The organism is Kamptonema formosum PCC 10802 (assembly GCF_000332335.1).
Taxonomy (GTDB): Bacteria; Cyanobacteriota; Cyanobacteriia; order Cyanobacteriales; family Oscillatoriaceae; genus Oscillatoria.
The window spans coordinates 4,351,376-4,409,046 of record NZ_KB235948.1; the positions used below are offsets into that span (position 1 = coordinate 4,351,376).

At 54.3% G+C, this 57,671-nt stretch carries 43 protein-coding genes (1 of these 43 cut by a window edge); 19 read left to right on the forward strand and 24 right to left on the reverse strand.

The window, feature by feature from the left end; translation table 11 throughout:
* Both OSC10802_RS54620 and OSC10802_RS0118910 read right to left on the reverse strand, forming a co-directional pair.
* Positions 1–3,707: nSTAND1 domain-containing NTPase (locus OSC10802_RS54620; RefSeq protein WP_017718343.1), on the reverse strand; the 3,707-nt coding region annotated here is incomplete at its 3' end.
* A 625-nt stretch (positions 3,708–4,332) separates the two neighbouring features.
* Positions 4,333–5,679 (reverse strand): P-loop NTPase fold protein, encoded by a 1,347-nt coding sequence (locus OSC10802_RS0118910; protein ID WP_017718344.1) that lies wholly within the window; start codon positions 5,677–5,679, stop codon positions 4,333–4,335.
* Positions 5,680–6,343: 664 nt separating this feature from the next.
* On the opposite strand from OSC10802_RS0118910, the gene OSC10802_RS0118915 reads away from it, so the two are divergent.
* Entirely contained in the window at positions 6,344–7,552 is a 1,209-nt protein-coding gene (locus OSC10802_RS0118915; RefSeq protein WP_017718345.1) for a 4-hydroxy-3-methylbut-2-enyl diphosphate reductase, read from the forward strand.
* A 43-nt stretch (positions 7,553–7,595) separates the two neighbouring features.
* On the opposite strand, the gene OSC10802_RS0118920 is transcribed toward OSC10802_RS0118915, so the two are convergent.
* Both OSC10802_RS0118920 and OSC10802_RS53085 read right to left on the reverse strand, forming a co-directional pair.
* The gene (locus OSC10802_RS0118920; protein ID WP_017718346.1) at positions 7,596–8,282 is read right to left on the reverse strand and encodes a hypothetical protein; all 687 of its coding nucleotides are present in this window, start codon (positions 8,280–8,282) and stop codon (positions 7,596–7,598) included.
* Positions 8,283–8,541: 259 nt separating this feature from the next.
* Entirely contained in the window at positions 8,542–8,880 is a 339-nt protein-coding gene (locus OSC10802_RS53085) for a hypothetical protein (protein WP_017718347.1), read from the reverse strand.
* On the opposite strand from OSC10802_RS53085, the gene miaB reads away from it, so the two are divergent.
* Positions 8,879–10,237, forward strand: a complete 1,359-nt coding sequence (gene miaB / locus OSC10802_RS0118930) for a tRNA (N6-isopentenyl adenosine(37)-C2)-methylthiotransferase MiaB (RefSeq protein ID WP_017718348.1) — start codon at positions 8,879–8,881, stop codon at positions 10,235–10,237. The genes OSC10802_RS53085 and miaB overlap by 2 nt on opposite strands.
* 109 nt (positions 10,238–10,346) lie before the next feature.
* Positions 10,347–11,258 (forward strand): hypothetical protein, encoded by a 912-nt coding sequence (locus OSC10802_RS0118935; protein ID WP_017718349.1) that lies wholly within the window; start codon positions 10,347–10,349, stop codon positions 11,256–11,258.
* Between the two features lie 225 nt (positions 11,259–11,483).
* On the opposite strand, the gene OSC10802_RS0118940 is transcribed toward OSC10802_RS0118935, so the two are convergent.
* Together OSC10802_RS0118940 and OSC10802_RS0118945 are read right to left on the reverse strand one after the other, a co-directional pair.
* A complete protein-coding gene (locus OSC10802_RS0118940; RefSeq protein ID WP_026098616.1) occupies positions 11,484–11,936 on the reverse strand; it encodes a type II toxin-antitoxin system VapC family toxin in 453 nt (150 codons plus the stop codon).
* Positions 11,933–12,199, reverse strand: a complete 267-nt coding sequence (locus OSC10802_RS0118945; protein WP_017718351.1) for a ribbon-helix-helix domain-containing protein — start codon at positions 12,197–12,199, stop codon at positions 11,933–11,935. The genes OSC10802_RS0118940 and OSC10802_RS0118945 overlap by 4 nt, the downstream gene beginning before the upstream one ends.
* A 456-nt stretch (positions 12,200–12,655) precedes the next feature.
* On the opposite strand from OSC10802_RS0118945, the gene OSC10802_RS0118955 reads away from it, so the two are divergent.
* Together OSC10802_RS0118955 and OSC10802_RS0118960 are read left to right on the forward strand one after the other, a co-directional pair.
* Positions 12,656–13,759, forward strand: a complete 1,104-nt coding sequence (locus tag OSC10802_RS0118955; protein ID WP_017718353.1) for a D-alanine--D-alanine ligase family protein — start codon at positions 12,656–12,658, stop codon at positions 13,757–13,759.
* Positions 13,760–13,878: 119 nt separating this feature from the next.
* Positions 13,879–14,169 carry a hypothetical protein gene (locus OSC10802_RS0118960; RefSeq protein ID WP_017718354.1) on the forward strand — a complete coding sequence of 97 codons (291 nt, stop codon included), beginning with the start codon at positions 13,879–13,881 and terminating at the stop codon, positions 14,167–14,169.
* A gap of 579 nt (positions 14,170–14,748) precedes the next feature.
* Here OSC10802_RS0118960 and OSC10802_RS0118965 read toward each other — a convergent pair.
* The 3 genes from OSC10802_RS0118965 to OSC10802_RS0118980 form a co-directional block, all read right to left on the reverse strand.
* A complete protein-coding gene (locus OSC10802_RS0118965; protein ID WP_017718355.1) occupies positions 14,749–17,289 on the reverse strand; it encodes a CHAT domain-containing protein in 2,541 nt (846 codons plus the stop codon).
* 961 nt (positions 17,290–18,250) lie between these two features.
* Entirely contained in the window at positions 18,251–18,478 is a 228-nt protein-coding gene (locus OSC10802_RS0118975) for a hypothetical protein (RefSeq protein ID WP_017718357.1), read from the reverse strand.
* A complete protein-coding gene (locus OSC10802_RS0118980; protein WP_017718358.1) occupies positions 18,475–20,256 on the reverse strand; it encodes a S8 family peptidase in 1,782 nt (593 codons plus the stop codon). Before OSC10802_RS0118980 ends, OSC10802_RS0118975 begins: the two co-directional genes overlap by 4 nt.
* Before the next feature lie 167 nt (positions 20,257–20,423).
* Between OSC10802_RS0118980 and OSC10802_RS0118985 the strand changes: the two genes are divergently transcribed.
* From OSC10802_RS0118985 to OSC10802_RS44540, 4 genes are all read left to right on the forward strand, one after another.
* Complete coding sequence (locus OSC10802_RS0118985) at positions 20,424–20,849, forward strand: hypothetical protein (RefSeq protein ID WP_017718359.1); 426 nt, start codon at positions 20,424–20,426, stop codon at positions 20,847–20,849.
* A 325-nt stretch (positions 20,850–21,174) separates the two neighbouring features.
* Positions 21,175–21,543 carry a hypothetical protein gene (locus OSC10802_RS0118990; RefSeq protein WP_017718360.1) on the forward strand — a complete coding sequence of 123 codons (369 nt, stop codon included), beginning with the start codon at positions 21,175–21,177 and terminating at the stop codon, positions 21,541–21,543.
* Positions 21,544–22,001: 458 nt separating this feature from the next.
* Positions 22,002–24,968, forward strand: a complete 2,967-nt coding sequence (locus OSC10802_RS40840; protein WP_155968057.1) for a WD40 domain-containing protein — start codon at positions 22,002–22,004, stop codon at positions 24,966–24,968.
* A 301-nt stretch (positions 24,969–25,269) separates the two neighbouring features.
* Entirely contained in the window at positions 25,270–25,842 is a 573-nt protein-coding gene (locus OSC10802_RS44540; RefSeq protein WP_017718362.1) for a hypothetical protein, read from the forward strand.
* 88 nt (positions 25,843–25,930) lie between these two features.
* On the opposite strand, the gene OSC10802_RS0119010 is transcribed toward OSC10802_RS44540, so the two are convergent.
* Positions 25,931–26,224, reverse strand: a complete 294-nt coding sequence (locus OSC10802_RS0119010) for a hypothetical protein (RefSeq protein ID WP_026098619.1) — start codon at positions 26,222–26,224, stop codon at positions 25,931–25,933.
* 384 nt (positions 26,225–26,608) lie between these two features.
* Entirely contained in the window at positions 26,609–26,827 is a 219-nt protein-coding gene (locus tag OSC10802_RS0119015; RefSeq protein ID WP_155968059.1) for a hypothetical protein, read from the reverse strand.
* 133 nt (positions 26,828–26,960) lie between these two features.
* Here OSC10802_RS0119015 and OSC10802_RS50330 point away from each other — a divergent pair, with 133 nt between their 5' ends.
* From OSC10802_RS50330 to OSC10802_RS40850, 3 genes are read left to right on the forward strand one after another with little or no spacing between them, the layout of a single operon-like run.
* Entirely contained in the window at positions 26,961–27,170 is a 210-nt protein-coding gene (locus tag OSC10802_RS50330; protein WP_017718364.1) for a hypothetical protein, read from the forward strand.
* 42 nt (positions 27,171–27,212) lie between these two features.
* On the forward strand, positions 27,213–27,809 hold the full coding sequence (locus OSC10802_RS50335) for a hypothetical protein (protein ID WP_155968061.1): 597 nt from the start codon (positions 27,213–27,215) through the stop codon (positions 27,807–27,809).
* A 39-nt stretch (positions 27,810–27,848) separates the two neighbouring features.
* A complete protein-coding gene (locus OSC10802_RS40850) occupies positions 27,849–30,491 on the forward strand; it encodes a tetratricopeptide repeat protein (protein WP_017718366.1) in 2,643 nt (880 codons plus the stop codon).
* Between the two features lie 392 nt (positions 30,492–30,883).
* On the opposite strand, the gene OSC10802_RS0119035 is transcribed toward OSC10802_RS40850, so the two are convergent.
* Both OSC10802_RS0119035 and OSC10802_RS50340 read right to left on the reverse strand, forming a co-directional pair.
* On the reverse strand, positions 30,884–31,849 hold the full coding sequence (locus OSC10802_RS0119035) for a protochlorophyllide reductase (protein WP_017718367.1): 966 nt from the start codon (positions 31,847–31,849) through the stop codon (positions 30,884–30,886).
* Positions 31,850–31,902: 53 nt separating this feature from the next.
* Positions 31,903–32,127, reverse strand: a complete 225-nt coding sequence (locus OSC10802_RS50340; protein WP_155968063.1) for a hypothetical protein — start codon at positions 32,125–32,127, stop codon at positions 31,903–31,905.
* 169 nt (positions 32,128–32,296) lie between these two features.
* On the opposite strand from OSC10802_RS50340, the gene OSC10802_RS0119040 reads away from it, so the two are divergent.
* Positions 32,297–32,683, forward strand: a complete 387-nt coding sequence (locus tag OSC10802_RS0119040; RefSeq protein WP_155968065.1) for a hypothetical protein — start codon at positions 32,297–32,299, stop codon at positions 32,681–32,683.
* Here the strand turns inward: OSC10802_RS0119040 and OSC10802_RS0119045 are convergent.
* Complete coding sequence (locus tag OSC10802_RS0119045; protein ID WP_026098621.1) at positions 32,661–33,647, reverse strand: L-lactate dehydrogenase; 987 nt, start codon at positions 33,645–33,647, stop codon at positions 32,661–32,663. The genes OSC10802_RS0119040 and OSC10802_RS0119045 overlap by 23 nt on opposite strands.
* A 476-nt stretch (positions 33,648–34,123) precedes the next feature.
* Complete coding sequence (gene ppsA / locus OSC10802_RS0119050) at positions 34,124–36,661, reverse strand: phosphoenolpyruvate synthase (RefSeq protein ID WP_017718370.1); 2,538 nt, start codon at positions 36,659–36,661, stop codon at positions 34,124–34,126.
* Positions 36,662–37,431: 770 nt separating this feature from the next.
* Between ppsA and OSC10802_RS0119055 the strand changes: the two genes are divergently transcribed.
* A complete protein-coding gene (locus OSC10802_RS0119055) occupies positions 37,432–37,710 on the forward strand; it encodes a hypothetical protein (protein ID WP_155968067.1) in 279 nt (92 codons plus the stop codon).
* Between the two features lie 407 nt (positions 37,711–38,117).
* On the opposite strand, the gene OSC10802_RS0119060 is transcribed toward OSC10802_RS0119055, so the two are convergent.
* Positions 38,118–38,780, reverse strand: a complete 663-nt coding sequence (locus OSC10802_RS0119060; RefSeq protein ID WP_017718372.1) for a glycoside hydrolase family 24 protein — start codon at positions 38,778–38,780, stop codon at positions 38,118–38,120.
* A 187-nt stretch (positions 38,781–38,967) separates the two neighbouring features.
* A complete protein-coding gene (locus OSC10802_RS0119065; protein ID WP_017718373.1) occupies positions 38,968–39,627 on the reverse strand; it encodes an SDR family oxidoreductase in 660 nt (219 codons plus the stop codon).
* A gap of 579 nt (positions 39,628–40,206) precedes the next feature.
* On the opposite strand from OSC10802_RS0119065, the gene OSC10802_RS0119070 reads away from it, so the two are divergent.
* Positions 40,207–40,941 carry a DUF1997 domain-containing protein gene (locus OSC10802_RS0119070; RefSeq protein ID WP_017718374.1) on the forward strand — a complete coding sequence of 245 codons (735 nt, stop codon included), beginning with the start codon at positions 40,207–40,209 and terminating at the stop codon, positions 40,939–40,941.
* 444 nt (positions 40,942–41,385) lie between these two features.
* Here OSC10802_RS0119070 and OSC10802_RS0119075 read toward each other — a convergent pair whose 3' ends face one another.
* Positions 41,386–41,859 carry a DUF4079 domain-containing protein gene (locus tag OSC10802_RS0119075; protein WP_017718375.1) on the reverse strand — a complete coding sequence of 158 codons (474 nt, stop codon included), beginning with the start codon at positions 41,857–41,859 and terminating at the stop codon, positions 41,386–41,388.
* Between the two features lie 977 nt (positions 41,860–42,836).
* On the opposite strand from OSC10802_RS0119075, the gene OSC10802_RS0119085 reads away from it, so the two are divergent.
* The 3 genes from OSC10802_RS0119085 to OSC10802_RS0119095 all read left to right on the forward strand — a co-directional run bounded on the left by OSC10802_RS0119085 (position 42,837) and on the right by OSC10802_RS0119095 (position 47,249).
* Entirely contained in the window at positions 42,837–44,231 is a 1,395-nt protein-coding gene (locus OSC10802_RS0119085; protein ID WP_017718377.1) for an ankyrin repeat domain-containing protein, read from the forward strand.
* A 493-nt stretch (positions 44,232–44,724) separates the two neighbouring features.
* Positions 44,725–46,533 carry an N-acetylmuramoyl-L-alanine amidase gene (locus OSC10802_RS0119090; protein WP_017718378.1) on the forward strand — a complete coding sequence of 603 codons (1,809 nt, stop codon included), beginning with the start codon at positions 44,725–44,727 and terminating at the stop codon, positions 46,531–46,533.
* 242 nt (positions 46,534–46,775) lie between these two features.
* Positions 46,776–47,249: a hypothetical protein gene (locus OSC10802_RS0119095; protein WP_017718379.1), complete on the forward strand. Its 474-nt coding sequence runs from the start codon at positions 46,776–46,778 to the stop codon at positions 47,247–47,249.
* Positions 47,250–47,476: 227 nt separating this feature from the next.
* Here the strand turns inward: OSC10802_RS0119095 and OSC10802_RS0119100 are convergent, their stop codons facing one another.
* The 3 genes from OSC10802_RS0119100 to OSC10802_RS0119110 form a co-directional block, all read right to left on the reverse strand.
* On the reverse strand, positions 47,477–48,379 hold the full coding sequence (locus tag OSC10802_RS0119100; protein WP_017718380.1) for a 2OG-Fe(II) oxygenase: 903 nt from the start codon (positions 48,377–48,379) through the stop codon (positions 47,477–47,479).
* Between the two features lie 657 nt (positions 48,380–49,036).
* Positions 49,037–50,584 carry a bifunctional phosphoribosylaminoimidazolecarboxamide formyltransferase/IMP cyclohydrolase gene (gene purH / locus OSC10802_RS0119105; protein WP_017718381.1) on the reverse strand — a complete coding sequence of 516 codons (1,548 nt, stop codon included), beginning with the start codon at positions 50,582–50,584 and terminating at the stop codon, positions 49,037–49,039.
* Between the two features lie 564 nt (positions 50,585–51,148).
* Positions 51,149–53,395 carry an ATP-binding protein gene (locus OSC10802_RS0119110; RefSeq protein ID WP_017718382.1) on the reverse strand — a complete coding sequence of 749 codons (2,247 nt, stop codon included), beginning with the start codon at positions 53,393–53,395 and terminating at the stop codon, positions 51,149–51,151.
* Between the two features lie 257 nt (positions 53,396–53,652).
* Here OSC10802_RS0119110 and OSC10802_RS40855 point away from each other — a divergent pair, with 257 nt between their 5' ends.
* Complete coding sequence (locus OSC10802_RS40855; RefSeq protein WP_017718383.1) at positions 53,653–54,117, forward strand: type III secretion system chaperone family protein; 465 nt, start codon at positions 53,653–53,655, stop codon at positions 54,115–54,117.
* A 99-nt stretch (positions 54,118–54,216) separates the two neighbouring features.
* Here OSC10802_RS40855 and OSC10802_RS44545 read toward each other — a convergent pair whose 3' ends face one another.
* The 3 genes from OSC10802_RS44545 to OSC10802_RS0119130 all read right to left on the reverse strand — a co-directional run.
* Positions 54,217–56,850, reverse strand: a complete 2,634-nt coding sequence (locus OSC10802_RS44545; RefSeq protein ID WP_026098623.1) for an eCIS core domain-containing protein — start codon at positions 56,848–56,850, stop codon at positions 54,217–54,219.
* A 239-nt stretch (positions 56,851–57,089) separates the two neighbouring features.
* The gene (locus OSC10802_RS0119125) at positions 57,090–57,335 is read right to left on the reverse strand and encodes a hypothetical protein (RefSeq protein WP_017718385.1); all 246 of its coding nucleotides are present in this window, start codon (positions 57,333–57,335) and stop codon (positions 57,090–57,092) included.
* Between the two features lie 163 nt (positions 57,336–57,498).
* Positions 57,499–57,671, reverse strand: partial view of a contractile injection system spike tip protein gene (locus tag OSC10802_RS0119130; RefSeq protein WP_017718386.1) — the end only. 262 nt of this gene lie beyond the right edge of the window; the window shows 173 of its 435 coding nt (coding positions 263–435); the start codon falls outside the window, past its right edge — the gene reads right to left on this strand; its stop codon occupies positions 57,499–57,501.

The window sequence follows — 57,671 nt, forward strand, 5'->3', positions numbered from 1 at the left end:
GAGGCGGTGAGGATGCGCTTTCCGTCGGGGCTGAAACTGGCGCTGATGACAGGACCCTGATGCCCTTTTAGCTCGGACAGCAGCTTGCCGGTGCTGTCCCACACCCGGGCTGTATTGTCCCAGGAGGCGGTGAGGATGCGCTTTCCGTCGGGGCTGAAACTGGCGCTGATGACATAACCCTGATGCCCTTTTAGCTCGGACAGCAGCTTGCCGGTGCTGTCCCACACCCGGGCTGTTTTGTCCCAGGAGGCGGTGAGGATGCGCTTTCCGTCGGGGCTGAAACTGGCGCTGATGACAGGACCCTGATGCCCTTTTAGCTCGGACAGCAGCTTGCCGGTGCTGTCCCACACCCGGGCTGTATTGTCAGAGGAGGCGGTGAGGATGCGCTTTCCGTCGGGGCTGAAACTGGCGCTGGTGACATCACCCTGATGCCCTTTTAGCTCGGACAGCAGCTTGCCGGTGCTGTCCCACACCCGGGCTGTTTTGTCCCAGGAGGCGGTGAGGATGCGCTTTCCGTCGGGGCTGAAACTGGCGCTGATGACAGGACCCTGATGCCCTTTTAGCTCGGACAGCAGCTTGCCGGTGCTGTCCCACACCCGGGCTGTATTGTCAGAGGAGGCGGTGAGGATGCGCTTTCCGTCGGGGCTGAAACTGGCGCTGGTGACATCACCCTGATGCCCTTTGAGCTGATTTCGCTCTCGGATGCTGTCGAGAATAGTCTGCACCGCCAGAATGGGGGTAGCGGTTGGATAGTCTTCCACCGGCTTATTTTTAAACACCGCTTTCAACTCTTGCCAAGCTTGCATGGCTGAAATCAACGCTTCTATTTGTCGAAACTCATATTGCCGCAAAGCATTCAGCCCGTCTCGCTCCAGTTGCGTCCCTTTCCGCGCTTCCTGAAGGGTTGTAGCAGCCTTTATCCCGATTATCGCTGACGCAACCAAGGACACCGCCAGCACGCCCGAAGCCATGCGAATCCGCAGCGTTGCTTTTTTGTTCGCCGCCTCTAATATCTGCCGAGCCTTTTCAGCCTGTTTTCGCTCCTCCTCCGCCTGCAGTTGCTTGGCTTCTGCCAATTGGCGCTGCTCTCTTTCTCTTTCCAGTTCCGCAATTAACTCATTGAACTTCGGCTGCTGCTGCTCGCGAATCAGCGCCGCCAAATAGTCGTGCACCAGCTGGTAGCGGTCCGCTGGACTTTCCGGCAACAGCAGCACCATCCCGGAACCCACAAAAATCTCTAGCACCAAATCCAACCGGCTCGATTCTCCCGCCAACTCCGCCGCCAGCACCTGCACATCCCTCTCCAGCTCAGCGCGAGTCTTCAGCGGGCGAGTTCCTTTTTCATCGGTGAGCAAGTACAGCACCAACTCAGCTGCTCGCTTGTTCTCTGCGCCGCAGTCTGTCACCACTTCTTCCAGATAGCGCTTGACAAATTCTGTTTTTGGCCCTCGCTCGCGATAACCTGCCAGAGTGGTAATTTTTTCCTCTTGCAGTTGCGCCCCCACGACTTGCAATTCAATCGGGCGCACTTCCCCCAACTCCCCAGCTAAATCCCCCACCAACTCCTCAATCAAATCCCCATCGGGGCGAAAGTTTGACCGCTCTGTCAAGCGCAGCACAACCGATTTGGCGTCCTCGGGCGAGAAATTCCCCAAGGGGTAGAGGACATTATTGCTGAGGATATCATTGCCGATAACCTTCATGCTCTCCTGGCGATTGCACTCCAGCAAGTAGTGCAGGTAATCCTCCCGCAGCGACAGGATGACTTTGGCGGAAAGGATTTTCAGGCTCTCTCCCAGAAAGGCAAAAAATTGCCGCCTCTGTGCGGGGGAGGTGCAGACAAAGAAGAACTCTTCAAACTGGTCAAAAATCAGCACCGTCCGCAAATGCCGGTGTTCATTTTGCCGCAACTGTTCCAAAATTGCCTCTACCGAGTAGGGTGCGTTCCTTGGGGAACGCACCCTACTGTCTGCCAGCGCCTCTATTAGCGCCCGCCCCAATTCCGCCACCCAGTGCGTATAAACCCACACCGGCACCGGCAAAACATCCTCTATGCCAATCACTTTCTCTTTCAGCGCCGGCACCAGTCCTCCATTCACCAGGGAACTTTTCCCCACCCCAGACTGCCCGTGAATTACAATTAACTTGCTGTCATTGCGCCCGATTTTTTCAATCAAGCGCTCCACATCCAGCATCCTCCCAGAAGCCGCAATTTCTGGAGCGACATTTTCCTGCTGAGGCGCGACTCCGCGCCCCACAACAGGAGTTAGGGCAAATTTTGCCTGTCGCTGCGGCTGTATCCGCCCCGCACCCACAAACGCCCGCAACCCGTACTGCTGCTCAACCGACAGCCGCTCCAGCTTTATTTCAAAGGCTTCCAGATATTTCTTGCCCTCAGAATAAAGCGCCTGCAAGCGATGCAGGATGTCGAGATAAAGCTGCGTGTCGTATTCGGGACTGCCGGCTTCATTTGCGGCTTCTAAGTTGCGAATTGCCTCTTCAAATTGTTGTAAATGATATTGCGCTTGTGCTAAAATAAAGAGGTAACGACTGGCGTAGGACAGGCGTCCCGCCTGTCCCTCTCCCTGTCCCTCTCCCTGCCCCAAATCATATCCCAAAACTTGCAGCGCCCGCTGAGCAAAATCCCGCGCCTCTCCCCAGCGCTCATTGGCGATTTCCACCTCCGCGAGAAAGCCGAAATCCTGAGCCAGTTCCACCGGCATGTTTTCCCTGTCATGCAGTTGCAGCGCTTTTGACGCCAGCGCTCGCAACCCCTCCCACTCCTCGAACTGTCGCAAAACCCCGCACACCAGTGGAATCAAAATTGCCACTAAATCCGGACGCTCCGCCCGCTCAAACACATCCAGACTTTCGCGCAGAGAATCCCCAATCTCTTGCCAGTCAGAGGGATTGATTTCTCCGCGAGCCGCTTTCAGGGAATAGCAAAGCGCGATTTCACTCACCAGCTTTGCCTGCCGGTCGAGGTTGCCGGTTTCCCTCCAGAGTCCCAAAGCTTTTTGGTAGTGTTCCAGAGCGGCATCTCTTTCATTATACATGAATTTCACCGCCCCGAGCAAAGATTCTAAATTGGCTTGCAGCTCCTTATCTAAACCTTCCCCGCCCCCAAGCAAATCTTTCTCAGCCGCTTGCAGTTCCGCTTCCAGTTCCAAAGCCCCTTGGCGCGTGATCCTCAGGGTATTCGCAAACCATCGCTCAGCGGTTTCTCTGACGAAAGAAGCGACATCTTCACCGGCAACGGCAAACTCTACCCCTATCGCCCAACTCTCAAAATCCGGCGCTACCCGAACCAGTTTCTTGAAAACGTCATCACTCACCCACAGCACCAGCGGGAAAGGGAAATGTTTCTGAAATTCCTCCCGCACCTGATTGGTGGAAGTCAGCAGCTGCTCGATATCGCCCACCGCTTCCAAGCCAAAAACCGTCAGCGCCACCGGCACATTTGCGCCCAACACCGCCTGAATTCTGCCGTAGAGGGTTCTGTCAGATGCCTGCAGTTCCAGGATGCGGATTTCGCCGCTCACCAGTTGCGGCAATTCCCGCACCAGCCGCCCGCGCACGCCGGTGTAGTTGCAGCGTGCCAAAATTAGTTTAAACTGACCCCGAGAGGCTTCAATCGCCCAAGCGAGCTTTCTCAGGGATCGCTCGTTGCCGGCATCCAGATTTTCAGGTGGGTTGGGTTCAGTCATGGCTGCAACTCCTGCGCTTTTTTAGCTGTTAAAATTTTAATATCTTTGCTGAAGACATGAGGCAGAGCCTCCAGATCTGCGTTCCCAGCCTGAGGCTGGGAACGAGGGTAAATCTTTAGCCCGCGTAGGCGGGCTTCGTCTGTATAGCCGCGATTTCCAATCGCCAGGAACCTAGCAGGAACGAGGATATAAACCGCCCAGATTTTGAGAGTCTCCCTCTTCTATGAAAGCCCGCCTTCGCGGGCTTTGTTTGTATAGCCGCGATTTCCAATCGCCAGGAACCTAGATTTCCAATCGCCAGGAACCTAGCCAACTAGCCAGATGTCTAACCCCTTACCGATTCGTTGGCGAATTAACGGGGGGGTTAGACCTACAGCTAATTCCTCCGCGATTAGCCAAATCCCTGGCGATTGGAAATCGCGGCTACACAGACGAAGCCCGCCTACCCTTCGGGAAGGGCTTCGCCCAACGCGGGCTAAAGAGTAGAGCGAGACTCTCACAATCTGATCGGTTTTTTCTCCTCCCAGCTTGAGCTGGGAACGAGGAAACTTGGGGGTGGAGTCTTAGCCCACATCAAGCACGCCCCCGGCATCTTTCCAATCGCCTGTAACCTCGCAACACACACTCATTCCTGCAACTCCTTCGCCTCTGCCAAAAGCGGATTGACATCAAACCAATACTCACCGGCATCCCGGTATTCAAACACCAGCCGGCTGCGGATCAGCGTCTGGTATCCTTGGTCATCGCTGACCTTTTTCCGCCGGCGAACCTGGCGCAACAACTCCCACTCCGCATCCGAAAGGGGCAGAGCCATCTCATTGCGGCGGGTGCGAATCACCGTCTCCAAAGTTTGGCGCGAGAGAGGCAAAACCATTTCCTCCATAATACAGGTATTCAGGAGTTTCAGCAAGTCCCGGACGTGCCCCCCGCTGGCGCGACAGAGCCGGTCGAGGGTTTCCTGCGAGTCAAAAACTTCTGGAATTGCCTTGAGGCGCTGCTGTTCGTCCCAGTCGGGAAACGCTCTCGCCATCACCATCTGTCGCAGCAGCGCCATTCCCTTTTCGTGTTCCGTACCATCGTGTGACTGTACGGGAACCATTGGCAGAACCCTGGGTTCATCAAATCGCTGGGTGAGATTGCCATAGTCATTAGAAAATTTCAGGGCGAGGGGCATCGTGCAGACAACATGGCAATTCAATTTTGTCATAAACTCGCCCTGATCGACAAACAGGTATTCCTGTTGCGGACGCCCCCAAGGCTTGGGCCGAGTGTCCAGCCGGTCGAGGTTGTCCACAATTGCCACCAGCCCTTTTTTGCCCTGCTGTTTCAGTTTGGCGATTGCCGGTTCCAGCAGTTCCTTATTAATCGCGTCTAGCAGCTTAGTTTTTTGTGGCCCGAGATACTGGTTGAGTTTCTGGCGAAGCGCCGCGTCACTTTTCGCCTTAGCCGTAATTTCGCCAATCCCCAAGGCGAGCGTAAAGGTTTCGTCTTTCCCGCTGACGCCAACCTCGCCAAGATTGGGAACCTTGAATTTCACTCCCTGCACATCAGCGTTCAGGACATTCCACGCCCCTGCCAGCAACTCTTTCAGCTTGTTAGGTTCTTCAAGCTTGATTTTCTCAAGACTCTGACTGATGCGGCGGGCGATAGCCAGCAACAGGTCGATCAGATCGACATCCGTCAGTTCCAGGTCCTCACTGGATTCAAAATAAACCACATGGAACCCTTCCAGTTCCAGTTCCGCCTGCAGCCGGCGGAGTTCTGTGGACTTGCCGCACCCGATATGGCCGGTGAACAGAGTGCAGGTGGGGCTGTCGGGCGAGAAAAATGCTATCCTGTTCTTCAGCTTTCCGATAATATCGCCGCCCCGGACAGCAGAGAAATCAATGTAATATTTCTTATCCTCAGGATTTTCCGCTCTCAGAGCCCTTCCCGGATCTGTGGCCTGAAAAAACTTTCGTGAATCTAGCATTCTCCTGCTCCCCACATGCCTATTCTTTGATAATAAGTTCTACTCGCATCTCTGTCAACCCTCTCCCACAAACGAGCCGGTATCCCAAAAAAGTTCGTAGTTGGGCTTCAGCCCAAAAAGGTTCGTAGTTGGGCTTCAGCCCAAAAAAGTTCGTAGTTGGGCTTCAGCCCAAAAAAGTTCGTAGTTGGGCTTCAGCCCAAAAAGGTTCGTAGTTGGGCTTCAGCCCAAAAAGGTTCGTAGTTGGGCTTCAGCCCAAAAAGGTTCGTAGTTGGGCTTCAGCCCAAAAAAGGTTCGTAGTTGGGCTTCAGCCCAAAAAAGGTTCGTAGTTGGGCTTCAGCCCAAAAAAGGTTCGTAGTTGGCCACACCGGCACCCCACCTCGAACGACGGACCTCCGAGCTCGAACGACGGACCTCCGAGCTCGAACGACGGACCTCCGAGCTCGAACGACAGACCTCCGAGCTCGAACGACAGACCTCAGGGTAGGGTGCGTTCCCTAAGAGGGAACGCTACGAGTTACTGTTACTCCCCCTCCCCGCCAGCGGAGTGGGGATTGGGGTGCCGGGTTCGCCCTACCCCACCCAACGAGCGTGCGCCGAGAAAACCAGCAGCCCTGTGCCCCGGGCATTCTACAATCAAGAAGAGTCAAGCTAGGGACAGCAGCGCATGGATACAAAAGCATTCAAACGGTCACTCCAGCAGTCAGAAAATTACTACCGCAAGGGATTCGGACACGAAGAGGAAGCCGCCGGTGCGATGAAGTCCGCCTACCACAGCGACCTCATCCAGCAACTCCGGGAGAACAATTACACATTAACCCGTGGCGAAGTCACGATTCGACTGGCGGAGGCGTTTGGCTTTTGCTGGGGCGTTGAGCGAGCCGTGGCCATCGCTTACGAAACCCGCACCCACTTCCCCAGCGAGCGCATCTGGATTACCAACGAAATCATCCACAACCCCTCCGTGAACCGGGATATGGAGGAGATGCAAATCGAATACATTCCCGTCGAAGCAGGGCAAAAAGACTTTTCTGTGGTAGAAAAAGGCGATGTAGTGATTCTCCCCGCCTTCGGAGCTAGCGTCCAGGAAATGAAGCTGCTCAACGACAAAGGCTGCACAATTGTTGACACCACTTGCCCGTGGGTGACGAAAGTTTGGAATAGCGTCGAAAAGCACAAAAAAGGCGATCACACCTCCATTATACACGGAAAGTACAAGCACGAAGAGACAGTAGCCACCAGTTCCTTTGCCGGCAAATACTTGGTCGTGCTCAACCTGCAAGAAGCCGAGTATGTCTGTAACTACATCCTCAACGGCGGGAATCGCGACGAATTCCTGGCAAAATTCAGCAAAGCTTCCTCAGCCGGCTTTGACCCGGACAGAGACTTAGAGCGAGTTGGGATTGCCAACCAAACCACCATGCTCAAGAGCGAAACCGAACAAATCGGCAAACTCCTCGAGCGCACTATGATGAAAAAATACGGACCCGACAAACTCAACCAGCATTTCCTCGCCTTCAACACCATCTGCGACGCCACCCAAGAACGGCAAGATGCGATGTTGAAGATTGTCGGAGATAAACTCGACTTAATGGTAGTGGTTGGCGGGTACAATTCATCCAACACCACCCAATTGCAGCAAATTTCCGTTGACCGGCAGATTCCCTCCTATCACATCGACAGTGCCGAGCGGATTTTACCGGGGAACCGCATCGAGCACAAACCCCTGTACCAGCAGCTGGAAATCGCGGAAAACTGGCTCCCCGCCGGTGAGGCTGTCATCGGCATCACCTCCGGCGCTTCCACACCTGATAAAGTCGTCGAGGAAGTCATTGAGAAGATTTTCCAGATGAAAGCAGCTGTTGTCGCCGTGTAATTTTTCTGAGGACAGGCGAGACGGGACAGGCGAGACGCCTGTCCTACACCTTTTCTGAGGACCGGCGAGAAGCTTCCGCCTCTAAATACTCAAAATTCGGGTATTCATAGATAGGCGAAGCAATAGAACCTTCCTCGTGAGAGTCTTTCAGCTGTCCCACAATCCCTGCAATCAATACATTGTACTTCCTGACAGTTTCCACCAGCTTGTCGATTTGGCGAGTCTCCCAGTAATTCCCCTCATCTGACACCTCGGATAAAATGCCCAACTTCTGAGCTTCATCCAGCATTCGGACTATCATTAAATGGCACTTTAGGAAGTTTTCAATCCCCCCGCACTCCGGATTGCTGGCGTACTGAGTTTTGCAGAAACTCATCAAGCTCCAATCACTTACCGCTGCCGGCTCAGTATAAAGAGCCAAACCAAAAGCCGCACTTTCGCACCCCTCCCCAGGCAGCGTATTAAAAGCGATTAAGTAGGTAGGATCTAGCATGGAATAGCTGTCGTTTTCTAGGCAAATAAATTTTCCCGTCCGAAGCTTTAAAAAAACATGCGGGTCCCCTGTGTTTTCTGAATCGACCCGGCACTCCTCCCCCTGAATTTCAACCAGTTCGCCGACTTCAGCGAACGGTAACTTTAGAGCGAAGTTGCGCAAGGCGGCAATCTTTTCCCTCGCGCCCTCAACACTGGAAGACTCTAGCTTAAACTCATAGTGAATAGTCAGCCCCATTTTTCTCTACTCCTGCTAGTGAAAGCCTTGTGAAAGCAAGGAAACCGGGTTGCGCCGAAGTTCTCCGGCTTCTGGCCCAGAGACTCAGACCATTTTCACCCCGTCACCCCCACGCGCGCATCCCCCCAGCGGCACACCCGCACCTCCGAAAAACCGGCTCGCGTGGCATCGGTGTCGAGTTCCTCCCCTGTAGATATTATACTCAAATGGCCTAGGGATAAAAGGCGTAGGGCAGGCGTTCCCTCCGCGCCCTCTCGATCTAATGTCCGTTCCCTAACTGGCTGCTGCTATAGTTGGGTTTGAGCCCCAAGGTTTGTAGTTGGGCTTTAGCCCAAAAAGGTTCGTAGTTGGGCTTTAGCCCAAAAAAAGTTCGTAGTTGGGCTTGAGCCCCAAAGTTTGTAGTTGGGCTTGAGCCCCAAAGTTTGTAGTTGGGCTTGAGCCCCAAGGTTTGTAGTTGGGCTTTAGCCCCAAAAAACCCAGACGGCAAAACCCAGACGGAAAAAGTCGCAGTGCCACCGGCACAACAGGAATTCCAAAAACTATAATTAATAAAGGATTGCAAACCTGTCTCTGATTTTTGCCCGCACCCTAATACCATGACCGCATCTCCCCGTCGCTACCACATCACCACCTTCGGCTGCCAGATGAACAAAGCAGACTCTGAGCGGATGGCCGGCATCCTCGAAGAGATGGGCTTCCAGTGGTCAGAAGACCCCAACGATGCAGATTTAATTTTATACAACACTTGCACGATTCGCGATAGCGCCGAGCACAAAGTCTATTCCTACCTCGGCAGACAGGCTGAGCGCAAGCGCCAGCAGCCCGAACTTACCCTAGTCGTAGCCGGTTGCGTCGCCCAACAAGAAGGGGAAGCGCTGCTGCGGCGGGTGCCCGAACTGGATCTGGTAATGGGCCCGCAGCACGCCAACCGGCTGCGAGATTTGCTCGAACAGGTATTCGATGGCAGCCAACTCGTCGCCACAGAGCCGGTGCACATCATAGAAGATATCACAAAACCGCGCCGCGAAAGCAAAGTGACCGCGTGGGTGAACGTCATTTACGGCTGCAACGAACGCTGCACCTATTGCGTAGTGCCCAGCGTGCGGGGCGTAGAGCAATCCCGCACCCCAGAAGCGATTCGCGCCGAAATGGAAGAACTCGGGCGTCAGGGGTATAAGGAAGTGACGCTACTAGGACAAAACATCGACGCCTACGGGCGGGATTTGCCCGGCGTCACCCCAGAAGGACGCCACCGGCACACCTTGACAGATTTGCTGTATTATGTTAGCGACGTGGAGGGAATTGAGCGCATCCGCTTCGCCACCAGCCACCCCCGCTATTTCACCGAACGCCTGATCCGCGCCTGTGCCGAACTGCCCAAAGTGTGCGAATATTTCCACATCCCCTTCCAGTCGGGAGATAACGACATTCTCAAAGCAATGGCGCGGGGTTACACCCAAGAGAAATACCGCCGCATCATAGACACAATTCGCAGCTACATGCCAGATGCGTCGATTAGTGGGGATGCGATTGTGGGCTTCCCCGGCGAAACAGAAGAGCAGTTCGAGAAAACGCTGCAGATCGTGGGGGATATTGGCTTTGACTTGGTGAACACAGCCGCCTATTCTCCCCGCCCGAACACACCGGCAGCTTTGTGGGAAAATCAGGTCAGCGAAGAGGTGAAAGCCGACCGGCTGCAGCGCCTGAATCACCTCGTTTCTATCAAAGCTGCAGAGCGCTCGCAGCGCTATCTCGGACGCATTGAGGAAGTCCTCGTAGAGGATCAAAATCCCAAAGACCGCACTCAAGTGATGGGGCGCACCCGGGGGAACCGGCTCACCTTCTTCCCCGGCGACATTAAGGAACTGAGAGGGCGGGTAGTGCCGGTGAAAATCACCGAAGTTCGCGCCTTCAGTTTAACTGGTAAACTAGCTGAGGTAGCGGTTAGGGTTTAGGGTTTAGGGCTTAGGGTAATGGTGTTAAAGGAAAGCCCATGCCCCATGCCCAATGCTCCCTGGCCCGCCGCCATGCCCCATGCCGGAACTAGAAAATAACAAGAGACAAATGAGCAACGAAAAAAGACCGATTCGCATTCTCCTGCAGACGACCATTCCCTATACAGAAGACGACTGGAGCATTGAGCGTTTCACTTTGCTGCGCGACTGTATCGCTGAACTGAAAGACGAAGCTGGCAACCCCCTGTGCGAAGTCACAGCGCGGAACCGGGAGTCAGACGCAGAGGGCAACGATCCCGTTTTGAGCAATCTCGGAGATTCAGATTTCGACGAACTGTGGCTATTTGCCGTAGATGTTGGCAACGGACTCACAGAAAAAGACCACGCCGGCATCGCAGCGTTTCACAATCGCGGGGGTGCCCTGATGGCAACCCGCGACCATCAAGATTTGGGCTCGTCTATTTGCACCCTTTGCGGGGTCGGCGCGGCGCACTTTTTCAACACGCAAAATCCAGATCCAGACGAATCGCGGCACTGCGCAGACGACATTTACACCACCTACATATCGTGGCCGAACTACCATTCCGGGCGCAACGGCGACTGTCAAAAAATTGTGCCGGTTGAGCCGGTTCACGAACTGTTGAAAAATCCCGCCTCGCCCTCTGGCGTGATAGAATTTTTCCCAGCTCACCCCCACGAAGGTGCGGTGGGAGTTCCCCCAGGCGAAACAAATGGTCGCGTTATTGCTCTCGGCAAAAGCTTAGTTTCCGGTCGCAGCTTCAACCTCGCCGTCGCCTTCGAGTGGCCAAAAAATCCCGACGGCACCCAGCTCGGACGCGGCGTGGCGCAATCAACATTCCACCATTTTTGCGATTATAATTGGGACGCCAGCACCGGCTGTCCGAGCTTTGTTAGTGAGCCCCCAGGAAATACCATGCAGACAGAACCCCGCGCCTTGGAGGATATCAAAGCTTACGTCCGCAATTTAGCGTTGTGGCTTGCGCCAGCGACAGCAGAGTAATTATTGGGTGACAGAAACCTGGTTTCTTTGAGAACCCGGGTTTCTCCCGGCAACCTCCGCCTCAATTCTCAGCGCTTCTGTTTGACACTCAGCATCATTAGCTCATTAGCCATCTCTGCCAGAGACGCATCAATTTCAGTCTATTTCTGCCGATATCCGCGCTTAGCCAGAGCGATAAATTCAGCTAGACTATCAGCAATTATCTCAGCCATTATCCCTTCTCTTCTATGACAGCGGTGGGAGGGAGAAATCATTAAACGAGCGAACGTCGTAAGGCGAAGACGCCAAAGCAGTAACTAGCTTCCCATCTAGAGTCAGCACCGGCGCACTTACTTGCCGTGAGAGAGCGACATAACTGCCATCATAAGCCGAAATGCCGTAAGTCAAGCCGATACTGACGGCCTCTTCCATCAGCTCAGCAGTGGAAACCGCGCGCAAGGGTAAAGTTTTGAGAATGGCTAAATCTGCCTGAACTTTGGCAGCTGGGTAGCGTCCCGCACGCACATACTTCCAGAGAGTGTTGGCCGATTCGATGTAAAACAGGTCAGGCACAAAGATTTCTGTCTGCGGGTTGGCAAGGTGAGCCAACAGTCCATCAACTTTCGGGGATAGCGGATCGGGGATAAAATGCTTAATGCTCACACTGGTATCCAGCACGCATCGGAGAGGGTTGCTCATCTGTCGCGATCCTCCCGAATCAAAAGGGTGCTGTCCGGCATTCCGAGATCGGTAGGAACTTGTTCCCGCCGCCGGCGGCTTTCCTCCAAGATTTCTGTAACGGACTTGCGTGCCTCACTTTTGGGGGGCTGTGTCTCGATTTGCAGCGCCCCTTCTAAGAGGCTCACCACTTGCTCGCTAATAGAGCGGTTCTCAGCGGTGGCTAACTGTTGCAGTCTCGCATACAGCTTCTCGGGAAAATTTTCTACATTCAGGGTAGCCATTGGTTGACCTCTTTGCAGAACTTACTAACAAGTATAGCGCACTAAAAGAAGCGTGACAAGGGGTGACGCCGGCGCGCCAGAAAGTCAGTGATTTGTGCCGGGCTTGAGAAGCCAGTCCCAGACAAAGGCACCTGCAACGAGAGCCCCAATTTAACGGCATTAGGGCGCAAAAAAGCAAACAGCACTGAGAGAACCTCACCCATTTGCCAGCAAAAACCGGCCCTCGCCCTCCGTCGCCGGTCAGGGGAGAGCGGCAAACTTCTGGCCAACAGTGGGCCTCAAGCTCCCACCGGCTCTACAGGGAGAGAAGTTCCCACAGCCTCTCGGCAGACAACTTATGGTAATCTAGCTCGGAAGCGCCGCACCAGCGGCAGTATTTGGAGTTATGGATTTTGGAGCGACGCGCCACTCTAAAATCTCCCATCTGAAATCAAAACTTTTGAAGAGGTTGCAAGAATGTCAAAACTGCGAGTCGGGCTGTTATTTGGCGGTCGTTCAGGGGAACACGAAGTCTCAATTAGCTCAGCCAGGGCGATAGCACGCGCCCTGAGTGCCGGCACCAACGCCGACAAATACGAACTGCTGCCTTTTTACATTAACAAAGAGGGGGGCTGGAGCGCCGGTGCTGTCGCCGAGGAAGTTTTGGCCTCCGGAACACCCCCCCAATCCCCACCGCAATCCCCACACGCCGCCAGCATTGCACCGGCAGAGGGAAGCGACGCCCAACCGCTAAACCTCTGGCAATTTCCCCCCGAAGCTGCCGGTGTGGGCGTTTGGTTCCCCATCTTGCACGGACCCAATGGCGAAGATGGCACAGTTCAGGGGCTGCTCAAACTCATGCAAGTCCCGTTTGTGGGCTCTGGGGTTTTGGGTTCCGCTGTGGGAATGGATAAAATTGCCATGAAAATGGCCTTTGGCCAAGCCGGCCTGCCGCAGGTAAAATACATAGCGGTTAACCGCTCGCAAATATGGTCTAATCCCTGCGTTTTCCCCAAACTTTGCGACCAAATTGAGGAAACTCTCGGCTATCCCTGTTTTGTCAAACCGGCCAATTTAGGCTCCTCGGTGGGAATTTCCAAAGTGCGCTCGCGCCAAGAACTGGAAACCGCCCTCGATAGCGCCGCCAGCTACGACCGGCGCATCATTGTAGAAGCAGGTGTTGTCGCCAGGGAAATCGAGTGCGCCGTTTTGGGCAACGACAGCCCCAAGGCATCCGTGATTGGCGAGATTACCTACAACAGCGATTTCTACGACTACGAAACCAAATACACTTCTGGACAGGCGGATTTGCTGATTCCCGCCAACCTGCCGGCAGAAGTAGCCGCTCAGGCGCAAGAAATGGCCATCAAAGCCGTTCTGGCGATTGACGCTGCCGGTTTGGCGCGGGTAGATTTCTTCTACGTTGAATCTACCGGCGAAGTGCTGATTAACGAAATCAACACCCTCCCCGGGTTCACCGCCACCAGCATGTATCCCCAGCTGTGGGCGCACACCGGCACCCCCTTCCCGGAATTAGTGGATCAGCTGATTCAGCTCGCCCTAGAGCGCCATTCCGCCTAGAGTGCCGGTCAACTAGGGCATGGGGCATGCCAATGCCCAATGCCCCATCGCCCACGGCCTCCTAACCCCTAACAGCTAATCCCTAATCGCTAACCCCTAATAGTAAAATTAGAAGCAAAATGGCTGCTATCTGCCAGGGGGTTGATATGGCCAGAGCTCACAGGGCGCGACAGCGCCTGCATCCCAGACGCCAGCCGATTGTGCATCCCCTCCTTATATTCTGGAGTGGGATTTTCCTGGGGTTGCTAGTCGTGATCGGCATTGCCCTATTCAATTTACTTTACCCCGGTTTGCCAGTTGCGGACTCCCGCAGGTACGGAAATTTGCCCCTGTGGTCCTATGGCGCGGTCGCCCTCTGCTGCGCTGCTGGGTGTATGGTGGTTTCCCAGTGGCTAGAGCGCGACGAATGAGAGAAAATTCGTTTGAATACTTTATTCTCTCGTTCCCAGGATCTGCCTGGGAGCGCAATCTGGAGGCTCTGCCTCCTCTCAACGGAAAAGCAGGTTAAAAGCCTATAGCAGCAGTCATATTGGTTAGAACAATAGAAGCATCGGGAGCTCTGGAGCGAGGGAGGCCGGAATGTAGGTTTCCTAAATGCTTACTGCTCTATAGACGTAGGGCAGGCGTCCCGCCCCCCCTGAAGGTCTAATGTTCTAACCTAAATGCATACTGCTATAGAAGCATCGGGAGCTCTGGAGCAAGGAAGGCCGGAATGTACGAATGTACGTTTCCTAAATGCTTACTGCTCTATAGACGTAGGGCAGGCGTCCCGCCCCCCCTGAAGGTCTAAGGTCTAATGTTCTAACCTAAGTGCATACTGCTATAGCAGCTTAGCAGGCGCAGGCGGGCTTACTTTGCATAGCGGCAGAATGATGCAAAACTGGCGCGGGCCCCGCCTGCGCCCCTTCTGCAAAAAAATAAGCATACAAACGTAACTTATAAAATATATAGAGCCGGCCCCTTCCCGCCGGCAGCCGCGCCGGCACAGGTCAGCGCTTGAGTTGCTGCAGGGATTGCCAGTCGGCAATCGCTTGCGGCGACCACATCCAATTTTTGGCCAGAGCCGGCAGTTGAAAGTTGACAGGATCTTGAGCCATCACCATTTGCTGGAACTTGACGGCCTTACTCAAGAGGAATTGCTTCTCAGTCCCTGATTGGGTGCGGGCGGATTTCAGCCGCACCAACGCCAAACCGGCATAAGCCGTCAGAACATCCCGACTGGCGACGGATGGGGTGCCGCGTGGAAGCTGCTGTTTCTCATCGGGTGCCGGTGGGGCGAGCTCCCCTGAAGCTTGCGGCATCCTCACAACCTGAAACCAGGCGTCTGAAGCCGCTTTCAGATTGCCTTCAGCGTAGAGAGCGAAGCCCAGAGCGTTGTAGTAGAGGGGTGAGTTGGGTTTCTTTTCAACAGCTCTCTCCCAGTAGGTGCGGGGGCTGTCCAGGCTGCGATCTGGAGTGCCGGCTTGAACAAACTGCCAAGCCAGCCGGCCTTTGAGAAAATTAATAGCGGGATCATCCTGTCGCTGTTTGGGCACCGCATCCAGCGCCACCTTCGCTGGAAGGAGAGCAACCCGGTCGAGCAGCGCTTCCACCGCCAGCTGCCCTCCTATCATATCCCCCTTACGGAACTTTGCTATCGCCGAAGCGACGACTTGGGGGGCAGTCCCTTTGTTCAGATCCGCAGATGAATCCTCCCTCAGGGGCGGCGCGAACATCCCCGGAGGCCACAAAGCCGGCGGTTGCTCGGGCTGGGGAAAGATTTGCTCTCGAAAAGCCCACACACCCAAAAGCCCGACTGCGGTGGCTCCCAGCACGCCGAGCGCCACCAGAGCCACTGACCGGCGGCAGCTCAGAACTGAGAAATTGGTTTTTCCCCTTTTCCTGTAGCCGTTTCCCACCTCCCGCGCCGGTGCCGCACTTCCCCGGCGAGCGTCACCAGGCTTAGGATCGGGGCGCTGCCGGTATATTTCCGGCTCCAGCGCTTGCTGCTCTTCCTCCGGCAAAGGGAACCCGTCGCTGGGGGGAGCGGCACCGGGGTCATCTGAGCCCGGTGCGGGATTTATCAGCTGGCGCAGGAAGTCAGAAACGACAGCGGGCGCTTCATCAACCGCCACATCCTCGTAAGCCAGGTCCTGATAGATATCCTCGACTTCGGCCAAGTCCAGCGCCGAGAGTTCTGGGAATTCAGGCGCGACTGGCGATCTTGAGAGCCGGCTGGCCGGCGGCTCCGCAGCCTCTGCCAGACTTGACAGCTGTTCCGCCGTGCGGTAATTAGAAGTCAGATAGCCGTCAAATTCCGGCTGGAGATAGAGAATCGGTAAAGCCCAGTAAAGCTGGTTAGAGCCATAAGCAGAAATCAGCCCCTGGCGCGCCCGACTCAGGCTGAGATCCACGGGATAGCCCCGGTCGAGGTTGCGGTAAAACAGCTTCGCCAGCGTCAGCGCCACATCATCGGGAATAGATTCCGCCATTGCCAGCACAGCGGGAATGCCGCGCTTGACAAGAGCCTCTGCCAGATTGCGCTCGCCGGCGGAAACGGTTGCGTCCGAGATCGGGGTGTGGGCGCTGTGGCAGGAATTAAACACCGCCAGCTGAATGCCGTTGTTGGCCAGCAACCCAGCCAAGTCATCGCCGTTTAACGTCTCGGTCAAGCCCGTTTTGCGGCTCACCAGGTACAGCTCGCCCCCCGCTGCTCCCAAGTTGCTGTGACCGGCGTAGTGAAACACCTGATATTGGCCTTCTTCGAGCGCTTGCGTCAGCGAGTTGCGGTCTGGCTGTTCCAGTACGGTGAGCTGCATTGCCTGCGTCCCACCCATTGAGTTGGTGAGCGAGCGTCTCTGGAGCTCTTCTTGCAGGTGCAGCGCTTCCCGTTTCAGTTCCAGACTTTCGAGATCCGTAGGTGCGGACAGCACCATCAAAATTTGCAGGGTCGAGGCGCAATAGCCGGTGTCCTTGCTCTGACCAAAAGACTGAGCCGCAGTTTTGGCCGGCTGGTAGCGGGAAAAGGCCACATCCGTGCCGGTGGCAATCGGGCGCTCTCCAGCATAGAGCACTTCCCAGGGAAGGCGGGGCAAGCGGTTGCCCTTGAGCCCCAGGCGCAGGCGCAACACCTGCCCCCGGTTCTGGGCAATGCCTCTAGCGGTCATCCAGCTGTCTCGCAGGGTGCCTTGAAACAAGAAATTGTACAGCTCCCGACCGACGGCGACCAAATTCAGCCCTCCGGCTGCATCTGGGGCAGAAAATCGCTGACCTGTGTCTGAGTCTGGCTTCTCGTGCCGTGCGGCAGAGTTGGCCCCCTCCCGGGAAGCGGGCAGCACCTTGTCCCGATAAGTCGGGCCGGCACCCTCTTGCAGCAAGCCCAGCAACGGGTTATTCATCAGCTGGCTCGCTACGGCCAGCCACTGCTCCACCGGCCAGGTGACCTGCTCCTCCGCCAAAGGCACGCCTGGTGCCACCCGTTCTGTGCGCACGAGATAGTCATCTGCCCCAACGGGGGTTACAGAAATATGAAATTCTAATTCCTGAGTCACAACTAAAGTGTACTCCTGTTGCAGCCATCAATCTCGACGGTTTTCTTGGCCAAATCGTTCAGTCCCTGACCTCTTTCATGAAGGTATTAGTGCCCGCAGCTTCTGCAATAGCGACTGCAAACGCCTAACTTTTTCTGGAGAGGCCAAGGCGCTTGTTCCGGTAATGGCAAACCCGGATTTTCTCATTATACGATAGGGGCATCAAAAAGTTGCCGCGCTTTGCCTTCAGCTCTTTCTCATCACCTTCATGGTTCTCCGGAGAGTTGTGCTTTTTTTGTGAATAGTGTATTCTATAAGTATAAACCCTTGATTGACTTCTCCGGCAATCCCTATGCCGGAGATTTTCTCATTGCCAAACTAGGCGCTCTCTCTCCCCAACGATTCTGCTCCTCGGCCTCACCGTCTCGGCTCATCCCAGGTCGAATCATCTCACATTGGGTTTTGTTTATCTGGTTTTTCCGATAGCTTGAATATTTTCCGGATCTCTCTGACTCCGCCCAGAAATCTGAATTGGTAGATGCACCCTGATTGATGGTCTCGGCTTTATCCTGGCCGGGATTTTTTTATCGGGCAGGAGAATGTCAGCTAAAAAATTAACCCCCTCTCCCCTCTCCCGCCATCTCTCGCCGAAGCTGGCTGTTTTTTAACGGGCTAAAGCCTGAGACGATTCCCTTTTTTAAACCAGCCAGCAACACGGACTGGACTGCTCAGCAGACAGGGATTTTTCCGGATGTTTCTAGCCCCCCAGAGAAGACACGAGTGGTAGATGCACCCTGATGAACTTCCCCGCCCGACCCGGGCGGGGTTTTTTTATTTTCCACAAGGGCGGGAAAGCAAGCCTCAAAACCGGTAATAGCGGCCTCTTGAACAGACGGAAAAACCGGGTTTCTTTTGGCTGTGGCAAAGAAACCCGGTGTCTTAACCCCGGCAAGGCCCAAAGAGCCGCCCGGGAGCGACCAACCTACTGAATCACTTCAAAGGTTTTCACCTCTAGAACCGGCCCAATCATGGCCAAGGTCATGACGTCCTTTCGCACCTCACCGGTGACTCTGACTTTCTGGCCAGATTTCAGCAGGTCTTTGGGAGCGCCCTGAAAGATTTCGTAGGATTTTTTATCGGAGGTGACTAGGGCCCAGGTTCCGGGCCCGAAGCCTTTGCGCTCAATGGTGCCCTCAACAGTTAAGCTCATACCGGCTCCACCTCGGTTTTCAGGGCCAGACGCGCTAGCCCGTAACACAGCAAGGCATTGACCGCCAGGAAGGCGCGGGCGGCGGCACCGGCACCCAAACCCCAGACTGCCGGCGAGATGGCGGCGCTGATGGCGAGACAGCTGGCAGCGCCGATGGCCGTCCCGATGGCCAGCCACTTCCACTGCCGGTGTCCCAGCAGCAGCAGCACGAGGGCCAGGGGAATGGCGGCGCTGGCAAAAATCGGATTGAGGGTGCTGCTTCCAGAGATGGCACCGCCGAGTTCGGGAAGGGAGCTGCCCATGACGCGGAATGGCCACTGCGGCAGGTCAAAGATGTAGAAACCGCGCAGGAAGAACAGCCCAGAACTGCCGGCCACCAGCCCGCTGGCAAACGTCCAGTTCCAGCGGAAGGGGAAGTAATTGCGCAAGAACCAGGCGAGCAGGTAAGATCCCAGCACCATGGCAATCTTGGGCAGCAGGGCCACAGCACCGCCGTCAATCCAGAAGCGGGGGTTGAGATAGCCGTTATCGCGCAACCAGCGGAAGAAGTCGCGGAAGGTGATTTGCCCCTTGGTGGCGAGCTCAACTGCACCGGCGGCGTCCAGTTTGCCGGCACCGAAGTGGTTGAGGGGATCGTCGCTGACGGCTAGCGCCGACTGCTTGAGGACGTTTTCGATGCCGTCCGGATCTTTTACGCCGGCGGCTTTAATCAGGGCGGCGACACCGGCAACGTGGGGGGCTGCCATGCTGGTGCCCTGGTAGGCGGCAAAGATGGATTCGCCGGTTTCGGGGTTAATGGTGTTTTGCAGGATGCCGCCGAGATCGCTTTCCCTGGTGCTGCCGCCGGGGGCGGCGATGTCCACACCGGCTCCGTAGTTGGAGTAGAAGGCTTTTTGCCCGCTGGCGTCAAGGGCGGCGACGCCGATGGCGTGGGGGTAGCGGGCGGGGTAGGCTGCGGAATTTTCGTCTTCGTTGCCGGCGGCGGCAATGATAGTTACGCCTTTGCTGTGGGCGTAGTTGATAGCTTCAAGCATGACTGCGGACTCGCCGCCGCCGCCCAAGCTCATGTTAATTACGTCTGCGCCGCTGTCGGCTGCAAATTTGATCGCTTCGGCAATGTCGGCGACGGTGCCCCCGCCGTAGGCGCTGAGCACTTTCAGGGGCATGATCTTGGCTTCGTAGGCGATGCCGGCGACGCCGTAGCCGTTATTGGTGGACTGGGCGATGGTGCCGGCGACGTGGGTGCCGTGCCCGTTGTCGTCTGCCGCGTCTTCTCTATCGTTAACAAAGTCGTAGCCCGGGACGAATTCGGTGTTTTGCAAGTCTGGGACGCGGCTGACGCCGGTGTCAATTACGGCAACGGTGGTGCCGCTGCCTTTGCTGTCGTCCCACGCCCGCTCTATGTTAATGCTGCGCAGGTTCCACTGCTTGCTGTAGTCTGGATCGTTGGGAGTCTGGAAGGCTTTATACTCGTAGTCGGGTTCTATGTATTCGGTGTATTTTGCTACCTCCGACTTTTTCAGGGCGTTGAGCAGCGCCCAATCGCCCCTGACGATGTACAGGTTGTCAGCGCGTGAGAATGCGCTGTTGAGGCGGGGGGCAACGCTGTATTTCTGCGCTATCTCGCTCAGCTCGCTCTGTATCTGGGCTGCTGGGATATCCTCGCGGAAATCCAGCACAATTGTATCAAACGTTCCTTGGTTGGCCAGACCCTTGAAGTTAAACAAGGCCCAGCATATGCCAATTATAAATAAGCAGGGAAGGAAAATTTTTCTCATAGAAACCCTTCAGCTGTTGTGCTGGTATCTCTCCACGATAGCTTAATTTCTGACCCGATGGCGCTTTTGTTGCGAAAGAGTTACAGTTTTCTTTCAGGTTTCATGGTATTGTTCGGGAACGCGCCCGGGTAAGAATTGTTTGTCGTCTCACTTCCTGCTGATTCATTATGGAACGAGGTCTGTTGTGGCTGCCCCTGTTAGGCATTTTTATCTGGCTGGCTTGGGCCGGCTGGAATGAGTATCAAAAAGTCGAGGCTTATCGCCTTTGGGCGAAACAGTTTCAGCGGGCTAAGTACGACATTTATGCGGTTCTCGGACAGGACGGCAGCCGGCTTGTCTGGGGCAAGCCGGCACGGTCGGGCCCAGTAGATATGCAAACATTTTCGCTCAAAGACGTGCGATCGCTACAGCTTTTGGTGGGCGGCAAGCCGGTTTCGCTGCAAGCGCCGCCGGCATCAGGGGGGGCGATCGCGCTCTTATTTGTGCTGGAGTCCGGGGAGGCGGTGCGCGTCCCCTTCACGGAGATATCCATTGCCGCTGAGTGGGGCTCGCACTTGCAGCAGGAATGGCAGCGCTATTGCCCCTCCGGTTGAAACTTGCGGTGACGCGCAAGAGCCGGACCGCCCGACCGGCGCGTTTTGACCGCTGCACCACCCTTGCGCCCCTTTTTGCTGCTTGTTGCGATTTGGCAGTTCTTCCTTATCGATTTCAGAGTATCAGATTTTTGATATTTTGTCAACTATCCAGCGGGTGGTTTATGAACGCACTCGGCAAATCTGAGCACCGGCAGCGCGGGGTAGCTGCGCTGCAGACAAAATAGTGTGGGGCGTGCGAGACTGGAGAGCAACCCTTGTGACAGGAAGATGGCCAGCTAGGAATAGCTTTTGCAGGCGGGAAGCCAGTTGGCAAAACAGCCCGATGATCAATGAGATAAAAGTTTACTTTGGCGACGTGAGCAACCCTTTTGACAGAGCCCCCCCTGACAGTGGCCACTGTCTGCTAGGGGGCAGGCTGCGGCAGCGGAGCAATCAGGCGCACCGGCACAGCAGCGCTCTCGCTCGTGACACCCGCAGGCGCGATGCCGGGATGCGGCAGCAACGAGCCGGTGGGGAAAAGTCTCACTCAGGGTTGGGCTTGGGGCACTCTGGACATCGCTGCAGTTTCCCGGATTCAGGAATTCTAATTTTCACGTCTGCCTCGGGTGACTGCGCTGCGGTATCCTTTGAGAATTCAGGGACAGGACGCCAGACTGGCTGGGGTTGGCCCTCACCCGCTAGATTGGTATAGCCTGTTCCCCGATTCGAGCAATCTGGATGACTTAACCGACAGTAGGAGCGATGATTTTCCCAAGGAGGTAGGGGGGTGAGCGGAGGGGGCGAACGATAAGCGAGTGAGCTTTCAGGGGGTGAGGGATTCACGCTTTGGGCGAAAAGCATGTAACTAATATAACAGTGGCGGTGCCGGCGAAAAGCAGATATAAAGCCTGAGAGTTGCGGTCCGTTGCGCTGTCGTTCGAGTCTAACTCAAGCCTTGGATTGCAAGGGGATATGCCTGAGGCAAAATCTTTGCGGGGGGCGCTCGGGCGTGTGAGATGTGCCGGTGGCGGCACGGAACCCCTACAATAAAGCAGGCGTGGGGCTTTCGCCACACCGTTAAGGGTGCTGTTGGCGGTGCCGCCCCTGTGTTGCCGGTCTGTCGGGGCAGCGTTTCACTGTACAATTGGAGAACCTATCGGAGATGCGGAAATGGTCTGGAATTGGCTTAAGAACGTAGGTAAAGGAGTCACGGGTTCGGCAAAGGTTGGGAGCGACACCCAAATGTATCTGGCTGCTGACAAGCAAGCAGAAAGCACAGCCCTCAGCCTTCCGGGAAATACGGCTTTGGCAGAGCAGCGGGAGGAAATGCAGGTCGCACAGCTGAAGCTTCAGTATTTACAGCAAACTGAAAATCAACAGGGTCAGGGATGGCTGGCAGAGACTGGTGAGGATCTGGCCAAAGAACTGCCTGAGAAAATTTCGGCTTTGCAACCCTGGCAGGGGGGGCCAAATTATGAAGGCGCTAAGGAGCTGCAAGAGAAATATCACGCTTTTCAGGGGGAGCTGGCGAAACTCAATCACGAACGGGCGAAAGAACTGCAAGAGTTTATTCAGAGAGTGCAAATCGCCCTCAGCGAAAAGAATCTGGATTTTCAGCGGTGGCGCTGGGAAGAAGAGAAATCTCTCCAGTTACAAGTGCTGGAGCTAAACCACGAACTCCAGCGCTCTCTGGCTGACTATCAGAAGGAAACTTCGCTGAAGCTGGTGGAGGAACAAAAAAGGCTGGAAAATTCGCCGATTTGGCTAGTCGCTTCTGACTTGCTCAACTCGCATTCTCAGGAAGAGGTGATGCCTTTGCGGATTTTCTTCGCGCCGCCAAAAATTCAGTTTGAGCGCCCCGACAAGGCGGGAGGTGCCGGCAAAGAGTTCCCAGAGATTGAGCTAACTTTAGGGGAAGGGCTGCGGCAATTTTTGCGGGAGTATTCCGCACAGGGCAGATCACTAGATTTTTTAGCCGGCGCTTGGGTGAGCAAGACGTTTCACAGTGAGGCGAGTATCAAAGCGCTGTTTTCGGCGCTGAAATCTGAGCCGACTTTGGTGCTGGAATCGGAAGTGGATGGGAATTATCTCAACTTCCGGGTGGCGTACTGGAGTTTAAATTGGCCAAAATATCGCTATGACCCGGTGATCTCCCGGCTGCCCTATCGGGATATCCTGTATGAAGCGGCAAAAGCTCGCGCCCGCAAGTGGCCAGAAACACGGGCCAAGTTGGTGGCGGCTGGGGAAGCGCCAGAGGACGTTGACCGGCTCTATGGCGGGGAGAATCTGAAAAATTGGCAAATCTTGCAGCGGGAGGAGAGATTCCGAGAAGCGGGGATTGATAGCAGCGAGGTGGAGTTCAACTATATTGTCACGCGGAAAGATTTTGAGGAGCTGTGCCAGTTTTTAATTATTTGCCACTGCTTGTTTGCCGGTTTGGTGGCGGATGAGTATTTTCTGTTTGAGTACAATCAGCCGCCGGTGCTGCCCCAGCTGATTCCTGCCCTGACTGCAAATGTGCCGGACAGGGAAGCGGTGCGGGATATCATGGAAGCGGTTGTGCTGTACAATTACCATATCTATGAAGCGCTGGAAGCTCAGCGGCCTGCTTTGGTGCCCGACTTGGCTCTGGACTGGGCGCGGAGTCTGTCACATTTGCCGCAGAAAACTTGGGCGAAGGGGCGCGTGGTCTATTCGGTGCAGTGTTGGCTCAAACAGAACGGGCTGTCGCAACCTCAGGAGTTTGAGGAGCTGTTAGATACTCTGGAGTCGGCGCTGAAAGTCTCGGATGTGCCTTATGTTGAGAAGCTCAATGAGTGTCTGGTAGCTCTTGGGGAGAGTCGCCGCCTGAGTGTGATAGATGCTTGCTACAATCGGGGGGTGAGCCGGTGCAAGCTGGGAGAGTATAAATCTGCGATTGCGGATTTTGACCAGGCGATTCAGCTGAATCCCAAGTGGGCGGAAGCTTACTACAACCGGGGGCGCGCCTATGAACAATTGGAAGAGTACGAGCAGGCAATTGAGGACTACACGCTGGCGCTGCGGACAAATCAGAACTCGGCGGTTGCCTACTGCCAGCGAGGCAATGCCTATTACAAAATGGGGCAGTACGAGCCGGCGATTGCTGACTACGACCGGGCGCTGGCTGTCAACCCCAACTTGACTGAAGCGATTAGCAACCGGAATCTTGCCCGGGGTGTTTGGGAGGAGATCAAGCGCAAGGAGGAAGATCAGCGGAAACGCCGGCTGGAAGCTGCTGCCGTCGCCTACACCCTCACGGGGCACTCCAGCACGGTTTGCGCTATTGCTATCAGCCCCGATGGGCAGACGCTCGTCAGTGGCAGCTGGGACAACAGCATCAAGATTTGGAAGTTGAGCACCCGGGAGGCAATCCGCACGCTGATGGGGGATTCTAAGTGGGTTCTCTCCCTGGCGATCAGCCCCGATGGAAAAACGCTTGTCAGTGGCAGTGCTGACAGCGTTATCAAGATTTGGGAGCTGAGTACGGGGCAGGAAATCCGCGCCCTCAAGGGGCATTCTAGCTGGGTTCGCTCTCTGGCAATCAGTCCGGATGGGCAGCTGCTTGTGAGTGGCAGTGAGGACAACACGATTAAGATTTGGAAGCTGAACACAGGGGAGGAAATTCACACCCTGAAGGGGCATTCTAGCTGGGTTCGCTCTCTGGCGATCTGCCCGGATGGGCAGACACTGGTCAGTGGCAGTGATGACAGCACGATTAAGTTGTGGAATCTCAGTACAGGGAAGGAAATCCGCACCCTCAAGGGGCATTCTAGCTGGGTTCTCGCTCTGGGCATCAGCCCGGATGGGCAGACGCTCGTGAGTGGCAGTGATGACAGCACGATTAAGATGTGGAATCTCAGTACCGGGCAGGAAATCCGCACCCTCACGGGGCATGCTGGCAGCGTTTTTTCTCTCGCTATCAGCCCCGAGGGGCAGACGCTCGTAACTGGCGGCGGTGACAGCAATGTCAAGATTTGGCAGCTGAGTACCGGGCAGGAAATCCGCACGCTCACGGGGCATTCCAACTGGGTTCTCTCTCTGGCTATCACTCCGGATGGGCACAGCTTGATTAGTGGCAGCAGTGACAGCACTATCAAGATTTGGCAGCTGGCGTGACAGGGTTTTTAACCGGCGCGGACAACCACAAATTTACTGATTTGTGTGTCCGCGCATGCCGTGTCCGGGTTTGGAAACTGTGCGGTTTTTTGGGCGTTGCAGATGGTGGGATGAACCCGCACCCCAACCCCAGCCCCGCGTGCGGGGAGGGGGAGGAAGAGGGGTTTTTTGCTCTAGGGGAATAAGTAACTCGCAGGGTGCGTTCCCTATCCCACCGGCACTGATGGAGGTGAGTTCCCTAAGAGGGAACCCCCCCTACTCCTGCCGAATTCTTTTGAACCGCCAGCTAGGGGTCAGTCGTATGAGTGAGAGCATTAGTGCGAGAAAAAAATCTGTCAGGCAATTTTATAATACAGCGGTCACAGAACACCTGCGCGAGAGAGGCGATTTTAGAAAATTCATGCCTGAGTGTTGGATAGGTTATGTCTTCTTATATTGGGATGGGTATGAGCTTCTCCCACCCGAAATCAAACGGCCCACTCAGGAAGTCCCCAAAACTGTCCTTGATACGTTTGAGCGCCACCTCTGGTATTCCAGGCATAACCTCAGCGATATTTATCTTTTGAGGATTCCTGTTGAGGGTCCCGATACTTATATCTTTCTCATTCAAGGGCATTGCCACGATGCTTGGGACAATGGCTGTCAGTTAGTTGAGACATTTGATCAGCGGGGTGAGCCACTTGGGGCTGGTTCGATTCGTCATGCTGGGTGGGAGGGAGACACTCCTGTACAGTACATAGACTGGATGGATCGTCAACTTGACAGTCGCGACTACTACAAACCGGCTCCTCCTTGGGATGGAGATCCGCTACCAGAAGATTTCTCCTACCATCACCTGAGCCTTCCTATCTTGTGGTCAGAGGAGCCTGAATAGTAGCAGGACAGGCAATGTTTACCAGACCGGCATTGAATGACAGTTTGGGGCCATCTAAGGGGCAATTCTGCTCTATAAAGGTGGCGCACTACTTCTTGAGGGTGCTGCAGATAAGCTCACCGGCACCCTTGGGCTGGAATGGCACAGCCGTTCCATCTTTTCGCACTCTCACCCGCTGGCGACAGTTGTATACCTCAATTGGCCTTTTATGCCCATCGACACTAACGGCTGCTCGATATTCCCAGTAATTCTTGGCGCTTCGCTTGATACTGAGGATACAAATTACGCGGTCATTGGAGTGCCGGCAGAAAGACGCCGCAGCAGGGAGCGCGAAGGAAAACGATAGTGCTAGCACCAGCAGCAAAGTAATGTATTTACTCATGCCTGAAATCAATCGCCTCCTCAAAATTATACCGTGCTGCCACTTATTATACAGATATACTCGATAATTGACAATCAAAAGCCCACCGGCCCTGGCCACTCGCGCCTCTCTCAGCTGATGATTATAGCAGTATGCACTTAGGTTAAAAGATTAGACCTTCAGGCCCGGCGGGACGCCTGCCCTACGTCTATATCCCAGTAGTAATATGGGTTAGGACAATAGGAGCAGGAGTGCGGGGGTGCAAAAGAGGCCGAGATGTACGAACCTAAGTGGCTACTGCTATACAATTAGATAATTCTTCTTCATCAATTTTATCCCATCATATTTAGATATCTGCCAGTGGCAATTGTTATAGCACCGGCATTCCGTGGGTGCCGGGCGGGTTTAGTGAGATTTTTCGTTTTGTGGCAAAGAGTGCGGGCGCTCCCCGCTTCTAGGAATTTGTGCCGGTGGCGTGAGGGTGGTTTTCGGGAGGGGAGTGGGGGCGAGTTTATTGATAGGTTTCGCTGTCTGGCAAAGAGTGCGGGCGCTCCCCGCTTCTAGGAATTTGTGCCGGTGGGGGGGATGGGGGCGGGTTTGCTGACATGTTTCGCTGTCTGGCAAAGAGTTTGGGTTCGCCCCGCCCCTGCACATTTTTGCCGCCCCCTCCCCCTTAATCGGGAAGGGGTTCGGGGGTGGGATTGTGGGTGCCGGGGCGGGTTTATTGATATGTTTCGTTTTGTGGCGAAGAGTTTGGGTGAGCCGGCCCCTACAAGTCTACAAAATCGATGGGATAGAAAATATTATCACTAAAAACACCGGCAAGCAAGATGCTGGCACCAAACGCAAGCTGGACGTGCGAAAAAATTCTTGCCAAACGAGCCAAATCGGCAAGTTACCTTTTTGCCACCAAAAAAATGGCGGACGAGCGATGGGTTGCCAGCACAGCAGGCATGCTGTAATATAGGTGTTTTGTACAAACCACTAAGTTGGGACTTTTGCACGAGCCATGAATACCCCCTTGGACGACAATTCCCATCACAGCCCGCACTCCCGCCTGGATGGGTTGAGGCAGTCGCTGGGTTTAGATTCCCACCGGCACGGCGGCGCTCAATATCCTGACTCCCATTTGGGCGATGCTGGGCAACTGCACCCTCACCATCGCGACTTGTTTAACGGTGTTTCGGATTTTAGGCAACCGGCACATCACAGCAATTCCGGCGATTCAGGCATTCCCGATTTCACCTCTAGCTGGGATGATTGTGGCGCATTTGCCTTTAATGGTTCAGGCGGGGGACAGCAAAGGATCAGGAATGACGCTCACCGGCCAGATGCGCAAAATCGCCTATCGGATTTTAGCAATTTTGACACTCCCCAGCAACCCGGGAGTGCCGGCACGGACGGCAAAATCTATGGCCGGCACGATAAATGTGTGGGATGGTTCGATAGGGAAGGGCGCGTTTACAATTCGGCTGGCGTGGGGTTTTTGAAACCGCCAAGGGGGTTGTGGGCGGAGCTGCGTATATGCCTCTCGTTTATCTGGGAGACGTTCAGGGTGAGGGGATGGCAAAAGAGAGGCGCACCCTGGGGGAAAGCCGCCCACTGACAAGCCAAATATCTGTATGGAGTGAAAAAAGGAGGTACAATGGTTTGGGAATGGCTTAGAAACGTAGTTAAAACCGTTGCGGATACGGCTAAGTTTATCCTGGCAGCGCAAATGTATATTCCTGACAGACAAGCAGAAAGCGCACAGCTCACCATCGCAGCCAATAGGGTTCTGGCAGATCGGCGCGATGAGATGCAGGTGGCGCAGCTGAAGCTCCAGTATTTACAGCAAGCTCAAAATCGAGAGTTTCAGGGATATCTGGCTGAGCCAAGTCGCGAGCAGTCGAAATATCTGCCAGATAAAAATCAGGCATTTCTGGCTGAATGGGCAAAACTCAATCAGGAACGGGCGAAAGAGCTGCAAGATTACATTCTGAATGCGCAAATCGTCATCTACGAGAAAAATATCGATTTCCAGCAGTGGCGCTTGGAACAAGAGAAAGCCCTCCAATTACAGTTGCTAGAGCTGAACCACCAATTCCAGCGATCGATGGCTGCCTACCAGCGGGAAACTTCGCTCAAGGTTATCGAAGAGCAAAAAAGGCTGGAAAACTCCCCGATTTGGCTGGTGGCTTCCGATATCCTCAACTCTCATGCCGGTGAGGAGATCATTCCCCTGCGGATTTTCTTCGCTCCGCCCAAACTTCAGTTTGAGCCATGTTCCAGCGCCGCGAATGCCGGCAGCGGCTTCCCAGATATTGAGCTGACTCTGGCGGAAGGATTGCGGAATTTTTTCCTGGAGTATTCCGACAGAGGCAGGGCGCTTGACTTTATGGGGGGGGCTTGGGTGAGCAAGAGCTATCACAGCGAAGCCAGTATCAAAGCCCTGTTTTCCGCCCTGAAATCTGAGCCGACTTTGGTGCTAGAATCAGAAGTGGATGGGGATTATCTGAATTTCCGGGTCGCTTACTGGAGTTTGAATTGGCCCAAATATCGCTATCGCCCGGCGATCTCCCGGCTGCCTTACCGCCATATCCTGCATGAAGCGGCAAAGGCTCGCGCCCGCAAGTGGCCAGAAACGCGGGCCTGGCTGATAGCTGCCGGTGAGAAACCGGAGGAAGTTGACCGGCTTTTTGGCGGGGACAGTCTGAAAAATTGGGAAATTTTGCAGCGGGAGGAGCGATTGAGGGAAGCGGGGATTGATGCTGAGAACCTTGAACTCAACTATATTGTCAGCAAGAAAGATTGTGAGGATCTGTGCCAGTTTTTAATCGTCTACCACTGTTTGTTTGCTGGCTTGGTGGCGGATGAATACTTCCTCTTTGAGTACAATCTGCCGCCGGTGCTGCCGCAGTTGCTCCCTGCCTTAACTCAACAGGTGCCAGACACGGAAGCCGTGCGGGAGATCATTAAAGGGGCTCTCCTTTATTATCACAAAATTTTTGAGGTGCTGTCAAGCCAGCGGTCGGCTTTAGTGCTAGAACTGTCTCTGGATTTGGCGCGAAATTTGGCCCATTTGCCGGAAAAAGTGTGGGCGAAGGAGGAAGTGATTTACTCGGTGCAATCCTGGCTGAAACTGCACGGTTTTGCGCAACATCAGGGGTGGGAGGCAATGCTTGATGACCTCCATTCGGCTCTGACTGTCGCGGATCTGGCTTATGTCGAGAAACTGAATGAGTGTCTGGAGGCAATTGGGGAAAGCCGCCGGCTCAGCGTCATAGATGCCTGCTACAATCGAGGGGTTAGCCGGTTCGAGCAGGGAGAGTATAAAGCGGCAATCCCGGATTTTAACCAGGCGATTCAGCTGAATCCCCAGTGGGCTGATGCCTTCTACAACCGGGGGCTGGCTTACGCACAATTGGGGCAGTACCAGAAGGCAATTGAAGACTATAGCGCAGCGCTCCAGATTCATCCGAACTCGGCACCAGTTTACTGCAATCGCGGCTATGCCTATTACAAATTGGGGCAGCACGAGCCTGCGATTGCTGACTACGATCTGGCTTTGAGTAGCAATCCAAATTTGGCAGAAGCGGCTAAAAACCGGGAGATTGTTCAGGGCGTCTGGGATGAGTTAAAGCGCAAAGAAGAGGAGCGCAAGTGCCGGTTGGAAAATGCCTCCGTCGCTCACACCCTCGCCGGGCATTCCAGCGACGTTAATTGCCTCGCCATCAGCCCGGATGGGCAGACACTCGTGAGTGCCAGTTGGGACAGCACTGTCAAGGTTTGGCAGTTGAGTACAGGGAAGGAATTGCGCACCCTCACCGGGCATTCCAGCTCCGTTCATTCCCTCGCCATCAGCCCGGATGGGCAGAGGCTCGCCAGTGGCAGCGCTGACAAAACTGTCAAGATTTGGCAGTTGAGTACAGGGGAGGAATTGCGCACCCTCAGCGGGCATTCCAGTTACATTCATTCCCTCGCCATCAGCCCGGATGGGCAGACGCTCGTGAGTGGCAGTGGTGACAGGACTATCAAGATTTGGCAGTTGAGTACAGGGCAGGAACTGCGCACCCTCACCGGGCATTCCAACAGCGTTATTTCCCTCGCCATTAGCCCGGATGGGCAGACGCTCGCCAGTGGCAGTTGCGACAGCACTGTCAAGTTTTGGCAGTTGAATACAGGGGAGGAATTGCGCACCCTCACCGGGCATTCCCACTACGTTTATTCCCTCGCCATCAGTCCGGATGGGCAGACGCTCGTGAGTGGCAGTGCTGACAAGACTATCAAGATTTGGCGAGTGGTATGAGAGGGCACCAATTTTGAACGCGGACAAGTGAGCGGGCTAAAGGTAATACAGTCAGGTTCTGAAACCAGGGTTCTTAAAGAAACTTGGTTTTTTGATGTTCACCGGCATTCTGTGGGGGTGGGGGCTTTCAGTAGTGCCGTACATGCCAGAAACCCGGTTTCTTAAAGAAACCGGGTTTCTCAGTACCTCACAAAGGATGAAAACCGCTATATATTCTTCCTTTTGTGGCAGCGATTGCGGGCTTGCCCCGCTCCTACGAATGTATGCCAGCATTGCAGCACCGGCATTCCCTAGCGGTAGGCGCGGAAAAATCCGCCCCCTCCCCATTAACGGGGAGAGGGTAGGGGTGCCAGGTTCTGCGAGTGGGATTCTAAAAAATCAGGAGCGATCTGTTAGTACGCAAACGCAACCAACTTTTCGCTCAGGTCCCACAGGCGCTCAGCTTTCTCATCATCGCTCGCTTCCGGAGACACCTGTTGCACAAAGGACTTGCCATTTTTCTTCTGGCGGTTTCCCCAGCTCCAATACATCCCGGATTGTTTGTATTCAGGATCGGCAACCACCGCCGCAACCCGCTCACCGGCTAGCTCCTCGGAGACAAACCCGCCGGTAATGTACTTCTGGAAGATGGGAAAAAGTTTCTGAAACAGGGGATAGTGGTTGCGGAATAGGGCAGTTGTCGCCACACACCCCGGATAGAGAGAGTTGAAGGTGATGCCGGTTGACTCGTGATAGCGCCGGTGCAGCTCCCGCATGGTGAGCACATTGCACACCTTGCTGTCTTTGTAAGCTTTCACCGGCTCAAATTTCTTGCCGTCAATCATGGTATAAGGATCTTTGAATCCCTCTGCCAAGCCCTTCAAATCTCCCAAATCCGGACGCGGTGGAATTTTTCCTCCCAACTCTTTCGGGTTGTGCGTCACGGTTCCCAAAATCACCACCCGGCGATCTGGAGCTGGAGAGAGCTTCATATCCTCTAGCATAATCTTGCACAAGAGGAAATGACCGAGGTGATTTGTAGCAACCGTTAATTCATATCCCTCAGGGCTGCGCAGCGGCTGCTTGATCAGAGGCATATAGATGGCAGCGTTGCACACCAAAGCATCCAAGGATCTGCCGGTTGCCCTGAAGCTGTTGACAAACCGGCGAACGCTATCCAAGCTGCCCAAATCGATATGCAGGATAGTGTAGCTGTCTGCGGGCATGCCGGCAGACTGGGCAGCTTTTTCTGCCTTCTCTAGATCCCGACAACCCATCACCACATGCCATCCCTTTTTGGCAAGAGCTTTCGCGGCGTACAAGCCCACTCCCGAGGAGGCACCCGTGATTGCGACTGTTGACTTGCGATTTTCTTCCATTCTCTTCGGACTGCGTTAACTGTGCTGAAACTGTGCTGACTCTCTCTAGGATCTCACAAAACGCTCCCCAAGATCACTCCTTTTTTGCCGCACCGGCGGGCTGTAAAGGTGCGCCGGTGACTGGCGCGGAAGCCAATCTCGATCGGGATTCGCCCAGAACCTTTACTCCGTCTGGGTTCTAGACCTATCCCGATCGAGGGGCGGGGAGGGAGCCGGTGCCGGTGTGTTTCATCTCCATACAGCCGGCACCCAGCGCCAGCATCTATAGCAGTATGCACTTAGGTTAGGACATTCTATCGAGAGGCCCGGCGTTAGCGCTACGCCGTACCTACGCCTTTTTCCCTAGGTCACTGATGTCCTAAGCAATATGACTGCTGCTATATCTATAGAACTGAGAGACTCGCCACAACTATCGCCCGCAAACCCCCTGTGATCGAGCCGGTGCCGGTGGTAGCACCCACCGCCGGCGAGAAGCAGTCGCTGCCGGTGTCTCGCCGGCGGTATCCCCGCGACTTCTATTCGGTACTGAGAAACCCGGTTTCTGAAAGAAACCGAGTTTCTGGGGCGCACTTCCTTCAACTGAAAACCGCTATAACTCAACCGGCACCCCGGATGCCGGCCCACACCCCGACCTTATATGCCCGCAACTTTTCCATTATCTATATCTTACCGCAACCCCACAACTTTGTGCTATGTTTTTCAAAAAATCTGTCACAATCAACCGTCATATTTAACAGGAAATTGCCTAACTTCCTCCCCCTCGCCGCAGGCGGCGAGGGGGCTGGGGTGCCGGGGGAAAACCGGCAGCCCCTCACAACTGTAGAGACGCAATAATTTCCCGCATAACCTCAGCGGAATGCTGCAGCTGCAGTTCCTCAGCCGGAGTCAGAGAGAGATTGAGCACCCGCGTCACACCCTGCCGGTTCACCACCGCCGGCAGACTCAGACAGACATCATAAATCCCGTGAGCGCCATTCATCAAAGTGCTCACCGTCAGAACCCGGTTTTGATTGCCAAAAATCGCCTTCACAATTTCCGTCACCCCCAGCCCGATAGCGTAACTCGTCGCCCCTTTGCGCTGGATAATCTCGTAAGCGGCATTCTTCACCCCCTCAAAAATAGGCTCCAGCAGGTCACGATCCTCCTTCGAGCCATCTTCCAATAACCGCATTCCCGAGATATTCACTTTGCTCCACACCGGCACCTCACTGTCTCCATGTTCCCCTATAATATAAGCGTGGATGCTGCGCGAGTCAAGCTGCATTTTCTCAGCCAGCATATAGCGGAAGCGAGCCGTATCCAGCACCGTACCCGAACCGAAAACCCGATTGGCTGGCAGCCCAGACAGCTTCAGAGAAACATAGGTCATAATATCCACCGGATTAGTCACCAAAAGCAAAATCGCATTCGGGCAATACTCAACCACTTCCGGAATCAGCTGTTTGAATATTTCCACATTGCGCTGCACCAGATTCAACCGGCTTTCCCCTGCCTTCTGCTTAGCGCCGGCGGTAAGAATAACAATATCCGGGTCATCACTCTCCGCCAAACTCCCCCCGCGCACCGTTACCGGCTCAAGGAAAGGCAGCCCGTGCAGCAAATCCATCACCTCTCCTTGCAGCTTATCCTGATTCACATCCACCAGCAACATTTCATTGAAAGTATTCTGAATCAGCATCGAGTAGGCGCAAGCCATCCCCACCTGGCCGGTGCCCACAATCACCCCCTTCAGCGGGCGGCGATATCCCCTCCATTCTTGACTGTCCGCAACCGTAGCCATAAACAGCTTTTCCAACATATATTTATTCTCTAACATCCGCGATATGCTATAATTACAATAGGCAAATTATCCCCTATTGCCATCCCTCTTCAGGAATAAAAAAAGCCCCTGTCTCCCCACTCACCCTATACGCATCCTTTCCGAAAATAAAGAAACCAGGTTTATTGAACAAACCTGGTTTCTGAGGCTGAAAATCGATTATCCAGAGAAAAATTGCCCTAACTGCGGGGTGAGCCGGTCGGGCTAAAGCCCAACTACAAACCTTTTCAAGTCAGAGGCTGGGAGCGAGAGAAAAACTTGCCCAACTGCGGGGGTGCGGTAGGGCTAAAGCCCAACTACAAACCTTTTCAAGTCAGAGGCTGGGAGCGAGAGAAAAGAACCTCTTTCTCCCCCCTCTCCCACAAGGGGAGAGGGGGGCTGGGGGGGTGAGGGGCTTTTGCTGTGGTCACATACCCAAGAGGGGCTGGAGTTGGGGTGCCTGCTCCCTCCTAAGTTTATTGCACCTTAGCGATCTCCTCGATCAAACCCATTGCCGAACTCGACTCCTCGACCTGAGCGATATTCAGCAAAGTCTTCATCACAGAATCCGGGTTCAAACTAATCGAATCAATCCCCTGCTCAACCAAGAAGCGGGCAAACTCAGGATAGTCACTCGGCGCTTGACCGCAAATCCCTATCTTGCGCCCGTATTTCTTAGCCGCCTTAATCGCAATCTGCACCATCCGCTTCACCGCCTCATTGCGCTCATCAAAGATGTGCGCCACCAAAGCCGAATCGCGGTCTAGCCCCAACGTCAGCTGAGTCAAGTCATTCGACCCAATCGAGAACCCATCAAACACCTTGCTGAAGTCATCAGCAAAAATGACATTGCTGGGAATCTCGCACATCACATAAACCTGCAACCCATTCTTGCCCCGCTCCAAGCCATGTTTGGCCATTTCAGCCAGCACCTTGCGCCCCTCATCCGGCGTGCGGCAGAAAGGAATCATCGGGATAACATTCGTCAAACCCATTTCATCCCGCACCCGCTTCAGCGCCTCGCACTCCAGAGCGAAAGCCGCACTGTAGTTTGGATCGCAGTAGCGAGAAGCGCCGCGCCAGCCAATCATCGGGTTTTCTTCATGGGGTTCAAACTGACGCCCGCCGAGAAGATTGGCGTACTCATTGCTCTTGAAATCCGACAGGCGCACAACCACCGGATTCGGATAGAACGCAGCCCCAATCCGCCCAATCCCGTGAGCCAGCTTGTCCACAAAGAACAGCGGCTTGTTTTGATAAAGTGCCGTCAGCTGCGCGATTTCAGCCTTGACCAGCTCGTCTTCGAGCGTGTCGTAGTGCACCAAAGCCAGCGGGTGGACTTGAATGTGGTTAGTAATAATAAATTCCAAGCGAGCCAGCCCCACGCCATCGCAGGGAATAGCAGCCAGACTGAACGCTTCCTCTGGATTCCCCACATTCATCAGGATTTGGGTGCGGGTGCGGGGCAGATTTTTCAGGGTCGTTTCCTGCACTTCAAAAGGCAGCAAGCCGGCATAAACCCGTCCTTCTTCCCCTTCCGCACAGGACACCGTTACCTCTTGTCCCGTCTTGATAACCTTGGTGGCGTCGCCGCAGCCTACAATCGCTGGGATGCCCATTTCCCGCGCAATAATTGCCGCGTGACAGGTGCGCCCCCCTTGATTGGTGATAATGGCGCTCGCCTTTTTCATGATTGGCTCCCAGTCGGGGTCTGTTTTGTTTGTCACCAAAACTTCACCCGCTTGGAAAAGGTCGATTTTGTTTACATTCAAAATCACCCTGGCTTGACCCTGACCGATCATTTCGCCAACAGCGCGACCCCGAACCAGGACTTCGCTTGTCCCTTGCAGCCGGTAAGTGCGCAGGACGCTCGCCGCTTTTTGGGACTGCACCGTTTCTGGACGAGCTTGCACCACAAATAGCTGGTTCGTGATGCCGTCTTTCGCCCACTCAATGTCCATCGGCGTGTAGGTGCCGCGCACTTGCGAGTAGTGATCCTCAATTAGGCACGCCCAGTTGGCAAGCTGGAGAATTTCCTCCTCAGTGAGGGCGTATTGACTGCGCTCCTCCGCCGGCACGGACACGTTCTTGGTGTACTTGGAGCCGCCGATATCATAGACCATTTTGATATCTTTGCTGCCCAGGCGTTTGTCTAAAATTGGGCGGAAACCTTGTTTGAGAGTCGGTTTAAAAACAAAGTATTCATCCGGGTTTACTGCCCCTTGGACGACATTTTCGCCCAACCCGTATGCTGCGGTGATTAAAGCGGCATTTCGGAAGCCGGTTTCTGTGTCAATGGAGAACATGACCCCAGAGCAGGCTAAGTCGGAGCGCACCATTTTCTGGACGCCGACAGAGAGGGCAACTTCAAAGTGGTCGAAGTTTCGGTTCTGCCGGTAGGAAATCGCCCGGTCAGTAAACAGGGAGGCAAAGCACCGGTGGCAGGCTTCCAAAACCCCTTGGACGCCAGAGACGTTCAGATAGGTTTCCTGCTGCCCCGCAAAGCTGGCATCAGGCAGGTCTTCTGCAGTAGCGCTGGAGCGCACTGCTACATCGATCTCCTGAGAGAACTGCTCGCACTGCTCTTGGTAATCTGGCCCTACCCCCTCGCACAGCTGGGATTTATTGCCATAGCGCTGGCACAACTTCAGGTAAGCTGTCGCGATAGCCGACTGCAGTTCCGGGGGGAATGGCGTGTTGAGAATCAAGTTGCGAGCTTGCTTGCCCCGTTCGCGCAGGTTGTTGACGTCCTCCACGTCCAGGTCAGCAAACAGCCGGCGCAGTTTCTCCTGCAAGCCAGCTTTCTCGATAAAGTAGCGGTAAGCGTAGGCTGTGGTGGCAAAGCCGGTGGGAACACGGATTCCCTTGGATGTCAGTTGCTGAATCATTTCTCCCAAGGAAGCGTTCTTGCCGCCCACCCAGGAGATATCCGCTAGCCCGACTTCCTCGAACCAAAGCACCAAGGCTTGCTCTTTGGCCTGTTGGGATGTTTGTTCTGGAGCTGTTGTGACCATAGGTTTTGTACCTCTAACCTTAGTCTCTCTTTTAGTTTAGCAAAGAAATCCCATCTGACGTTATCTTTTATTTTAATTTTTATAACTTACGTCAGCAATTTCTCTGAGCGGTTTCTAAAGTAATTGTTAAGACCAGCAGGGGGTGAGAAACCGGGTTTCTTTTGCTGAGTCAACTGATATGTAATGGCCCACATCCGTAGGGGCAGCACATTCACGGAGACTGCCTCCGGTTTCTGGCTCCTTTACTTTTCTTTATAAACACTCTCTCAGGAATCTGGCTGCAGTCCTATCCCTGTGAGCCCCTGTGATTTAACTCCTCGCCGAGGTGAAGCTGCATCCCCGGACTTTCGCAACAGATGTGTTGTTTATGTCGGGAGATTAAGCCCCCTCCTGCCACCGCCGGTGGCTCACAGGGGATTTCAGATTTGACGATTTTCGATTCCCAATGCCGGCGCATCTTCTTTGTGCAAAAAGGAAGTTACCCCGCAGGGGCGTCTCCGGGCTGAGCGCCCCAGAGGCGCTCCACCCCCCCCGGCGGAGGCAGAAGGGTGAATTCACCCTTCCCCCTGCCTCCCTAGAGATCGGAAATCACTTACAAGCAAGGATCTAGATCACATTAGATCCCTGTTTCCGATCACCAAAATTTCACAGAATTGTCACTCTCCCGGCCAGGTTTCGATCACTGTCTCTTGGGGAGCGCCGATTGATACTGAAACTACAGATGCAGATTGAAAACTCAGAATGGCCTGAAGAGCCTGGTGGGAAAAAAAATGAAAACTTGGAGCGTTTCTTATCAAGACTGGCTAATCTTAGGAATGCAACTGGACGGAGGATGGGCGATCAAGTGCCTGCCACCCAGAAGACACACGGTTGCCACAGACTGGCACGCTCACAAAACTCTGGAGTCTGCTGTTGTCGCCGCTAAACAGTACATTGACCGCGCTATCGCCCTGTATGTCCTGGCAGACGCCCTCCTCGAACTCTGCGAAGCAGGTAAAATTCAAGATACTGAATGTCAGCGCTTGCTCGTCTCCCTTGGATATTGTTAAGCGACATAAGACTTGCACTGACGCCTAGATTTATTTCACCAGCTTTTCTTTGAACTTCACGCACGGGGCAACCCCCTCAAGGGCGCGGGCCCGCAATCGCACCCGTGGCGTAATGCCGGCGCTATCTGCGACGCTGCAACAGCGCTATTGCCGGCGATGAAGAAATACAAAGCTGTGGATCAGTTTTTACGGAAGAAAGGTTGTGCGCTGCGACACTGGCTCAAAAAAGTAGTGGGATCACCATCGCAATTCACCGCTCAATAGGGGCAGGCTATATGTACCCAGACTCACCGCTTATGCCGGTTCTGGAAAAAGACCCCTATGAAGACCTTTGTGCCATGTCGCTGCTTATTGTCTGCTGTGAAGAAAAATCAAACTAGAGGTTTAACACTCTTTGACCCGGCAATTTACTTAGCCGCTCGCAGTTCCTCGCGCAACATCTTTTGATATACCTCCGGCAAATCCCCCGTCATAGAATTGTCTTCTATGCCGTACCCCAGACTCGTCCAAGTCCCGGACAGCAGCCGCAACACCTCATTTAATTTTCCCTGGCGCAGCAGCTGTGGGATGTCCGCGCCCCAGGCGTAAGAATCGCTCAGCCAACCGTAAACCACGGCATCCTGAAACTCAGGCTCAAAGCTGTAGGACTTCCACCAGAAAAACCCTCCGGGATGCGGGTGATAGTTCCTGGCTTTCTCTTCCCACGTCGTCGTCAGCATCTGATACCGACCGGCAGCTGTAGTGCAATTATTCTTATTGGGACCGGTGACAATTCTGATGCAGCGGTCAGGATGCCGGCTCAAATCCGCGACGTACTCACCGCCATACAGGACAGAATAGGGCTGGGAAACATTGGACTCAGCGGCAGAGATGGTTCGCATCAGCGCCCTCACGTAGGGATCGCCCCCCCGCATCATCAGCGGCGGCAGCTGCTGGCCTGATAGGCCCAGCCGCCTCATCGGCCCACTGCCTGCCTGCCAGTACCACAGCAGGAACATCACGCCGGCAGCACAGGCGCAGCCTTTCAGGAAACTGTTCAGTGTATTTTCTTTGTCTATCTGTCTCAACACACACCACCCGTTCGTTCTCGCAGAACTTTCGACCCCTCTGACAGCTTAATGGCTCCCCGCCGGCACCCCCTCACATACGTTTGATTCACTCTTAAAAAATAGCCCGCTTTTGCAGGCTATTGCCTTCTATTATTGTAGCATATGTCCGGACTATAATGAAAAACTATACAGCCGGATAATAAAAATGTCAGCTCACACCGGCAAACAGCTGCTCAAAAGTCTTCTCAGGAGCATCTGCCTTAGTGATGACTTCGACTATTTTATTGCGCGCTGCCGGTTGAGAGAGGGCCTCCACGGACACGAGGGCCACCTTGGTGCGGGGAATGCGGCCATCAAACAGGGTGTCCGCACCGGACATCACCACCGGCTCACCGGTGTCCTCATTGAGCAGACCGCCGGGACGGACAATTGTATAAGTCAGCCCGCTTTTCTGGAGGTACTCCTCGGCTTGTTTCTTCCAGAGCAAAATCAGCCAAAACAGGTTGAGCGGGTGGAACAGCTGGGAGACGCACAGAGAAGACACCAGGACAAAATGCTCGACGCCTTTCGCTTTGGCCACATCCACCAGATTTTTAGTGCCCTCCAAGTCCACCTGGTAAGGGCCGGTGGGGTCAAAGCTGGGCCTTGCGCCGGTGGCGCACAGCAGCACCGTGCTGTCACCGAGAGCAGCGCTGAGGCTGTCCCTGTCCAGGACATCGCCGGTGACTAACTCTGCCTCCTCTGGCAGAATTGCCCTGCCGGTTTCCAAGTTGCGAACCAAAGCGCGGACGGGAATCTGCCGTTTGACTAACTCTCGGACAATTCGGCGACCCGTCTCGCCGGTAGCCCCTGCTACAAATGCTTTCATAACTTGCGGTTAGTGGTTAATGGTTAGCGGAACTAAACGTGCCAGCGCAGGTGGGGCCAATCCCACCACTGGGCTGTGGGGCTTTAGCCCAACTACAAGCCTTTGGGCTAAAGCCCAACTACAAACCTTTGGGCTAAAGCCCAACTACAAACCTTTGGGCTAAAGCCCAACTACAAACTGTGGGGCTAAAGCCCAACTACAAACTGTGGGGCTAAAGCCCAACTACAAACTGCGCCAGCGGATTTTCGGATCTGCCGGTGGGAGGAGGCACAATTGATTGCCGCACCCTGTCTTCTGGTTAAGCCGGCTACACTCCAGTGTAAAGATTTATGGATTGATATCGATCGCTTCCCAACCCCCATCTCAATCACACACGAGGCTTCTGGGAAGATTTTATCCTGATTTCAGTAGCAGTAGAGGAGTGCGGGCTCACCCCACCCTTAAAAAAACTTGTCGGAAAGTCTGGCAGAATCACTGATCTCGCTACCCTGAGATCGCCTCTAAAGTAGAAAATGAAACCCCACCGACAAAGTTGTAGAGACAAGCAAACCGATTAACCAGCGCAGGAAAAGGGTGGTCATGCAGTCACAACTCAGTGAAAGTCAAATGTTTGAAGTTTCCGAAGCCTTGTTAGAGTCCGGGTCAACCCTGGCCGTTGCCGGCGAGTTAGAAGCAGACGCGCCGCTGGCAAATGAGCAAATCTGGTTTCGCACTCACTTTGTCGGCAGGATGGAAATGCATGCCGGCGTTGAGGTTGTTGCTGATTATCTGAAGGCTCACCAGGGCTGGTTTCGCCGGTGCGCCCATCCGATGAAGGCGGAACCCCTGGGCGAGAACGGTTACACGCTGACCGTCGGACGCTTTGGGGCGTTTGGCTATGAGGTGGAGCCCAAAATCGGCCTGAACATGACCGTTGAGGAGGATGGGATCTACCGCATAGAGACAGTGCCGGTGCCGGATTACACCCCCCCGGGCTATGAGGTTGATTTTCAAGCCGTGCAAAAGTTGGTGGCAGCGGGGGATATGCCGGCGCAGGAGGGAGCACAAGCGCTCAACACTGCCATCACCCGCGTGGAGTGGCACTTGGATCTGGAAGTCGGCGTCTGGTTTCCCAAGTTTATTCAGGCGCTGCCCAAATCCCTGATTCAAAAAACCGGCGACCGGCTCTTGGCCCAAATCGTCAAACAGGTTTCCCGCCACTTGACCCACAAGGTGCAGGAAGATTTCCACGCCACTCTCGGCAGCGACGCTCTGGAAAGCTTTAAGAGATGGCGCTCCCGCAACCGCGATCGGGAAGTTTGCCAAGAGCGCTAGCACGGTCAGCTTGTGCCAGCAACCGGGTTTTTTTGGATGGCAGGGGGGTGCGCCGGCGGTGACTGCCCCCGGTTTCTTACCCCTTCAGAAGAATACAAGACCTGCTTTCTACTGGGAGCCGCACCAGCCCCGCACTGATATAGCAGTAGGCACTTAGGTTCGTACATTTCGGCCTCTTTTGCACCCCCGCACTCCGGCTCCTATTGTCCTAACCCATATTATTACTGGGATATAGACGTAGGGCAGCGTCTGGCTGCCCTGAAGGTCTAATGTTTTAACCCAAGTGAATACTGCGATATTTCGCATTTAATTTGCACTGTCTATCTCTATGCCCGCGTTCTGTAGGGGCGCGCTTACCCGCCCCTACAGACTGTTAATGCGGCTCTGGAGGCTGTTCCCCCAATATCGGACAAGCAGATTAAAAGCCTAACAGCTCCTAACAGCTTATGACATTTTGCTGATAATCCTTTGCATAATTTCTAGGCCGGTGATAGCCTGCCAGCCAAACAGACCCACCAAACTGAGATTGAGAAGGATGTGGGTGTAGCGGGCCCAGTCAGCGCCTTTTTGCATGAAAGGAGACAGGGAGGCGGACACGGCAATAATGCCGGTCATGCCCAAACCGGCGAGCAGGTGAGGCCCGACAAACAGCTTGCCGTTATTGATATAGGTGACAGCCATGCCGCCCAGAGTGCCGAGCACCATCAGCGCTAGCAGGGCAGAACCCACTTGGTAGTGCTTGAGGTTGTACTTGCCTTTAATCAGCTCTTTTCTCTTTTCTGGCTCAGCGGTTCGGGTGCGCTTCACCAGCACGCCCAGATACAGCGCGTAAAGAGTCAGTGCGAACAGCACCCACATTAAAGCGGGGTGGGCGAATTGGCTCCAGACTTTGACCTGTGCCGGGATCTCCAAGCTCATAGGATGCGAACATTTTTAAGAAACTTTATAAAACTTAGCACAATCTACATAATTTTTTAAACTTTCGCCACGAACTCTCACCTGTGCCGGCGGCTCCGGGACAGGGGGAGAGCGGGGGGGCTCGGTCGCGGGGCTGTTCTGGCTCTCTGCAGCGGGGGAACGCAGTCGCGGGGCCGCCCTTTAGGGGAGATCGCTGTGCCGGTGTCCAATACCAGAACCGCTATAATTGCCAGTCTGCAAAGCTAGTCTTGTGAGAGCCCCTGACCTTTTATCCCCGCTCGATACAAATCTCTCCCCCCCGGTGGCTTTTCAGGTCAGGGAGGAAGTTTACAGTTTACGATTAAATGATTTTCAAAAAAATCCGAGTTTAGACCGGTATTGTATATATGCTTTCAGCCGGATATTATAAAATTTGCTTCAAACCTGTCCCCCAGATGCCCTTTGCCCTGTGCCGGGGTGCCGGTGATACCGATTTTGAAAGCACAGGATCTATGTCAACTTGGGAGAAATTCCCCGCCCTCACCCCGCCCCCCCGTCCTTTCGGGGGTGGGTTTTTGAGATATGGGGTATTTTGAGGCGCGCAAAAGGGGGATAACAGGATTCCGAATCAGCTACCACTCACGGGATGTTCGGTTTACCGCATAAGAAATTACGGGAAACCGAAGCAAGAGTGCTATCGGCTGCAGACAGCCGTCACCCCTGTCGCGAAATGCCCGCAGAAGGGGGATCTCACCATTCCGACTCAGCGATTACTCACGGGATGTTCGGTTTACCGCATAAGAAATTACGGGAAACCGAAGCAAAAGTGGAGAGCTTACAGGGATGGGGAACGGTAGTTGGAGGCCAAACGAAAAAACCTGCCCCTGCAAGGTCCCCCCGTCACCCCCGCCCCCAGTCAGGCTCTCAGCCCACCGGCTTGCTGATTCGTCCGATTTAACGATAAGTTGACAGAGATTTCCATCGGATGACGCGCTGTCATGAGCTCCAAGCACGATGTTTTATTAATACGGGCGGCCAAAAGTGGCGATGTGAAGCAGGTGCAAACCTCGCTTGCCCGGGGTGCTTCTGTCAATGCCACCGATCGAGATGGCACGACCGCTTTAATGTTTGCCGCCCAGTATGGCTACAGCGAGATTGCCCGCGTGCTGCTCGATGCCGGTGCGGATGTCAATCAGGCCAGAAAGCGGTTTGGCGTAACGCCGCTGATGCTAGCATCTGCCGCAGGGCAGATTGACACGGTGCGCTTTTTGATAGAAAATTGCGCGGACTTGAACGCCAAAAATGATGATGGCAGTACGGCACTGATGGTGGCAGCCCTAAAAGGGCATTTGGAAATTGCCCGCACGTTGCTGGCTGCCGGTGCGGATGTGAGTGTCCAGGACCTCGATGAGGACAGTGCGCTGAAACTGGCAGTAGACACCGGCAGGGCGGATCTGGTAAAACTCTTGCTGGAACACGGGGCGTCTTACCAGCTGAAAAACGGCAGGACGCCGCTGATGCGAGCCGCTGAGCGAGGGGATGTGGCAGTGATGGAAATTTTGCTTGCAGCCGGCGCGGATGTCAGCGCCCGAGACAGCGAGGGGGAGACGGCGCTGATTCTGGCAGCAGACGGCGGGCACACCGGCGCGGTGCGAGTTCTGAGCGCAGCGGGTGCTCCCGTGAATGCCAAAAACCGCGAGGGCTGGACAGCGCTGATGGCGGCAGCAGCGGGAGGCGATCTGGAAACCGCCACCGCCCTCCTGGATGCCGGTGCGGAGATCGGTGCTAAAAACAAGGATGGCGAGACGGCCTTAAACTTGGCGGCGGTGGAAGGGCACGCCGGCGTGTTGCAACTCCTGATCGAGCGGGGGGCTGACGTTTCCGGGAGGAACCAGCTGGGGGACACCGCGTTAATGGTGGCCGCTTTGCACGGTGACAGTGAGATCGTGGAAACCCTGCTTTTGGGCGGCGACAAGCAGCAGGTAGCCTCTTTAGTGAATGCCAGAAGCGGCGGGGAAACGGCGCTGACGCTGGCCGCCTCTGCAGGCCACACCCAGACGGTGAAAGTGCTCCTCAGTGCCGGCGCTCACCCCAACACGCGCTCCGGAGACGGGAAAACGCCGCTGATGCGAGCGGCGGAAAACAGCAGCACCGGCATCATGCAAGCCCTGCTGGCCAGTGGCGCAGACCCCAATCTCCAAGACAGCGCCGGTGCCACAGCCCTGATGTGGGCCGTCCACCGGGGGCATGCCGGTGCCGCTCAAATCTTGACACAAGCCGGTGCTGACGTTAACCTGAAAAACCGGGGCGGCTACACCGCTCGCATGATTGCGGAATTGAACGGCAACAAGAACTTGGTGCGGTTGCTTGTGGCCGCCGGCGCTCGAGACTAGCCCCGCGCTGCCGAAATAATGGCTTCAAGTCGGGCCAGTACCCGCTCCTGTTGCAAAATTAACCCAAAATTAACGCCATATCATCTAAAATGTACAGGCACGAGCAAGGCGATCCCGATACAGGCATGCTGAGTGCCTGTCAGGGAACCGGACGGGCTGCGACCCGCCAGTGATGGGGGTGGCATCCGGAGGAGGGGGAGCAATAGGCGTACTCAGGTGGCAGCCCTTACAGAAACTTTGTTTTTGCCAGTCCGGTGAAAACAAGCGCCAGGGTGGGGCGATCGGGCGAGTGATTGCCAGAACGCAACTAGCTGCTAGCTCCCTTCAACCGCGCTCCGGCTAATAGCAGCACTCAGTTGGGCGGCTGGGTGAGCCGTATCAAGGTTGCATCACTCAAAGGTCAATCTCGGTTGTTGAGCAGCCCCAGCGACTGATTTAGCCAAAAATAGCTTGCAAAACCCAATTTAAGAGTGTGTGGATAAGTTTGCGGAACATGAGAAATGTCAACCAAGATTTAGGTTTGCCCAGCCGGCACAAATACCCTAAAAAAGGTCGCTGGCTGGGTTGGGTACTGCCGGGCTTGTTAGGTGCTTTGATTCTGGCATCCTCCGCCGAAGCCGCTCAGCTGAAAGCCTGGCGGTTTGACACCAATCAGAACCGGCTGTTTTTTACCACAGATGGCGGCGTTCAGCCCAAGGCACAGCTGGCGTTTAACCCGACGCGCCTGGTCATCGACCTGCCAAAGACGACGCTGGGGCGCTCGCCGGTCAGCCAGGCGGTGGGCGGCGCGATTAAAGCGCTGCGGGTGGGGCAGCTGAACTCGGATACGGCTCGGATTGTGATTGAACTGGCGGACGGGTACACCATAGACCCGCAGCAAGTGCTGTTCCAGGGGATTTCTCCCAACCAGTGGACAGTGCAGCTGCCAACTCCCCAGCGCCTCAATCAAGCGTCCCGCCCTTCGCAGCTCTCAGCAGCAAACCAGACTCGGCTGGAGGACATCGAGGTCAAGGCAGAGGGGCTGGTGATCCGCACCAGCGGGCAACTGCCACAGATTGACGTCAAGCGGAGTCGGGACCGCTCCTGGACGACGGTTGATATCCCCGGCGCTACTCTGTCGCCCCAGCTGACAAGCCGAACTTTGGACATTAATCGCAATGGGGTCAGCAGCCTGCAGGTGACGCAGCTGCAAACTTCGCCGCCGGTGGCCCGCTTGACGCTGATTATGGCTCCCACCAGCCCGGACTGGCAGGCTGGAACCGCACCGGGAGGGGTGGCCCTGTGGCCGCAGGGCGGATTGGCCCCCAGCATCGGGGCTGAAAGCAGTCTGGCTACCATTGAGTCGGTGGAGATAGCCGGCAATGGCACTCAACTTTTGGTGAGGGCGAACGGGCCCCTCTCTTACACCACGGGGTGGGACCGGTCCACCGCAGCCTACCGGATCGCGATTGCTAACGCCCAGCTGGCTGACTCCTTGAGCGGTCGCCAGCAACAGGACAGCCCGGGGGTTAGATGGGTGGAAGCTCAGCAGCAAGACGCGCAAACGGTTGTGCTTCTGGTTCAACCGGCTGCCGGCGCTCAGATTCAGGGAGTGCGCCAGCTCAGCGACCGGGATCTGTTCGTGCAAGTCACGCCTCCGTCTGTGGCGACTGTCCCGCGCTACAACCCGCCGGCGGCAGTTGCGCCCCCCCCTCTCCCGACTCGCTTGCCCCTGCCGGCACGGACTAATCTCCCCTCTACAACCCCCCGCCGCGCCAATGACCGGGTTGTGGTGGTGGTCGATCCGGGGCATGGGGGCGGGGATGCCGGCGCTATCGGCATTGGGGGGCTGCGAGAAAAGGATATTGTTCTCGACATCTCCCGCCAAGTGGCGGCAATCCTGGAGCAGCAAGGCTTGCAAGCTGTCCTGAGTCGCCAGGATGACCGGGAAATTGACCTGGAACCAAGGGTGCAGCTGGCCGATCGGGTGAATGCCACTCTGTTTGTCAGCATCCACGCCAATGCCATTGATATGACTCGCCCCGATGTCAATGGCATTGAGACTTACTATTACGACAGCGGCTATGACATGGCTCGCACTATCCACAACAGTGTTCTGCAAGCCACGGGGGCTCCCGACCGCGGGGTGCGTTCCGCTAGATTTTATGTCCTCCGCAAGACTTCTATGCCCGCTGTTTTGGTGGAAGTCGGTTTTGTCACCGGCGCTGAGGACGCTCCCAAATTGGCTGACCCCGCTTACCGCACCCGACTAGCACAAGCGATTGCTCGCGGGGTTATGCAGTACGTTCAGCGAATGCGCTAGATATGCCACTGGGCAACACCCTGTTTCCAACCTTGAGTGGGCTGAAATTCTGGGTTAACCTGTATAGAGTAAGTCTAAATGATTTACTCAACCGCTCTTGGCCCAGAACCCCGGTTTCTTAAAGAAACCGGGGTTCTGAAATTTACACGAATTATTTAAACTCGCTATATCAACTTTGCTCTATCTTTTCCCTGCGGTATTCAAGCACCCAACTTCTGTTGTGTTTCTGGAGGTATATCGCTATGTGCATTTCATGTCTCCTGTTTTCGGCTATCGCCCTTTTCACACCAGTAACAGCTTCGCCACAAGCCGCTAATCTGACGCCGGCGGATGTTTCCAGCCCGGCTTACAGTCAAGTCAACTCCTCGCAAGTGGCTGCTGAAACTCGCTCGGCTATCGCCCAAATGGTAGCCGGGCTTCCGGATTCCCCTGACATGCGCGTGCTGCGCGAGGAACTCCTGTCTCTGAAAGTTCAACTGGCTGCGGTTAAAGATGATGCGGAAGCCGACAAAATGATCGATGATGGGTTGCGCGCTATGAGCAAGCGCATTCTGGCTGAACCGAATGCCGGTCAGATTGTCGAGCACCTCAAAGGGATGCTGGTAGACGAGAGCGAGCCGCCTGCTAATTCTTCAGGGTTGAAACTCCTGAAAAGCAAAGGTCTGAACTATCTCTCTCTTAACGACAAAGGGAATACCTGGGGCTGGCTGCACTAACTGGGAAGTTATCAATCCGCTGAAATCTCCTGAAATCCAGAAACCCGGTTTCTTAAAGAAACCGGGTTTCTTTTATTAAGTGCGTGTTAAGCTCTTAGGCTTTTAACCTGCTTTTCCGCTGAAAGGAGGCAGAGCCTCCAGATTGCGTTCCCAGCCTGAGGCTGGGAACGAGAGATGCCGGTTTAAACCGCAATTTTCGGCACCCCCATGCCCGGTGCTCACACCCGCTACTTGCGCACCCACCCGTTGATGGTGAACCGGCTGTCGGCGAAGTTTTTGGAAGGGCAGCTCACCGGCAGCACTTCGTGCATGTTGCGGCTCAGGAAAAACACAACGCTGTTGTTGCGCGGCTCGACGGTTTTGAATGAGTCTGCTTTCACGTAGAAGTTGTTGTCTATCTTGCTGTCGTACAGCACTAACTCTCCGCCAGAAAACGCCTTGGGCTCCCGGTTAAAGTAGTAAACATAGGTGAGGGTTCGGGTGGCAGTTTCTGGGCTGCCGCTGTCGTTATGTATTTTGTAAAAATTGCCGTCGTTGTGTGCGGTTAGCTGCGCCTCTATTTGGGATACGGCAAACGGTGCCAGCCCAAATTTGCTAAAGAGCGCCGGCAGACTTTCATGAATTCTTTCTGTCATCAGCTGGGAAAACTCAGGAAATGAGTGGAGCACCCAAGAACGCCGGTAATCCGCTGCGCCGGTGGATGTGGTGGTTGGTACAAAAGCTGACTCGTTTGCCAAAGCGTACTCGACCAGCCGCTTGTTTTCTTCTGCTGTCAGGAAGTTGTCCAGTTGCAGGCACTCGGACACGACAATCCCCCGTGGCGTCGCTGCCGGCTTGACTTCTGCCGTCTGGGGGACTGGTGCTGTTTTTTGCTGCACAAAAATCGGCGGTTCTGTCACCAAACCAACCAGATTGTCGCTGGGAACGCACAGCGCCCCATGCCCTTCGTTTATGGGAATCTGCAAGAGGGTGCTGGCTGTTTGATTCTGGGTGCGGGCTACGAGAAGTTTTAATAGATTCTCCAACATCGGTGAGTCGGACTTCAGCCAAAGGCTGTACTGGTGCCCTCCGGCTAGGAGAAGTTGAACTTTAACGTCTTGGGTTTCAGTCTTCCGTTGAGCGGATTCCATAAGCGCTTTGAGTTTTGTCAGCGTTCAGTTGCAGTGCGATTGTCAACTTCGGTCTTGTGGGAAGCATCCCCTTTTTGCAAAAATAGGCTCTCCTGAATGAAGGGGTATAAGTAAACTCCTTTTAGGTGTCACAGGGCAACCTGAACTAGCAATTTCCCATGTCCTCTGCCCTCTGCCCCACACCCAGTTGAGAGGGATTTTGTCATATATAGCGGTTCTCAGTTGGATGAACTATGGCCCAGAAACCCGGTTTCTTTAAGAAACCGGGGTTCTCAGTACCTCACCAATATGAGAAAGGCTATATTTACAATTTCGGAACGCTCCCGTAATATGTCCATCATAATCACTGACGGTAGGCTTTGTGCCAGGTTCGTTTCACCGGCCTTGATGTTAAGTTTGTTTGAGCCGCCATCATTTCCGGATGGGGCGGGCCGGTAGCGCCGGCCCCCAGCCGGGGATTTTATATAAGTTATTAACCGGATTATTAAGAGGCTTTAGCTATTTCAGCGCTTTATTTCTTGTACGAGCAGCGGTTTTGATTGAGGTGGAGATTTCAAGCTACATAATAACCGGATAATTGCTTTATATTAGACGGACCGGCAGTGTCAGGGCTGGCGGGGGAATGGCCGCCAGCCACAGGGAAAAGGTCAGTGGAACTTAATGCAAAAAGTGGCGGATGCCGGTGATCGCCATCACTAAGCCGAGTTCATTGGCTGCAGAGATGACATCGGTGTCTCGCAGGCTGCCTCCGGGTTGAGCGATGGCCACAATGCCGGCTTTGGCGGCGGCGCGAACCGAGTCATCGAAGGGGAAGAACCCATCGCTGGCGAGAACGGCACCGGCAGCTTTCTCACCGGCTTGTTCCAGAGCGATTTTCACGGAACCGACGCGATTCATCTGACCGGCACCCACGCCGAGGGTGGCGCTGTGGCGGGTGACGACAATGGCATTGGACTTGACGTGTTTGGCGACTTTCCAGGCAAACAGCAATTCTTGCAACTGCTCTGGTGTTGGCTGCCGGTCGGTTACGATTTTCCACTGGGAGGGATCTTCCAAGGCATCATCGGAACCCTGCACCAGGAAACCGCCGGCAATGGCTTTCAGGGTTTCCTTCGGACCGGCTTGCAAGTCTGGCAAAGTCAAAACCCGCACCTTAGACTTGCTTTTCAGGATTTTCTCCGCCTCGGGCTCACATGCCGGTGCGACCACGCACTCCAAAAAGGTCTGGGTGAGCGCTTTTGCCGTGGCGGCGTCTATCGGGCGGTTGAGGGCGACAATCCCGCCGAAGGCAGAAACCGGATCTGCGTCCAGCGCCTTTTGATAGGCTTCGGCCAAGCTTGCGCCCAGGGCGACACCGCAAGGATTGGTGTGCTTGAGGATGGCGGCGGCGGCTGGCTGTTCCGTGCCGGTAAATTCGGAAATCAGGCGGCGGGCGGCTTCTAAATCCACCAAATTATTGTAACTGATCTCTTTCCCCTGGACTTTGGTGGCTGCTGCCCAGCCGGTTGGGGTCGCCCCGACTTGATACCAGCCCGCCAGCTGGTGGGGATTTTCCCCATAGCGCAAGGGTTGCAACTGGTGGCCCGCTATCCCGTAGCGGGGCGGCAGGGCCAGCTTGTTAATGCCGGTCAGGTAGGTGGCGATCGCTTCGTCGTAGGTAGATGTGTGCCAGAATGCCTGCAACGCACAAGTTTGGCGAAATGTCAAGGAAGTTTCTCCGCCATTTTGCCGCAACTCCTGCAAGCAGGTTTGATATTGCCCAGGCTCGCACAGAACGGTAACATATTTGAAATTTTTGGCAGATGCCCGCAGCATGGCTGGCCCACCAATGTCGATTTGCTCGATGGCTTCGGGCAAGGTGACGTCCGGTTTGGCGATGGTTTGCTCGAAGGGATAGAGGTTGACAACAACCAGATCGATGGGGGGAATCTCGCTGGCTTCCAAATCAGCAGCATCTTGCGGCAAGTCCCGACGCGCCAGGATGCCGCCGTGAATGCGGGGGTGCAGGGTTTTGACGCGCCCCCCCAAAATTTCGGGGCTGCCGGTGTGGTCAGAAACCTTAGTCACCGGCAAACCGGCCTCTTTGAGGGCAGCTGCCGTTCCCCCACTGCTAATGAGCTGGAATTGAAATTCTTCTACTAAGCTGCGGGCGAGGTCAATTAGCCCCGTTTTATCTGATGTGCTCAGCAGTGCTAGACGCGCCATGACTCCGACCTCCTCTCCGAAAAGGGTTAGCAATTTTGCCTTTCCTAGGATAAAGCCAAGTTTTCTTTTTCCTCTCAGGCGTAATATTTGCTTTGGTTTCTCCCGCCAGCTGCCGGTTGCGCCTGTTTGTAGTTGGGCTTTAGCCCTACCCGCGCGACTCCCATGAACTCATAATTTCCCTAATTTTATAGAGGCGCTACTCTCCTACCGCTTGTTGAATATGCATTTGATATCTGCTTTTTTTCTGGAAATATGCAAATTAAAATATTAAAATCTTTCGTTCGTAGGGCTTATGCCCAACTACTAACTTTGGCAGGACTTGCGCAAAACCTCTATCTGTAGGGTGGGTTAGCGTCAGCGTAACCCACCCCACACTACATTGAGTGTCGCTGCATAAGTCCTGTTTGGGCTAAAGCCCAACTACGAACCTTTTGGGCTGAAGCCCAACTACGAACCTTTTGGGCTGAAGCCCAACTACGAACCTTTTGGGCTGAAGCCCAACTACGAACCTTTTGGGCTGAAGCCCAACTACGAACCTTTTGGGCTGAAGCCCAACTGCGAACTTTACGGGGGGGCGAAATCCGCCTCGGTCAATATCTTGCCCATTTTCTGGTACTCCCGCCGCACCGCGCGCAGCAGGTGATTCATGCTGACTGATCCACCGTCCTCGGCAGCTAGGAAAGCAGCGGCTAGGGCGATGTTGCGAATATTGGCTCCGCTTATCTCAAACCGGCGCGACAGGAAATCCAAATCTATGTCTGGGCTGCGAGGCGTCGCGTCGGGCCAAATTTTCTCCCAGATGCGGCGGCGATCTTTTTCTTTTGGAAAGGGAAACTCGACGATAAAACGCAGCCGGCGGACAAAGGCGTCGTCCATATTGCTGCGGGCGTTTGTCGTTAGAATCGCTACCCCTTCATACTCCTCCATTTTCTGCAACAGGTAGCCTACTTCTATATTAGCATATCGGTCGTGAGCGTCTTTCACTTCTGTGCGTTTGCCAAACAGGGAATCGGCTTCGTCAAAGAAGAGAATTGCGTTGGAGGCGGCGGCTGCGGTGAAGATGCGGTTGAGGTTCTTTTCGGTTTCGCCGATATATTTGCTGACAACTTGGGATAAATCTATTTTATACAAGTCTAACTGCAATTCACCGGCAATCACCTCGGCTGCCATTGTTTTGCCTGTGCCGGGCGGGCCAGAAAACAGGACGTTTTGCCCTTTGCCGAGGGACAATTTGCGGTCGAAGCCCCAGTCTTCATGCACGAGATGCCGGTGTTTGGCTTGATGGCAAATTTCCGTGAGCTGGGTTTGCGGGTCTGCCGGCAGTACAATATCTTCCCAGGTATATTTAGGCTCGATTTTCCGCGCCAGTGCGGCTAAATCGTGGCCTGATTGAGCGCGGGCGGCGGCGAATAGGATTGGCAATTTTGGATTTGGGATTGTGGATTTTGGATTGGGGATAGGGAAATTTTCTTCTGTGTCTGTGTTAACCGGATCTTCTGCGGCGGCTTTCCAGCGGGCGGTGTTGCCGGCGGTGGCGGCGGCGTCGGCAATTTGGTCGGGTGTCAGGCGGAAGCGTTCGGCTAAGGCGTCGAGTTCGCTGTCTGGGATGGAGATGCCGGTTTGTGTCAGGCACTCTTGCCAGTATTGCCGGCGCTGGTTAAAATTAGGGAGGGTAAAGGGTACTGTTACTATCCCTAAGGCACCGGCTCCCCCCGGTATCCACGAGCTGGTGCCGGCTAGAATAGTAATTCCCTTGTGTTCGGCAATGGCTGTCAGCAGGTGCTGGTAATAAATGGCGTGTTCTTCGCTTTGCAGAGTTTCTAAATTGTCGAGATAGAGCAGGGCGTTTTGAAACCAAGCTTCGCGGAATATTAGTCTGATAGTTGCCTGGAAGTCGGCTTTGGCAGCGACAATTTGGGCGAGGTCTGCTGTGAGGAAGGGGGTTTGAATTTCTGCGGCTATGTCTTGGGCGGTGCGGCGCTTGCCGGTGCGGTCTGCTCCTTGGAAATAGAAGCGCAGGGGGTGCTGGGTTTGCCGGCTTTCCAAACAGAGGATGCTGAGAGCTTTGTGGTCAGAAACCGGGTTTCTGGGAGAAACCCGGTTTCTCGTTTCCAGCTGGTCAGAAACCGGGTTTCTGGGAGAAACCGGGTTTCTGGTTACGGCGGGATTTACTAACTGGCAAAATGGTGTTAGCCGGCTGTCTAGTCCTGTTTCGCCCAGCAGGAAGCGGACAACTTGGGCGTCTAGCTGGAGGTTTTGGGCGAGGAGGGAGGGTTTGGGCTGGTTGGAGTCGGCGATGAGGTGCAGCAGTTGGTGGCGGATGAGGGGGGCGTCGGGGGAAAAGCGAGTTCGCTGTTGCAGTTTGTCGGCGGCGGTGGCGCACAGGAGATTGAGGGCGAGATCGACGCTGGGCTGTTTGCAGCGCACGTCGTCTTGCAGGTAGGCATAGAGGCGTTCGTAGCGCCGGTCGAGTTCGGGGGCGAGGGCGATGGCGAGGATGTCGAGGTCAAAGTTGGATAAGTTGAAGGTTTGCTGGAGCAGCGCCAGTCGGGAGCCTTCTGGGGCTGGGTTTGGTAAAGGCTGTTTTGGGTTTTCTGTTTGCAGTTGAAGGGGGCTCGCGCCGGGTTCGCGAACGAGCAATTGTTCGACTTCTTGCAGGGTGATGTGCAGTCCGCGATAGGGATCGGTGGCGGCGTCGGAGCCATAGGCGGCTTCGGCGGCAGCGACGGCGTGCGCCAGGAGTTTGTCGAGCCGGTGCAGTAGGGGAAATAAGTCGTCGAGTGCTGCGAACCCTTCTATCCTGTCATCCATTGTTTTTTGGGGTCGTTAGCCATTGAATTGTGCTGGATCGGGACTAATATAAACCGAAAGTGATATGACTTAATTGCTCTGTCTCAATTGCGTATTATATGAGTATAATATAAATCTACGCATTTGACGCAACATAGCTATTTTTGCGAGACTTAAAAGTCCACCATAAGATGGACATACCCTGCGGTAACGTGCAAACTATCAAAGGATTTGCTAAACTATAGTGTTAGCAGTTTATAGTCAAAGGATTAAATGTTATGCAGCTTCAAGAGATTCAGCAGTTCCTCCAGTCTGAACCATTTGCCACATCGTTTGAGCCAGCGAGTGAGGAAGCCCCTCTCGACCGACTGTTTGTTATTCTTGAAGGTGAGCGAGGCAACTATTTATTGGAAATTGCTTACATTCCCAATCTAGACGATCAACTTGAGAATCTCGAACTCCTGCAATTTTTTGTTCGCCTTCCTTGTGAAGTAAAACAATCCGTTAAGCCTAATGTCAAGGATTTAATCCTGCGATTAAACATCAATAGCCCGTTAATAGGCTGGGGATTCTACGAAGACCTCGACTTATTATATTTTCGCCATGTTTTAGTTCTCTCCAACCTTTCCGGAACTCATACCCAAGAAATCTTCGTCGGAACTGTCTGGCTTATTTTTTACCTGCTGGAGTCTTTTTATCCGGAAATCGTGAGGATTACAGAGGCTGAAATTAATCCGGAGTAACGCGCTTTCTAAAGAACGATTTCCTGCCAGCATCATCGCTCTATAATAGAGTCTAACCCCACCGATAATGTATGCCCGGTGGGTTAGACTATAAGAGCATCAAGTATTCAAGCCTTTCAACTGTTTAATAACTAAATCCCTGACGGCTGTAGTCGCCGCAATGGCCATTACCCCCTCTAATTCTTCTGAGTCTAATTTCTGGTTGTCTTCCTCATATTTTTTCTTTTCCTTCTTTCTGGCGTCTTCAGCAACTTTTTCCAATTCTTCCTTTTTCAGGTTCAGGATGGAGTAGACCTCATTGAGATCCATTTTCAGGATCTCTTCAGCGGTTAGGGAATACGAGGCGTCTTTTTGCTTAGTAGATTTAAACCGGCTGAAAATGAACTGACTCTCGAGAAGGTTTTTCTTTGCTAGGCGCGATAATTCCGCTTGTCTGATGCTCTCACAAATATCCGCATCTTTTATCGGAAGCAATTTATCTGCATATACCTGCTCATCCAGAATAAATTCTAAACGTTCTTTGGTCTTGCCCTTAGTGTTTTTGATTTCCTTTTTCAGGGATTTGCCATAAGCTTGTACGTCTTCCCCTAGTGCTTTGTTTGGTTTTGCTGGCAAATCACTGCCGACCCTTTTAAGGATATCCACTAGGCCGTCGAATTCTTGGTTAAAAATGAATGAATAAATATCTTGATCTGTGAGTAACATCGCTCCTTCTTCTTGCAAGATATATTTCAGTACGGCTTGTAAGTGTTTCTTGTTTGTGCCGTTGGCGTTATCGATTTTCTGCTTAAGCGTCTCATAGTAAGCAATTCTTTCTGCTCCTAGCCATCCTGGAGGAATCGCATTTGCAGCATTTGCAGCCTCTTGGAGAGCTGATATCGTCTCGTCGTATTTGCTCTGGGCGTTATCCCGCATGTACTGTTTAAAGGTCTTAAAACCTACCCGACTCGCCTTAAAACCAGTCGCAATTCCAGCAATAATAGATGCCGGCACTGCGCCTACTCCACTTACCGTTAAGCCTCCGCTAACAATGCCAGCAGCACCAAGAACCATTTCGATACCCGCATTGGCCTGCCGTTTCACAAGTCTTTCTCTAATGTGCATTAGAGCCTTTTTCTCTTCTTCGCTTCGCCCTAGTGCTAGTCTGTCAAGCTCCTCTTTCTGCAAACAAGCGCGACTGATTTTGTAAGTATTTCTGAAGATATCCAGCGAACCTGTAACTATCCCAGAAACACTGGTAGTATGGCCCAGTAATTCTTTGGCTCCTTCATTTCCAGCAAGCGTTGCTATAGTCTTGCTCAGCCCTAAGGCTTTGGCAGAAATGCTATTTACAGTTGCAGCGCTTTCAAAGACAGTCTCTATTATTCTATGTGTTTTTAGCTCCCCTTTATATTTGCCCGCTTCAATGTCCTTCATCAACTTGGCAACAGCTTCTACTCCCTTTGCTACTTCATTTAACAAGCCAACGCTATCGTTCATCACTGAACTCACGTTACTTTCCATCAGAATTTCTGCGTCTTTGCTGGCTTGTTCTTTAGAACCAGAGAGAGCCGATTTAATCTTGATGTAGGTATCCGAACGTAGTAGTTTTGTTGCGTTCATCAATTGGGCGGACGTCTTGATGGTCTGACTGGCCAACTCTCCCGTGGATTTTTTCTCAATTTCTTCTAGGAATTTCGTAGCTTCTTTCACCATTCCAACCAGCTCAATCACTCCTCCAGCAATATCGGATACAGCTCCTATAACTTGAGACTCTGTATATAAATTTTGCGACTCTAAAATACCCGAAACGCTTTTGGTTGTGTCTGCGCCTATTTTAGCTCCCTTTATGCCCACATCCAACTTATCTTTTTTCGGGTTTCGGATATCGTCCATCAAACCCCCAATCCCCCCGACAATATTCCCTGCACTGCCCGCTATATTTAGGCCCAGCTGAGCGTTCTCGGAACCTCCTATATTATTAGTTTTAAGGTCTTTTGCCACATTGGTTGTAGTGCCGCCCACAGCACTCCCTACTTTCAAAAATTCTTGTATCAAGTCCTCTTTCTTAGTTGGCTTAAGTTCACACTGCACAAGTTGGCTCGTCCCACCCTGCTGCACCACATGAGTCAACTCATGAGCAATTAGCTGCCGTCCTTCCTGACTTCCAGGATTGTATTCTCCCTGGCGGAAGAAAATTTCTTGCCCTGCGGTGAAGGCGCGAGCGTTTAAAGAACGATTGAGGCGATCGGACTCGGCACCGGCATGTACCCTGACACCGCTGAAGTCCGCTCCTCCAAAAGCTTGCTCCATCTTCTCTCGCAGGGCTTTGGCAAGAGTGTGTCCGCTACCTTTTTCTCCCTGGATAGACGCTTCGAGTTCTGGGGCGACAGCTCCTCCCTCACCGGCACTTAAGGGCGATACCACCGGCTTTTTCTGCAGCTGTTGCGCCGGCACTTCTTGGCGCTCAGCGGTGTGGCGCTCACCGGCGACTTCAGTGGTGGGCGCATTTAACCGGCTCGCGACTTCAGCCGCTATCCGATCCGCTTCTCGCTCGTACCGATCTCCCGCAGCGCCCAAAGTTAATTTGGCTTGAATGGGAGTGCCACTCTGCGGCAAAAAGGCAGCCATCGAGCCGGACAGACCGGCAAATTGCGGTTTGGCTTGGATGGGCGCAGGCGGGTTGCTCTGGCGCTGCGCCTGAATCTGCCGGCTCACCGCCCGGTTGCCAATAGCGGCTTGCAGCTCCTGCACAGGATGAGCTTGCGGTCCGGCGCTATTTTTTGCCGGTTCCTGAGGGCTTTGTGCCGCTGTTTTGGGTTGGAGATGTCGTTGATGTCCCATGATATTTCTCGTCCGCTACTGTCAAGGTTGAATCGGTTGGTTTCTGAAAGGCAACGCTGTCTATATAAATTATACCGTATACAGCTTTATCAGTTGCCCGCCAAGTAGGGTGGGTTTCGCACTAGGTTTCGCACCCCACCCGCTGAAAATTATGAAGTCGCCGCCTCAAGAAGTGGCCCAATTCTTTCCTGCACCTCAGGAGATTCCGGCAGTGGGGCGTTCCCCTCGCTGTTGGCTTTGGCCAGTTCTTCTTCCAGCACCTGAATTGCGCCGCTGATGCGCAGGAGTGTCTGTCTCACGCTCGCCTGCTGGGCTTCTAAGTCAGACAGCATTTTTTGACCCGCTTCGTATTCTGATTTCAGGGATTGGAGGCGCTGTTCTAGCTGTTCTTTCATAAGGCAAGACTCCTCTGTATTGTAATTCAAAACAAGGCGTTTCACATTCGAGAAATGACTCCCCCTTTCTTCTCCCCCTCCCCGTTAACGGGGAGGGGGTTGGGGGGTGGGGTTCCCAGCAGCAAAAATCTGGAATCATCCTGGCGGGAGGCCCACAAAAAGTTTAAGTGGCTCTGACTTTCATGTTAGTGGTGATGAAGGTGCCGGTGCCAGAATACTGGGGGGTGGCGTCGGGGACCGGCGACCCCGGGCCAGGGGGCGGTTGCTGTGCCGGTGCCGTCACTTGAAATTTAGCAGTAAAAGTGCTGCCTTTGAGCAGCACCGGCTTGCCGCCGG

Coding starts and splice junctions, on each gene's coding strand:
- OSC10802_RS0118990 (WP_017718360.1), top strand. CDS start 21,175: ATGATCAATGAGATAAAAGTTTACTTTGGCGACGTGAGCAACCCTTTT.
- OSC10802_RS0118975 (WP_017718357.1), bottom strand. CDS start 18,478: ATGAGCTTAACTGTTGAGGGCACCATTGAGCGCAAAGGCTTCGGGCCC.
- OSC10802_RS0118910 (WP_017718344.1), bottom strand. CDS start 5,679: ATGCTAGATTCACGAAAGTTTTTTCAGGCCACAGATCCGGGAAGGGCT.
- OSC10802_RS0118935 (WP_017718349.1), top strand. CDS start 10,347: ATGAGCAACGAAAAAAGACCGATTCGCATTCTCCTGCAGACGACCATT.
- OSC10802_RS0119045 (WP_026098621.1), bottom strand. CDS start 33,647: ATGTTGGAAAAGCTGTTTATGGCTACGGTTGCGGACAGTCAAGAATGG.
- OSC10802_RS0119070 (WP_017718374.1), top strand. CDS start 40,207: ATGCAGTCACAACTCAGTGAAAGTCAAATGTTTGAAGTTTCCGAAGCC.
- OSC10802_RS0118915 (WP_017718345.1), top strand. CDS start 6,344: ATGGATACAAAAGCATTCAAACGGTCACTCCAGCAGTCAGAAAATTAC.
- OSC10802_RS0119095 (WP_017718379.1), top strand. CDS start 46,776: ATGTGCATTTCATGTCTCCTGTTTTCGGCTATCGCCCTTTTCACACCA.
- OSC10802_RS0119085 (WP_017718377.1), top strand. CDS start 42,837: ATGAGCTCCAAGCACGATGTTTTATTAATACGGGCGGCCAAAAGTGGC.
- OSC10802_RS0118940 (WP_026098616.1), bottom strand. CDS start 11,936: ATGAGCAACCCTCTCCGATGCGTGCTGGATACCAGTGTGAGCATTAAG.
- OSC10802_RS53085 (WP_017718347.1), bottom strand. CDS start 8,880: ATGGTATTAGGGTGCGGGCAAAAATCAGAGACAGGTTTGCAATCCTTT.
- OSC10802_RS0118955 (WP_017718353.1), top strand. CDS start 12,656: ATGTCAAAACTGCGAGTCGGGCTGTTATTTGGCGGTCGTTCAGGGGAA.
- OSC10802_RS44540 (WP_017718362.1), top strand. CDS start 25,270: ATGAGTGAGAGCATTAGTGCGAGAAAAAAATCTGTCAGGCAATTTTAT.
- OSC10802_RS40855 (WP_017718383.1), top strand. CDS start 53,653: ATGCAGCTTCAAGAGATTCAGCAGTTCCTCCAGTCTGAACCATTTGCC.
- OSC10802_RS40850 (WP_017718366.1), top strand. CDS start 27,849: ATGGTTTGGGAATGGCTTAGAAACGTAGTTAAAACCGTTGCGGATACG.
- OSC10802_RS40840 (WP_155968057.1), top strand. CDS start 22,002: ATGGTCTGGAATTGGCTTAAGAACGTAGGTAAAGGAGTCACGGGTTCG.
- OSC10802_RS0118985 (WP_017718359.1), top strand. CDS start 20,424: ATGGAACGAGGTCTGTTGTGGCTGCCCCTGTTAGGCATTTTTATCTGG.
- OSC10802_RS0119065 (WP_017718373.1), bottom strand. CDS start 39,627: ATGAAAGCATTTGTAGCAGGGGCTACCGGCGAGACGGGTCGCCGAATT.
- purH (WP_017718381.1), bottom strand. CDS start 50,584: ATGGCGCGTCTAGCACTGCTGAGCACATCAGATAAAACGGGGCTAATT.
- OSC10802_RS0119125 (WP_017718385.1), bottom strand. CDS start 57,335: ATGAAAGAACAGCTAGAACAGCGCCTCCAATCCCTGAAATCAGAATAC.
- OSC10802_RS0119100 (WP_017718380.1), bottom strand. CDS start 48,379: ATGGAATCCGCTCAACGGAAGACTGAAACCCAAGACGTTAAAGTTCAA.
- OSC10802_RS0119055 (WP_155968067.1), top strand. CDS start 37,432: ATGAAAACTTGGAGCGTTTCTTATCAAGACTGGCTAATCTTAGGAATG.
- OSC10802_RS0119035 (WP_017718367.1), bottom strand. CDS start 31,849: ATGGAAGAAAATCGCAAGTCAACAGTCGCAATCACGGGTGCCTCCTCG.
- OSC10802_RS50335 (WP_155968061.1), top strand. CDS start 27,213: ATGAATACCCCCTTGGACGACAATTCCCATCACAGCCCGCACTCCCGC.
- OSC10802_RS0119110 (WP_017718382.1), bottom strand. CDS start 53,395: ATGGATGACAGGATAGAAGGGTTCGCAGCACTCGACGACTTATTTCCC.
- miaB (WP_017718348.1), top strand. CDS start 8,879: ATGACCGCATCTCCCCGTCGCTACCACATCACCACCTTCGGCTGCCAG.
- OSC10802_RS0118980 (WP_017718358.1), bottom strand. CDS start 20,256: ATGAGAAAAATTTTCCTTCCCTGCTTATTTATAATTGGCATATGCTGG.
- OSC10802_RS0119010 (WP_026098619.1), bottom strand. CDS start 26,224: ATGAGTAAATACATTACTTTGCTGCTGGTGCTAGCACTATCGTTTTCC.
- ppsA (WP_017718370.1), bottom strand. CDS start 36,661: ATGGTCACAACAGCTCCAGAACAAACATCCCAACAGGCCAAAGAGCAA.
- OSC10802_RS0119090 (WP_017718378.1), top strand. CDS start 44,725: ATGAGAAATGTCAACCAAGATTTAGGTTTGCCCAGCCGGCACAAATAC.
- OSC10802_RS0118960 (WP_017718354.1), top strand. CDS start 13,879: ATGGCTGCTATCTGCCAGGGGGTTGATATGGCCAGAGCTCACAGGGCG.
- OSC10802_RS0118945 (WP_017718351.1), bottom strand. CDS start 12,199: ATGGCTACCCTGAATGTAGAAAATTTTCCCGAGAAGCTGTATGCGAGA.
- OSC10802_RS0118920 (WP_017718346.1), bottom strand. CDS start 8,282: ATGGGGCTGACTATTCACTATGAGTTTAAGCTAGAGTCTTCCAGTGTT.
- OSC10802_RS0119075 (WP_017718375.1), bottom strand. CDS start 41,859: ATGAGCTTGGAGATCCCGGCACAGGTCAAAGTCTGGAGCCAATTCGCC.